A 54607-nucleotide genomic window follows, 5' to 3' on the forward strand; every position below is an offset into this window, starting at 1 on the left:
GACCCGCCTTTGAGCTATTACGAACGCCAGCGCCTGCTGGAGGCCCGCGATGATCACTGACACCGACCGCGATGCGATGACGCGCGCCATTGCCGCAGCCCGAGGCGAGGGTCGAACCCGCGCCAAACAGATTGACGCCAAGTTGCGCAAGGACCCGTGGGAGGCAGTTGGCCGCTTCGCCGCCTTCAGCGCGCAAATCGAGTCGCTGCATTTGCAGCCGTGGGAATCGACCTTGGTCTACGCCGATACGCCTGAGGCCCATGCGCTGCTGCGCAGGTTAAAGGCCGCCGGTTTGTCGCGGTACGAGCCCGACCCGCTGGCGGTGATTGCCGTTTCCGAGCAGCGAAGCCTCTTTACTGAAGCATCTCCGCGATCTTGAACTTTGCGCCTGCCAGCTCTTCTCTAACGGAGATGGTCTCCATAAGACTTTCCTGCGAGCCAAAAAGCGAAAAGGCGGTCAAGTTGTAATCCAACAATTCTCTGAGGACGGCGGCACGTTCGTCGGCCCTCAACCGAAACTTGAAAAGGCTATCTTGTCCGGGCACCTTTAAATCAAAGACGCTCGCATGTGGTTTGAAGTGCCATCCTTTACCTTCATGATGCTGCACACACATCGTGTATTGAGCCTGCTGTGCAAAATGACGCTTGTGTGTCGAGACGTAGGGACCACAAGTCACGATTTGAGGTTCGTCACTCCCCGAGGTCTTAAATCCCTGCGGGCGATCACAATAAGCAAAGATAACCACATGGTCTGTTAGTGGTCGCGCAAAGGCGAAATAAGCAGCGACAAACGGCGAGCGGCTCCAATCTAGAATGGGAGTAGGGAATCCATGATGCCGCAGATATGTCATGTATTCATAGTGCGGCAGAGCGTGGAGCTGTAACGCAAAGGGTTCGTAGTCTCTCACCAACTTGTTGAGAGCTGCCCACCCCGGCTCGTCAGACCACTTTAAATCAGCCAGACTTTCGATCTCAGATTTGATCCTCAGGATCAGCCCGTAATACTGGGAGATCGATTGAGGATGCCAACTGCGTTCTAAAGTGGTTTCGAGCTTCCATTCCTCCGAACTGTGTCCACGAAACACGTAGGAGTCTTTCGATGAAGCGGGTTGCCTTAATGCGGCAACAGCGGCTTTGAATTCGAGCCAAGTATAGACGTCATTGGTTGGCATGTTCACGATTTGATTCCCTCGCGGCCTATCCAACAATACAACCGCCACGAGCGGCGGACTAGCGATCAAAGCCAGCTTCCCTCAGATCTTCTGAAAGGGCTTTTGGCCAGCTAAGCAGAGCGACGCCACGCGGTGTCAGCGCTAACTGGGAGCGTGAACAGTTGGGGACAAATCCTTAAGTTGAAAACGCATATGAAAGGATGGCCGTATACTGCCGACGTAATTCGGGAGGGGCAAATGTCGGCACCAAAGGTTTTCATCTCGTATTCCCATGATACCCCACAGCACAAAGATTGGGTGCGCGATCTCGCAAGCGCGCTGCGCAACAACGGGATAGATGCGGTCCTTGATCAATGGGATCTGTCGCCGGGGCAAGACATGGCCACCTTTATGGCCGGAGGCATACAGACCGCCGACCGCGTGTTGCTGATCTGCACGAGTCAGTACGTGTCGAAGGCAGAAGGAGGGACCGGTGGCGTAGGCTATGAGCGTCTGGTCGTCACGGCCGAAGTCGTTGGATCAATCGACACGATCAAGTTCATCCCAATCGTTCGGAACAACGCGGACGCACGCAAGGTCCCGAACTTCCTCGGCCCACGCATGTATATCGACTTCTCGAATGATGCGGAGTACCCGATAAAACTTGAAGAGTTGATGCGCGAGATTCACAAAGCGCCTGCCGTCGTAAGGCCACCGCTTGGCGACAATCCATTTAAAGGCGAGGTGATTGAGTCTGGAGAGCCGGTTCGAGTCGCGGGTCCCAGTGGAGCAACCGCTGGCGGGGTACCAATCTTAAACGAAGATTGGTTTCGGGCTCAGCAAGCAACGGCTTTGGCGGGACTCGCCAAACTCAACATGGGCATCGAAGTGGAGTCGCAGCTCAAAGGTACGATGGAAGTGCGGTTCGGTCTGCACAACGGCTTGAACAAATCGCAGGTCGAATTGCTCAACGCGGTGCGGGCATCGGAAATCAGGACCTTCGGTTGGCCAATCGGTGTGACTTTGGAGAACCGCCCGGAGTATAGGCCGCGTCCGTACGGGGACGGCATCCGAGCAGAAATACCGTCGGTCGAACACCATTCATACGATTACTGGGCGGTTCGCAAAAGTGGTGACTTCTACCTCCTGCAAACCCTCTTTGAAGATTCGCGAGAGAAAAACGCTCTTTTCTTTAACACTCGCATCGTACGGGTGACAGAAGCGCTCATGTTTGCGGGCAGGCTCTGCACCGCTCTGGGCGCTGCCGCTGATGCTAAGATCAGCGCGCGCTTCACACACAGCGGGCTTGCCGGGCGCGCGCTCAAGAGCGCGAGCCCGAATCGACGGCTGTCCAGCAATCCCACGACAGACGAGCAGGTTTCCGAGACGGAAACGGTGATTGTGCTGGGGGAAATCCATAATGCGCTGGTCGATGAAGTTCAGCGCGTCTGTGCGCCCATGTTCATGCTCTTCGACTTTCAGGAATTTGGGCAGCGGATTTATGAAGACATTGTTCGCCGGTTCGAGAAAGGTGAAGCCACTTGATATGGGCGAGGCAAAGGTAAAACAGAGTGCTACCGCGAAACTCATCGAGAAGTTTCCCGCGTGCGCCTTTTGCGCTGGCATCAAAGCGACGACTACACGCGAGCATATGCCGCCTAAAGCACTCTTTGATAACTCGCACCGGCCTGATAGGTTGGTGATGCCAGCTTGCTCCGAATGCAATCGGGCCACTAGCACGTCCGATCTCGTCGCGGCGATGGTTAGCCGTTGGGATTTTTACGCCAACGACCAATCGCAAATCGATCATTCGAAACTCTCAGCTCAGGTCAAGCGGCAAGCGCCCGAACTCGTTCGCGAATGGCTGTCCGCAGATTCGCCAGCGCAGCAACGAAAAGCACGACGGCATTTAGAAAGCCACGGCGTCAATGTTCCGTTTGGAGCGCGTCTCACAACTATCGGCCCATTGACGATCCGACATTTGAACGTCTTTGCGCACAAGCTCACTCTGGCGCTGTACTTCGAACACTTCAAAAGACCTCTAAGCGCCGCAGGCCGCGTGCAAGGAATTTGGAAATCGAAGGAAGATTTTGCAGTTAACGGTGTGCCTCAGCCTTTGCTGAACCTGTTTGACGGCTACAACACCCTGATTCAGGGACAATGGAATGTAGCGGAAGTCTTCGAGTATCGCTTTGCGCGAAACACGCAAGAAGGTCTGTTCGGTTGCTTTGCTAGGTTGCGTCAAGGTCTTTTCATTCTCGGCTTTGCCATCGAAAGCGACGCCACTTTGGACGCGAATCCCGATCTGGATGGAGCATGGATTCAGCCGGACGATCTTCTGAAAGATCATCCGCACTTCCTGAAGAAGAACGGGTAGTGAATTGCGAACGACCTAGCTGGTGCCCTTACTCGCCTGCGAAAACTTCGGCCGCACCTCCGCGCCGCGCCTGCGGCAGGCGCTGCAGACGAAGTCGGGCTCGATGTCCCACAGCCGGAGATGATCGGCCCAGCGGGCCGCGCTGGGCGTCGTGGAAGTGGCTGCAGCGGTCCGCTGCAGACCTGTTCGATGCCGTGTTCATCGCGCTCGTCGCGCTGATGGGCTTATTCCAAGTCAGACAGCTCGTCGCGTACAGAGTCCTGCAAGCGGACCGCGAGATCGACCATGGCCCAGCAAACCAATTGAATGTCGGCTATCTGCGTTTTTGCAGCCATGTTGTTTTGTAAAATGTTCTCCATCATATCGACTGTCTTACGCATTTTGCCGAGCAGTTCTTTTGATGGCCGCATGTCTCCACCTTTCGGACTCCTCCTCTAACCACAGACCACTCAGCTCGAACGCAAGCGGCGGCCCGGACGCACCCGCCTATCCCTCGCACGGCCTTTGGAGGCTGGTGCGAGGTGTTCTGTTAAAATGTGTGAGGCCCTTGACAGGGTGCTGACGATGGCAACGGTCGTTGGCGTCGTCAATTTAGGTCAGAACGGCCTACGACGACGGATAGCGGAGAGGCTCGGCGGGGACACAAGCGGCGGGGCTGGTGCGAAAATAAATCGCCAGCCGGTCGCGAGCTGGCCGCCAGCCTATCGGTGGCCGAGCCGTTGGTTTAGGTTTGTCACAAGGCCCGTCAGCAAAGAATTCTGTTTTTTACACTGGCTGTACACCGACGCGCTGATACGTTGATATTATTGATCTTTTGCCGCCCCTCACTCTCCCACAAGGGGAGAAGGGAAGAGGTGCGCGTGGCGAGGACCTTGAATTAAGGCGCCGCGCGCCTCGCCAAAAACCGCGTGATTGCCCCACCCAGCTTCGCGTTGTCCATCGGCTCCGCCAGCGACTCCCTCGCGGTCGCAACGACATCCTCCGGCGCCTTGCCGTCGCGGAGCTCGCAGCACACTTGCGCAAACTCCACGTCGAATTCCGGATGCGGCTGCACGGTCAGCGTGGTGCCGTTGGCGTAGAGCAGGCCCGCATGCGGGGTGAATTCGGACGAGAGGATCGTCAGCGCATCGCTGGGCGGCTCGACCACCTGGTCCTGATGCGAGGCGGCGATCGCAACCGCTTTGCCGTCGACGACGCCGTTCTCCGGCAGCACCTGATAGACGTGGCGGCCGATGCCCCAGCCCTTCTCCGACTTCTGCACGGTGCCGCCGAGCGCCTGCGCGATCAGCTGATGGCCGAAGCAGACACCGACCATCGGCGTCTTGTTGGCGTAAGCCGTGCGCACGAAATCTTCCAGCGGCGCGATCCAGTCGAGCCCGTCATAGACACCGGCGGCAGCACCGGTGATCAGCACGGCCTCGAGCTTGCTCGGGTCGGGGAGTGCGTCGCCATTGGGGATGCTGACGACGTCCACCGTGGCGGTCGGATCCTCGGCGCGGACCATGCGCTCGAACATGTCGGGAAACGAGCCGTGCTGCTCGCGGTACTTCTGCGGGACCTGTCCGGTCTCGATGATGGTGATGCGTGCCATGTGCCCCCCGGGTGAAAAGGTTGCGAAGCTCAGTCGCTTTCTGCCCCATGTTGCTGGTGTGGCGCTGTGCGTGCCAGCTGTGCGCTCTCTTTCCGGACCTCGTTGAGAAACGCCTTGGCCAGGCGCGACAGCGGCTCGGATTCTGACCATAGCATATAGGCAACCGCGTGCGTCGTGGGCGTGAACGGCCGCACCACGAGGCCGCTGCCGCCGTTCTGCCGCGGCGAGAACGGATCGACCACGGCGGCGCCGACGCCGGCCGCGGCGAGCACGCAAGCCGTGTTGCAGTAGCGCACCTCGACGGTCGGCTGGAACGGCGCGCCGGCGCGGGCAAAGCTGTCGCGCACGGCCTCACCGAGCCGCGTGCCGCGCTCGAGCCCGATGAAGGGCATGCCGGAGAGATCTGCGGCCGAGATCACGGGCTTGTCGGCAAGCGGATGCCGCGGCGGCAGCACGCACACCATCTCGCCGGTGTGCACCACCTCATGCGCGATGCCGGGATGATGCGTCAGCCCGAGCGCGAAGCCGAGCTCGGCAACGCGGCTGAGCACCCCCTCGATGATGCCCTCATAGCGCCGCACGTCGAAGAACACCCGCGTCTCCGGGCGGCGGCGAAGGAAGCTTGAGAGCGCCGACGGGATGATGCTGTAGGCCAGCGGCGGCGTCGCGACGAGCGCCAGATGGCCGGAGCGGTTCTCGCGCAGATCGCGGACGCGGTTCTCGAGCTTGGCGTGCAGCGCGAAGATGGCTTCGCTCTCCTTGTAGAGCGCCATCGCCTCCGCGGTCGGAAACAGCCGGTTGTTGACGCGCTCGAACAGCGCAAAGCCCGCCTGCGCCTCCATCGTCTTCAGCGCGTTGCTGACCGCGGGCTGTGACAGCGCCAGTTCGTCCGCCGCCGCCACCGTGGTGCGATGGCGGATGACGGCACGCAGGATCTCGAGCTGACGCAGGTTCATATCACTGCCAATTATACTCTGGGCCAAAACATCATAGCAGAACGAATTGATTTTGCAGCCCCGCTTCCGCGTAATGGTCGCGGATTTGCACGTCGCATCAAGGGGTTCATTCGCCCATTGAGGCAGCACTGCGCACATATTGGAGGCAATCTTGGTTCGTGTCCTTCGCGCCGCCGCCGCACAGATGGGGCCGACGCAAAAAGCCGATACGCGCGAGCATACGCTGGCGCGAATGCTCGACATGCTGGAGGAGGCCGCCGGCCACGGCGCCAGCCTCGTGGTGTTTCCCGAGCTTGCCTTCACCACCTTCTTCCCGCGCTGGCTGCTCGAAGGCGACGCGCTCGACCACTATTTCGAGCGCGGCATGCCGAACCCGGCCGTGGCAAAACTGTTCGACCGTGCGCGCGCGCTGCGCGTCGGCTTCTATGTCGGCTATGCGGAGCTGACGCCGGACGGTCGACGTTATAATTGCGCCATCCTGGTCGATCGCGACGGCGAGATCCTCGGCCGCTATCGCAAGGTGCATCTGCCGGGTTCGGTCGAGCCGCGCGAAGGCGCGCGCTACCAGCAACTCGAGAAGCGCTATTTCGAATATGGCGACCTCGGCTTTCCCGCTTTCCGCGCCGGATCGGCCTGGGCCCACGCCATCATGGGCATGATGATCTGCAACGACCGCCGCTGGCCGGAATCCTGGCGCGTGCTCGGCCTGCAAGGCGTTGAACTCGTCTGCATCGGCTACAATTCGGCCGCCTATGATCCCAATGGCGGCGTCACTGAAGACGCGTCCTTGCGCACCTTCCACTCGACGCTGGTGACGCAGGCCAACGCCTACATGAACGCGACCTGGGCGATCTCGGTGGCGAAGGCGGGCGAGGAGGACGGCTCCGGGTTGATCGGCGGCTCCTGCATCGTCGATCCCAATGGCCGCATCGTTGCGCAAGCCCAGACTTTGGCCGACGAGGTGATCATCGCCGACATCGATCTCGATCTCTGCCGCCAGGGCAAGGACAAGATGTTCAACTTCGCCGCCCACCGGCGGCCGGAGCAATACAGGGTGATCACCGAACGCGCTGGCGTCATCGAGCCGGCCGTTCTCGACGCGGACTGACTGGCACGGCGCTGGCAAAGGACTCAAAGCAAAACGTTGGCAAAGGAGCTGACATGATACGCCTCTCGCTCTCTCTCGGTCTCGCAGTACTGGCTACCGTAACGTCGGCGCAAGCGGCGGAGCTTCCCGCGGAGATCAAGCAGGCGGGCGCGTTGAAGCTCACGGTCAACTCCACCTACGCGCCGATGGAGTACCGCGATCCCGCCACCAACGAGCTCGTCGGGCTCGACGTCGATCTGGCCAACGAACTTGCGAAGCGGCTTGGCGTAAAAATCGTCTGGAGCGAGACGCCGTTCGCCGAGCTGATCCCGTCGCTCCAGACCAGGCGCGCGGACTTCATCATCTCCGGCATCTCCGACCGCGCCTCACGGCGCGAGACCGCCGATTTCGTCGACTACCTCGCGACCGGCCCGCAGTTCTTCGTGATGGCGGACAATGCGGCCAAGGACGCGACCGATCTCTGCGGCAAGAAGGTCGGCACCACCCGCAGCACCAGCTTCCCGGTCGAGATCGAGAAGTGGAGCAAGCAGAACTGCGAGCCGGCCGGCAAGCCGGCCATTCAGTACGTCCCCGGCGAGAACTCGATCGACGTCCGCAACCAGCTCAAGCAGGGCCGCATCGACGCCGCAGTGCAGGGCAGCGAGACGCTGCCTTACGCGCAGACGCAGGAGCCCGGCAAATATCGCGTCGTCGGCGAGCCCTTCGCCAAAGGCTACCAGGGCATCATGTTCCGCAAGGACGATGCGGCTTTGCGCGAGGTGGTGACGGAGAAGCTCACGGCGATGATCGCCGACGGCACCTACAAGGCCGTTCTCGACAAATGGGGCCTGGGGGCCAACGCGGTGGCCCAGCCCATGCTGAATGCGGCGCCGCAATGAAGCCGGTGCCGGCACTCGCGGAGGGTTTCCCTGATCTGTCGGGGATGCGGGTCGCGCGCGAGCCGCACTGGTTTCGCTGGCTCAGCGCGGCGCTGATCGTCCTCGTGCTGGCGGTGATCGTGCGCGCCTTCGCCGGCGGTCAGATCGAATGGTCCTATGTCAGCCGCTTCCTGACCGCAAAAGTCATTCTCGAAGGCATCGTCAACACGATGGTGATGGCGGTGCTGGCGATGGCGCTCGGCATTGTCCTCGGCGTCGTCGTCGCGGTCATGCGGCTGTCGCCCAATCCGGTGCTGAAGACGGTCGCGGCCGGCTACACCTGGCTGTTCCGTGGCACGCCGCTGATCCTGCAACTGCTGTTGTGGTTCAACCTCGCGCTGGTGTTTCCGACCATCGGCATTCCCGGCCTGTGGTCTGCGCGCGCGGTCGACGTCATGACGCCGTTCCTTGCCGCGCTGCTCGGGCTCGGCATCAACCAGGGCGCCTATACGTCCGAGGTGATGCGTGCCGGCATGCTGTCGGTCGACATCGGGCAATACGAGGCGGCACAGGCGATCGGCATGGGGCGGCTGCGCGCGCTGCGCCGGATCATCCTGCCGCAGGCGATGCGCGTCGTGATCCCGCCGCTCGGCAACGAGTTCATCGGCATGGTGAAGGCGACCTCGCTCGCGAGCGTCATCCAGTATCCGGAACTGCTGCACAACGCCGAAAACATCTACTACGCCAATTCGCGCGTGATCGAGCTGCTGATCGTTGCCGGGCTCTGGTACCTGCTCGTGGTCTCGATCCTGACGCCGCTCCAGATGCTGCTCGAACGCCGTTTTGCCCGCGGCACATTGCGGCTGGCGCGATGACAAACCCCCTCGTCGCGATCCGCACCGTCAGCAAGAGCTTTGGAGAGTTCCAGGCTCTCAGAAGCGTCTCGCTCGACGTCTGGCCCGGCGAGGTGATGTGTTTGATCGGCGCCTCCGGCTCCGGCAAGACCACGCTGCTCCGCTGCATCAACCAGCTTGCCGCGATCGATGCCGGCGGCATCTGGCTCGACGGCGAGCTGCTTGGCGTGCGCGAGCAAAGCGGCCAGCTCTACCGTCTCAGCGAGCGGGAGATCGGGCGGCAGCGGCTGAAGACTGGCATGGTGTTCCAGCGCTTCAACCTGTTTCCGCACAAGACCGCGCTGGAGAATATCATCGAAGGTCCACTTCAGGTGCAGGGGCGCAAGTCCGACGAGGTGCGCGCGGAGGCGCTCGAACTGCTCCGGCGCGTCGGATTGTCCGCCAAGGCGGACTGGTATCCCGCGCAGCTCTCCGGCGGCCAGCAGCAGCGCGTGGCGATTGCGCGTGCGCTCGCCATGAAGCCGATGCTGATGCTGTTCGACGAGCCGACCAGCGCGCTCGATCCGGAACTCGTCGGCGAGGTTCTCGCGGTCATAAAGGAGCTGGCGAAGAGCGGCATGACCATGATGGTGGTGACGCACGAGCTCGGCTTCGCGCGCGAGGTCGCCGACCGCGTCGTCTACATGGACCAGGGCGCGATCGTCGAGCAGGGGCGCGCCTCGGACGTATTGGGTGCGCCGCGCGAGGAGCGCACCAGGGCATTTCTTTCGGCGGTGATCTGAGATGGGGGCGTGTTGATGAAGAGACTTTGGGTTGCGGCGGCGCTTTTCGGCGTCATGACCGTTTCGGCATTGGCGATCGAGCTGCCGGCGGAGATCGCCAAGCGCGGCAGCCTCAAGGTGGCGCTGGTGCCGAACTATCCGCCGATGGAATTCCGCGATCCCGCTACCAACGCGCTATCCGGCTTCGACATCGATCTCGGCGAAGCCATCGGCCGCAAGCTCGGCGTCAAGATCGAATGGCAGGAGACGAGCTTTGCCGAGTTCATGCCGTCGATCTCGACCGGGCGGGTGGACGCCATCCTGTCCGGTTTCACGGACTACGCGAGCCGTCACGACATCGCGTCCTTCGTCGATTATCTCAGGAGCGGTCCGCAGTTCTTCGTGCAGCAGTCGCGCAAGGCGGAGTTCAAGGACGCGGCATCGCTCTGCGGCAAGAAGGTCGGCGCCAGCCGCCGCACCATGTTCCCGGCGCAGATCGCGGCGTGGAGCGAGAAGAATTGCGGCAGCAATCCGATCCAGTTCATCGGCACCGACGGCTCGGCCGACGCCCGCACCCAGCTGAGGCAGGGCCGCATCGATGCCGCGGCCCAGGGCAACGAGACGCTGCCCTACATTATGGATCTCGAACCCGGCGCCTATGCGCCCGTGGGCGAGCCCATCGCGCAGCAATTCACCGGCATCGCCCTGCCGGTCAAGGAAAAGGCACTGCAGCAGGCCATTCTCGAAGCGGTCGATGCGCTGATCGCCGACGGCACCTACAAGACCCTGCTTGCCAAGTGGAAACTGAACGACAACGGATTAGAGAAGGCGACCATCAATGCTGGACAGTAAGGCACTCAAGAGCATCCCGCTCGTTCCGGCCAACACCGCCGATCCCGCGCCGGAATATCCCTGGCCGAAACCCTACACTTCGGCGATGTTCCTCTCCTTCGACGTCGACGCGGAGAGTGCGTGGACCAGCAAGGACGCGGTGCACGCGCAGCGGCTCATCACCATGAGCTATGGCGGCTATGAGGCGCGCGTCGGCACGCCGAAGCTGTTGGAGCTGCTCGACCAGCTCGATCTCAAGGCGACCTTCTTCGTCACGGGATGGTCGGTCGACGCGCATCCGGCGATGGCCGAGTCGATCCTCAAGGCCGGCCACGAGATCGGCCATCACGGCTATCACCATCTGCTGCCCGATCCCGGCGATCCCTGGATCGAGGAGGAGCTGGAGCGCGGCTTCGAGGCGCTGAAGCGCCGGCTCGGCGTCAGGCCGACCGGCTATCGCGCGCCCTATGGCGAGTTCACCGAGGAGCTGCGCGCAGCACTCGTACGTCACGGCATCGTCTACACGTCGTCGTTCCGCGACGACGTGCGGCCTTATCGCCATCGTCTGGCCGACGGCAAGCCCGGCACGATCGAGCTGCCGGTCACAGCGAGTTATGACGACTGGATGCACGGCCTCTCCGCCCGCTTCAGCCCGCGCTCGATCTTCCCCAAGGAGCATGTGCTCTCGATCTGGAAGGACGAGCTCGACGAAACCAGGGACTGGGGCGCCATGGTGACGACCGTGCTGCATCCGCAATGTAGCGGCCGCCCGATGCGGCTGCGCCTGTTGCGCGAGTTCCTGACCTACGCAAAGTCGTGCCCGGATGTCTGGATCACAACCGGCGAGAAGATCGCGGAAAACTTCCTGCGCCACGAAGCCGGTAGTCGCTGAGCAGCACCATGACCCGTCGTCGCATCCTCGTCATCAACCCCAACTCCTCGGCGTCGGTGACGGCGGCGATCGACGAGGCGGTCGCGCCGCTGCGCATTGCCGGCGGGCCTGACATCGAGGTGGTTGGCCTCGCCGAAGGACCGCCGGGCATCAGCTCGCAGCGCGATGCCGATAGCGTGGTCATGCCGCTGGTCAACCGCGTCACGCGTGACGATGCGGATGCCTTCGTGCTCGCCTGCTTCAGCGATCCCGGCCTGCATGCGGTGCGTGAGGCCGCCGGCGGACGCCCGGTGCTGGGCATCGCCGAATGCGGAATCTTTCGCGCGCTGATGCTGGGCGAACGCTTCGGCATCATCGCGCTGTCGCCGTCGAGCATCCGCCGCCAGCAACGCATGGCGCGGGTGATGGGCGTCGATAGCCGTTACGCCGGAAGCTGGTCGGTCGGCGCGAGTGCGGCGGAAACGGCAGGCGCCGATATCCGCGGCCGCTTGGTCGATGCCGGCCGCGCGCTGGTCACTCAATGCCGCGCCGATGTCGTGGTGATGGGGTGCGCCGGCATGGCCTCGCACCGCGCGGCGATCGCGGATGCGATCGGTGTGCCCGTGATCGAGCCGGCGCAGCAGGCGGTCGCCGCTGCAATCGGCGCGGTGTTGTTGAACACGTAAGATCCTTCAGGAGCCTTTTGTCATGCCGATCTCCCGCCGCTCGCTCCTCAAGGCTGCCGCAGCAATGCCGGCGCTGTCGCTGCCGGGCATCGTCCGCGCCGAAGCGCAGAGCACCTTGCGCTTCATTCCCGTCATCGACCTCGCCTTCGTCGACCCCATCTATTCGACCGCGCAGGTGTCGCGAAACCATGGTTTCATGGTCTACGACACGCTCTACGGCATGAGCTCCTCGCTCCAGGTCTCGCCGCAGATGCTGTCGGGCCACGCCATCTCCGCTGACTTGCTGCAGTGGGACCTCAGCTTGCGCGATGGCCTGTTCTGGCACGATGGCGAACGTGTGCTGGCCCGCGACTGCGTCGCCAGCATCCGCCGCTGGGCGGCGCGCGACGGCTTTGGCGGCGAGCTGCTGGAGGCGACCGCCGAGCTCTCGGCCGCCGACGACCGCACCATCCGCTTCCGCCTCAAGCGTCCGTTCCCGCTGCTGCCGCAGGCGCTCGGCAAAGCGGCGATCAATCCCTGCTTCATGATGCCGGAGCGGCTGGCGAGCCAGGACCCGTTCAAGCCGCTGACCGAGGTGATCGGCAGTGGCCCGTTCCGCTATCTCGCCGACGAGCGCGTGCAGGGTGCCCGCAACGCCTATGCCAAATTCGAGCGCTACCAGCCGCGCACCGACGGCAAACCGGATTGGACCGCGGGTCCGAAGATCGTGCATTACGACCGCGTGGTCTGGACCACCACGCCCGATGCCGGCACCGGCGTCGCCGCGCTCCAGACCGGCGAGCAGGACTGGCAGGAGACCACGCCGCACGATCTGCTGCCGATCATCAAGGCCGCCGGCGATATCGAGACGCGCATCCTTGACCCCAGAGGCTACGCCTGCATGCTGCGCCTCAATCATCTGCAGCCGCCCTTCGACAATCCTGCCGTGCGCCGCGCGCTGCTGGGTGCGATCGATCAATCCGCGTTCATGACGGCCGTGGCCGGTACCGATCCGGCGTTCCAGGTCTCGCCGATCGGCTATTTCGCGCCTGATACCCCGATGGCGAGCGACGTCGGCCTCGACGTGTTCCGCGGGCCGCGCGACTACGCCAAGGTCAAGGCCGAGCTGAAGGCCGCGGGCTACAATGGCGAGAAGATCGTAGTGCTGGTCCCCACCAACTCGCTGGCGCAGAAGCCGCTGGGCGAGATCGCGGTCGACAGCTTGCGCAAGGCCGGCATGAACGTCGAATATGCCGGGCTCGATTTCGCCGTCGTGTTGCAGCGCCAGCTCAAGAAGGACCCGATCGGGCAGGGCGGCTGGAGCGCCGCGGTCGGCAACTGGCAGGGCATCGACTGGCTCAATCCGGCCGGCAACACCAACATCCGCGGCGAAGGCAAGGTCGCCGGCTGGTACGCGAGCGAGAGGATGGGGCCCTTGCGCAGCCAGTGGCTGGCCGCCTCCGAGCTTGCCGAGCAGCAGCGCATCTGCCGCGAAATCCAGACGGTCGCGTTCGACGAAATCCCCTATATTCCGATCGGCCTGTACAAGCAGCCGACCGCCTATCGCAAAGCCATCACCGGCATTCTCGACGGCACCGCCGTCTTCTGGAACGTGCGCCCCGCATGAGCACCACAGCAATTTTCGGCAGCTATGTGCTGTCACGGAAAGACGGCGCGCAGGACGTGTTGCGCGACCATTGGGTCCTGATCGAAGGCAAAAAGATTGCCGCGGTCACGCGCGACAGGCCGCGCGCGGACGAGATCTACGATCGCCCCGGCCGCTTCGTGCTGCCCGGTCTCTTGAATCTGCACAATCACTGCTTCTCCGAAGCGGTGGCGCGCAGCCATACCGAGGACGGCAACGGCCGCAAGAACAACCAGAGCATTGTCTATACGGTGCTCTTGCCGCTGACCAAGCGCGGTGCCGATATCCTGTCGGCGGAAGAGCGCATCGCGGTCGCGCGGCTCGGCATCCTCCAGCTCCTCAAGGGCGGCGCCACCACCGTGATGGAGCCGTTCCGCAATTCGATCCCGGAGATGTTCGATGCCGCCGAAGAGATGGGCATCCGCTTCTATGGCGCGCCGTATCTGTTCTCGACGTCGGACGCCAAGGCGGGACCTGACGGTGTGGTGCATTATTCCGGCGACGACGGCACCGCCGACATGGCAACGTGGGACGCGCTCTATCAGCGCTGGAATAATCGCGGCGACGGCCGCATCAGTCTTGCGATGAGCCCGCACGCCACGGACACCTGTGGCCCCGATCTGCTGAAGGCCTGCGCCGCACGGGCGCGCGAGCTTGGCGTGCCCATCACGACGCACATGGCGCAGAGCCGTGCCGAGGTCGAGACCATCGGCAAGCGCTATGGCGGCCGCACGCCGGCGCAATATCTGGACTGGCTCGGCCTGCTCGCGCCCGACCTGATGGCCGCGCACTGCATGTTCAGCACCGACGACGATCTCAAGCTGATGGCCGCGCGCGGTATGACCGTGCTGAATTGCCCGCGCGTGTTCGCGCGCGCCGGCGTCACCGCGGCGTTCAGCCGCTTCGCCGAGCACGGCGTGCGCACCGTGGTCGGCACCGACGGCTACAACATGGACCTGCTCGGCGAGCTCAATGCGGCGTCGCTGATCTCCAAGGTCACCTCAGCCCGCGCCGATGTCGCGAGCTCGCCGGAGCTGATCGAAGCGAATACGGCAGTCGCCGCCGACGTCATCAATCGGCCTGATCTCGGCCGGATCGAGCCCGGCGCGACCGCCGATCTCACCGTCGTCGATCTCACCCATCCGCATCTTCAACCGCTGTTCGACCCACGCCGCGCGCTGATCGCGCTCGCCAACCGCGCCAACATCGATCAGGTCATGGTGGACGGCCGCATGCTGGTCGATGAGGGTGGCTATCTCGGCGCCGATGAAGCGGCGATCACGGCGGCGGGCAGTGCGGCGATCGGCAAGATCTGGGACCTGCCGGAGGCGCAGGCCGCGTTCAACGGCTGAGCGTTGCGTCGTCCTCGAATTCAACGAGCGCCTTGCGCATGGTCTCGACGAGATCGAGCGCCACCGGCGAGGGGCTGCGCTGCGCCGGAAAAACGGCGGAGAATTCGAAGTCGATGCGCGGCAGGAAGCGGCGCACGACGACGCCGCGGGTGGAAAATTCCTGCGCGGTGAAGGGATCGCAGATCGCGACGCCTAATCCCGACGACACCATGCCGCACATGATCTCCGACAGCGTGGTCTCGACCCTGAGCACACGGCGGACGTCGTGGCGATGGAAGACCTGGTCGACGAGATGCCGGCTCGACGATCCCGCCGACAGCGAGATGAACGTCTCGCCCTCGAAATCGCGCGGCTCCAGAACTTGCTTCTCCGCGAGGCGATGACCGGTCGGCAGCACCGCGACGCGCGCCAAAGCGGGCAGCCGCTGGCTCGGCAGGCCGGAATGGGCGATCGGCACCTCGGCAAAGCCGATGTCGCATTGATTGTTGAGCACCCAATCGACCACGATCGGCGAGATCACGCCGAAGAAGGCGAGGTTGAGGTTGGGCCGTTCTTTCAGGAAATGTCCGGCGAGCCGCGGCAGATAGCCGTTCGACAGCGCCGGCAGCGCGGCGATGCGCAGCGAGCCGGTGCGGCGGCCACGGATTTCCTCGGCGGCCGCCGTGATGCGTTCGAGCCCGACGAAGGAGCGCTCCACCTCGGTATAGAGCGCCATCGCCGCGGCGGTCGGCACGAGGCCAGTGCCGCGCCGCTCGAACAGCTCCATTTTCAGCAGCGCCTGGAGGTCGCGCAGCAGCCGGCTGACCGCCGGCTGCGTCACGGTCATCAGCGCCGCCGCCTCAGTCACGCTGCCCGTCAGCATCGTCGCGCGGAAGGCCTCCACCTGCCGCGGATTGATCCGCGCCATCCCCAATTCCATCCATAACATTTATGCATGCAGAGGGTGCCATTATTCATTGGACGATGGAAGCTCGGGTTTGCGATCTTTTTCATCAGGACTGGAGACAGCCCGCTTTTTCGGCAGATTGGAGGGGTTCAAACCTCCGAATCGCGCCAAAACCTACCGAACAGGGGCCGGAGCCCTGTCCGGAGAGGGTTGGCGCGGAAGGAAATGCGGAAGGCGCCTCAGTCAGAGATTTTTCGGCACGTCACCTCATCCCGGTATTGGAGATCGGTCCATATGAAGACTCTCAGCCTTCTGACCGCGGTCAGCATCGCAGCGCTCATCGCCGTCCCGTCTGCCGCCTCGGCCCAGCAGAAAACGCTCTATGTCGCCGGTTACGGTGGCTCGTTCGAGAAGACCATCCGCGACGAGGTGATCCCGGCCTTCGAGAAGGAGAACGGGGTCAAGGTCGAGTACGTCGCCGGCAATTCCACCGATACGCTGGCCAAGCTTCAGGCGCAGAAGGGCAACCAGCAGATCGACGTTGCCATCGTCGACGACGGCCCGATGTACCAGGCGATCCAGCTCGGCTTCTGCGGCAAGCTCGAAGGCTTGCCGGCCGCCGATCTCTATGACACCGCCCGCTTCAAGGACGATCGCGCCGTTGCGATCGGCATCGTCGCGACTGGCCTGATGTACAACACCAAGGTGTTCGCCGAGAAAGGCTGGGCGCCACCCACTTCGTGGAACGATCTGAAGGACACGAAATACGCCAAGCAGCTCGTGATCCCGCCGATCAACAACACCTACGGCCTCGAAGCGCTGGTGATGCTGTCGAAGATGAACGGCGGCGGCGAGACCAACGTCGATTCCGGCTTCAAGATCTTCAAGGAGCAGATCAATCCGAACGTGCTGGCCTATGAGCCGTCGCCGGGCAAGATGACCGAGCTGTTCCAGTCCGGCCAGGCCGTGATCGCGGTGTGGGGCACGGGCCGCGTGCAGAGCTTCGCCAACACCGGCTTCCCCGTCGACTTCGTCTATCCGAAGGAAGGCGCGGCGACGCTGCTGACGACGGCGTGTCCGATCACCAAGCCGAATGCCTCGCCGCTTGCATCGAACTTCGTCAAGATGCTGCTCGATCCAAAAATCCAGCTCGTGATGCTGAAGGACTACGGCTACGGCCCGGTGCTGAAATCACTGGTGGTACCGCCGGAGCTCGGCAAGATGGCGCCGATCGGCGAGCGCGCGGCAAAGCTCTATAATCCGGACTGGACTGTGATCAACGAGAAGCGCGAGGAGTGGACCAAGCGCTGGAATCGCGAGGTCGAGCGTTGATCTGATCGTTGCGGAGACAGCGCATGGCCTATCTCGAGCTCGATCGGGTCGCAAAACAGTTCGGCGCGCAGACTGTGGTCGAAGACTTCAGTCTGTCGGTGGGGAAGGGGGAGTTCATCTCCTTCCTCGGCCCGTCCGGCTGCGGCAAAACCACGACCCTGCAGATGATCGCGGGTTTCCTCGATCCCACACGCGGCGCGATCCGCCTGGAGGGCAAGGACCTGACCGCGATCCATCCCGCGAAGCGCGGGCTCGGCATCGTGTTCCAGAGCTACGCGCTGTTTCCGCACATGACGGCGGCGGAGAACGTCGCGTTCGGCCTCGAGATGCGCAACGTGCCGCGCGCCGAAAGAGCCGAGCGCGTCCGCGCCGCGCTCGCGATGGTCGGGCTTGCCGGTTTTGAGGACCGCCATCCGCGCCGCATGTCCGGCGGTCAGCAGCAGCGCGTGGCGCTGGCGCGCGCGCTGGTGATCAAGCCGAGCGTGCTCTTGCTCGACGAGCCGCTGTCGAATCTCGACGCCAAACTGCGCGAGGAGATGCAGATCGAGCTGCGCCAGATCCAGCGCACCATCGGCACCACGACGATCCTGGTCACCCACGACCAGAACGAGGCGATGTCGCTGTCCGACCGCATCGTGGTGATGAGCCAGGGCCGCATCGAGCAGATCGGCTCGCCGCAGGAGACCTATGAGAAGCCGTCCTCGGCCTTCGTCTCGCAGTTCCTCGGCAAGACCAACGACTTTGCGGCGACGATTGATCGGACCGCGACGCCGGTGCGGCTGGTGGCTGGCTCCTGGAACGCGCCGGCGCCGGCCGGGCTCAGTGGCCCCGTCACTGTCAGCATTCGCCCTGAACGGATCGGCTTTGGCGATACGGGGCTCAGCGCAAAGATCGTCACGCGCATCTTCCAGGGCAATCACTGGCTGTTCCAGTGCGACAGCGAATGCGGGCCCGCGATCGTGATCCGCCAGAATGACGGGACGGCGCCGCCGGCTGAGGGCGAGGCGGTTCGCCTCGTCTGGCGGCCCGAGGACATGAGCGTGCGCGCGAGGGCCGGCGCATGAGCACGGCCGCTGACGAGCGCAACGCGCGTGCGCCATGGGCGCTGACGGCGCCCGCCTTGATGCTGTTCGTCGGCGTGCTGCTGATTCCGCTGGCGATGACGGTGATGCTGTCGTTCCACGACTGGGGTCAGTACAAGGGCATCGAGCCGGTCTTCATCCTCAAAAACTGGCACGAGATCGCGACCGATCCCTATTATGCCGAAATGTTCTGGCGGACGTTTCGCATCGCGATCCTGACAACGCTGCTCACCGCGTTGCTCGGCGCACCCGAAGCCTACATCCTCAACCGCATGAGCGGCCGCTGGAAGAGCTTTTTCCTGCTGATCATCCTCGGGCCGCTCTTGATCTCCGTGGTGGCGCGGACGCTCGGCTGGGCGCTGCTGTTCGGCGGCAACAACGGCCTCGTCAACAAGCTCCTGATGTCGCTCGGAGTGATCCGCTCGCCCATTCCCTTCATGTTCACCGAGACAGGGATGGTGGTTGCGCTCGCCCATGTGATGATGCCGTTCATGGTGCTGTCGGTGTGGGCCGCGCTCCAGCGGCTCAATCCGCAGATCGAGAACGCCGCGATGTCGCTCGGTGCGGGGCCGGTGACCATCATTCGCCGCATCATCATGCCGCAGATCATGCCGGGCGTGCTGTCGGGCGCGATCATCGTGTTTTCGCTCTCCGCCAGTGCCTTCGCGACGCCCGCGATCATCGGCGGCCGCCGGCTCAAGGTCGCGGCGACGCTGGCCTACGACGAATTCCTCAACACGCTGAACTGGCCGCTCGGTGCAGCGGTCGCAACGCTGCTGCTGGTCGCGCTGGTGCTGATCGTCGTCGGCAGCAACGCGCTGATCGAGCGCCGCTACGCGGAGGTGTTCCGATGAGCCGGAACGGCCCGCTCGCGTTGATCTTCCACACCATCTTCGTCATCGTCATGGTCGCGCCGATCCTGGTGGTATGCCTCGTTGCTTTCACGCCCGAAGGCTTCCTGTCGCTGCCGACCAACCGCTTTTCGCTGCGCTGGTTCAGGGCGATCGCCAACTATCCCGAGTTCATCCATGCCTTCTGGGTGAGCCTGGGGCTCGGTGCGCTCTCATCCTTCGTGGCGCTGCTGTTCGCGGTGCCGGCAGCGCTCGCGATCGCGCGTTATCGCTTCCGCGGCCGCGATGCGCTCGCGGCGCTGTTCCTGTCGCCGCTGATGATCCCGCATGTCGTGCTCGGCATCGCCTTCCTGCGCTTCTTCACCTCGGCCGGCCTCGGCGGCAGCTTTGCCGCGCTGATCATCGCGCATGTCATCATCGTGTTTCCGTTCGCGCTGCGGCTGACGCTGGCGGCGGCGACCGGCATGGACCTCTCGGTCGAGATGGCGGCAGTCTCGCTCGGCGCCAACGGCTGGACGCTGTTTCGCCGCGTGACGCTGCCGCTGATCCTGCCCGGCGTCATCAGCGGTTGGGCGCTCGCTTTCATCCAGTCCTTCGACGATCTCACCATGACCGTCTTCCTCGCGGCGCCCGGCACCGAGACGTTGCCGGTGCGCATGTTCCTTTATATCCAGGACAACATCGATCCGCTGGTCACGTCGGTCTCGGCCTGCGTGATCGCGATCACCATGACAGCCCTCATTCTGCTCGACCGCTTCTACGGACTCGACCGTGTGCTCGCCGGCAAGGGCGATACGGGACGATAGGAGAAATTTATGTCAGGAGACTACGACGTCGCTGTGGTCGGCGGCGGACTGCTCGGCTCCGCCATTGCCTGGGGCCTCGGCCGGCTCGGCAAGAGCGTGGCCGTGCTCGACGAAGGCGACATCACCAAGCGCGCCTCGCGCGCGAATTTTGCGCTGGTCTGGGTTCAGAGCAAAGGGCTCGGCATGCCGGCCTATACTGTCTGGACCGTGCAGGCGTCACAAGCGTGGAGCCAGCTTGCTTCCGAACTCAAGCAACAGACCGGCCTGGATGTCTCGCTTCAACAGAACGGTGGCTTCCATCTGACGCTCGGCGACGACGAATTCGGCCAGCGCACCGAGCTGGTGAAGCGCATGCACAACCAGACCGGTGCTGCCGATTACAAGATGGAGATGCTCTCCGCCTCCGAGGTGAAGAAGGCGCTGCCGCTGATTGGTCCGGAGGTGTCCGGCGGGAGCTATTGTCCGCTCGACGGCCACGTCAATTCGCTGCGGACCTTCCGCGCCTTCCACACCGGCTTCAAGGCATTCGGCATCGACTATTTTCCGGAGCGCCCGGTCTCGGCGATCAGCAAGAGCGGTGGCGAATTCCGCCTGACCACGCCGAAGGGCGAACTGCACGCCGCCAAGATCGTGCTCGCGGCCGGCAATGCCAACCAGACGCTTGCGCCGATGGTCGGCCTCTACGCGCCGATGGGCCCGACCCGCGGCCAGATCGTGGTGACCGAGCGCACCATGCCGTTCCTGCCGCATCCGCTGACCACGATCCGCCAGACCGACGAGGGCACGGTGATGATTGGCGACAGCAAGGAGGACGAGCTCGACGATCGCGCGCTGAAGCATTCCGTCAGCGCTGTGATGGCCGATCGCGCGCAAAGGATGTTTCCGCATCTGTCGCGGCTCAACGTGGTCAGGAGCTGGGCCGGCATCCGCGTCATGCCGCAGGACGGCTTTCCGATCTACGACCAGTCGGAGACGCATCCCGGCGCCTTCGTCGCCTGCTGCCATTCCGGCGTGACGCTCGCCTCCAACCACGCTTTCGAGATCGCGCGCATGGTCGCAGCTGGCGCGCTCGAGCCGGAGCTGGTCGGCGCGTTTTCGGCCAGCCGTTTCGGCGCCGCCGGTGCTGCGAACAACAGCGGCTATTAGAGATATCTAAAGGAGCCAAGAGGCATCCCATGTTTAGACGATCCGAACAGGACAAGCGACCGCAGGTCCAGATCTTCGTGGATGGCACAGCCATCGCGGCGCGCCAGGGCGACACCGTCTCTGCCGCGCTGCTGGCCTCCGGCTGTGATGCGCGCCGTTCCACCGCAGTGAGCGGCGCGCCGCGTCTGCCCTATTGCATGATGGGCGTGTGCTTCGACTGCCTCGTCACCATCGACGGCGTCGGTAACCGCCAGGGCTGCCTGGTGCCCGTCGCCGAGGGCATGCAGATCGAGATTCAGAAGGGCAAGCGGGAGATCGGAAAATGACTGTGGCTCCCAAGCGCGAAGCCTATGACGTCGTGGTGATCGGCGCCGGGCCCGCCGGCCTCGCGGCCGCTGCGACGTCCGCCGAAGCCGGCCTGTCGACGCTGCTGCTCGACGAGAACATCGGCCCCGGCGGCCAGGTGTTTCGCGCCATTTCGTCCACGCCCGTGACCGACCGCGACCAGCTCGGCGCCGACTATTGGGTCGGTGCCGACCTCGTTCAGTCGCTCCGCGCGAGCCGCGCCGAGATTATCCATCGCGCCACCGTCTGGAGCCTCGACCGCAACCTCGAGATCGCCGTATCGATCGGCGGTGCATCCGCTTTCCTCAAGGCGCAGCGCGTGATCCTCGCGACCGGCGCGCTGGAGCGGCCGTTCCCGATTCCCGGCTGGACCTTGCCGGGCGTGATGACCGCGGGCGCCGCGCAGACGATGCTGAAATCATCGGCGCTGGTGCCTGACGGACGCACGGTGATCGCGGGGCAGGGGCCTCTGCTCTGGCTGCTCGCCGCGCAGATCTTGCGGCTGGGCGGCCGCATCGATCGCATCCTCGACACCACCGAGCGCGGCAATTACTTCGCCGCGTTGCCGCACGCCTTCGCCTTCCTGACCTCGCCCTATTTCACCAAGGGCCTGTCGATGATGCGCGAAGTGAAGGCCAAGGTGCAGGTCGTCTCCGGCGTCACCGAGCTCTCGGCATCCGGTGATGGCCAGCTCGCGAATGTGAGCTATATCGCCGGCGGCAAGCGTGAGACCATTCCTGCTGACCTGTTGCTGCTGCATCAGGGCGTCGTGCCCAACGTCAATCTGGCGATGTCGGCCGGAATCGAGCATCGCTGGGATGATCTGCAATTGTGCTGGTCGCCGGTGCTGGATGCGAGCGGCAATTCGTCGGTCGCGGGCATCGCGATCGCTGGTGACGGCGCCGGCATCGGTGGTGCCAATGCGGCCGTGGTCCGTGGCCGCATCGCGGCGCGCGCGGCGGTGGAGGCATTGGCGCCTGCGGTTGCGACAAAACTTGCGCCGATGGCGACGCTCCGCGCCGATCTCGCCAAGGCCGAGCGCGGCCGCGTCTTCCTCGACACGCTGTTCCGCCCCGCGCCCCAGTTCCGCATTCCCACGGGCGACACCATCGTGTGCCGCTGCGAGGAAGTCACCGCGAAGGACATTCTCGATGCCGTCGCCATCGGCGCGACCGGACCGAACCAGCTCAAGGCCTATCGCCGCACCGGCATGGGGCCGTGCCAGGGCCGGCTCTGCGGCCTCACCGTGACCGAGCTGATGGCGCAGGCGCGGGGCAAGACGGCACAGGAGATCGGCTACTACCGGCTGCGCGCGCCGGTCAAGCCGATCACGCTCGCCGAGCTCGCCGCCGTCCCGAAGAGCGAGGCGGACATCAAGGCGGTGGTGCGCGGATGACCCAAAACGTGGATGCGATCGTCGTCGGCGGCGGCATCCACGGATGCTCGACCGCGCTGCATCTGTGCCTCGCCGGCATGAAGCCGGTGCTGATCGAGAAAGACTACGCCGGCCGCCATGCTTCCGGCGTCAATGCCGGCGGCGTTCGCCAGCTCGCGAGGCACGTGCCCGAAATCCCGCTCTCGATCCGCTCGATGGGGATCTGGGAGAAGATTACCGATCTCCTCGACGACGATTGCAGCTTTGAGAGTTACGGTCAGGTTCTCGTCGCGGAGAACGAGGAGGAGCTCGCGGTCTGCCGCGCGCGTGTCGCTGAGCTGAATGCGCTTGGCTTCACCCATGAGGAGCTGATCGACGCGACTGAATTGCGGCGACTGGTGCCGGCCGTGGCTGAGACTTGCCCCGGCGGGGTCGTGTCGCGCCGCGATGGTGCCGCCAATCCGGCGCAGACGACGACGGCGTTCCGGCGCAAGGCCGAGCAGTTAGGTGCGACCGTGCGCGAAGGCGTTGCCGCCAGCAATATCCGGTACAGCGACGGTCTCTGGCACGTCGACGTCGGCACTGAGACCTTTGCCGCGCCGGTGCTCGTCAATGCCGCCGGCGCCTGGGCCGGGAACATCGCCGCCGCGCTCGGCGAGCCCGTTCCGGTCGAGACCGTGGCGCCGATGCTGATGATCACCTCGCGCGTGCCGCACTTCATCGACCCCGTCGTGATCCTGCGCGGGCGCAAACTGTCCTTCAAGCAATTCTCCAACGGCACCGTGCTGATCGGCGGCGGCCATCTGGCCACGCCCTATCAGGATCGCAACGAGACGGTGCTGGACTGGAAGAGCCTCGCGATCAGCGCGCGCACCGTGTTCGAGCTGTTCCCGGTGATGCGCAGCGCGACGATCGTCCGCGCCTGGGCCGGCATCGAGGCGAAGATGAAGGACGATATCCCCGTGTTCGGACCGAGCAGCCGCCACAAGGGCCTCTATCACCAGTTCGGCTTCTCGCTGCACGGCTTCCAGCTCGGCCCCGGCGCGGGTGCCGTGATGGCCGAGCTGATCGTCAATGGCGGCACCCAGACCCGCATCGGCGATCTCGGCATCGACCGCTTCCATCCTTCCACGCTCTAAGAAGAGGACATCATGAGCATCACCCGCAGCATCCGCACGCCCATCATGCACCGCGCCGTCGAGGCCAACGGCTTCGTCTTCGTCGGTGGCACCATCGCCGACGACACTTCCGTGTCCATGGGCGACCAGACCCGCAACATCCTCGGCAAGATCGCCGGCTATCTGAAGGAAGCCGGTACCGACAAGTCGCGCGTCGTCAGCACCTCGATCTTCGTCACGGATCTTTCCAAGAAGAAGGAGATGGACGCGGTCTGGACTGAATTCTTCGGTGACAACCTGCCGACGCGCGCCACGGTCGGCGTTGCCGATCTCGGCGGCGGTGCATTGATCGAGGTGGTGGTCACTGCGCTCAAGGGCTGATTGCGCTCTTCTCACGGGCTCGTGAAGAGAGCCGTCGATCCGAACATGACGAAGATGTAATGGTCTGGATTAGCTGCGGCGCTTTGACGCGCCGCAGTTTCCGTTTATCAGTAGGGGACTCGGCTGGAATGCCCAATGTCCTCGCAGAACAATAACAACAAGCTCGCGATCAAATTTCGCTGCCCCGGAGAACTCGAAGGCCTGCTGCCGCAGCCGGTGCCGGCGAATCTCGGCGTTCCCGACTGGCTCAAGGCGATGCCGACCACGGCCTTCAGTGCCCTCAATCAGCAGGATGACGAGACGGTCAAGCGCTGCCCGCCGTTCATCGACGCGATGACATGCGGTTTCCTGATCCCGCTAATCTGCGATATCAGGGTCGAGGATGGCGAGATCAGCTGGGACAACGACATCCCGCCCGGCGGTGAGATCGATTTTCCGCGCTCGCCGATCAGCTTTCACGATCAGGGCCAGCTCACCGGCTCGCCGCTGTTCGAGGCCGATCGCTTCGTCATCAAGTTTCACAATCTCTGGACCATCGAGGCGCCGGAAGGCTATTCGCTGTTCTTCACCCATCCGGTCAATCGCTTCGACCTGCCGTTCATCACGCTGAGCGGCCTCGTCGATTGCGATCGCTATCGCGACAGCTGGATCCACTTTCCGGCGCATTGGCACAATACGGGCTTTCGCGGCGTGCTGCCCAAGGGCACACCGATCGCGCAATGCATTCCGGTCAAGCGTGAGGATTGGACGCGGCAGACCTCGGCCTTCACCGAGGATGAAGCGCAGAAGGTCCACGCCCTGCGCGCCGCGCTGAAGCGCGAGCCGGGTCTGTACCGGCGGAAATTCAGGGCGTAGCCCGCTCGGGCCTGGCTCCCAGGAATTTCGCCGCGGCGCTCGGGCGGAAGAAGAAGCGGCCGTGCGACGAGGCGGCGAGTGTGAGGGCGGCGCGGCTGAGCATCTGCGGCCGTCCGCCATACACGGACCGCAGCGCCGCCTCGCCGCCATCGCGTTCGCCCATCTCCATCAGGCAGATCGCGAGATTGGCGCGGGAGAGAGCGTCGTCCGGGCGAAGCCCGAGCGCGTGACGGTAGGTGTCGGCGGCCTCGGCATAAGCGCCGTCGAGAAGCTCGGCCCAGGCAAGTTCGGTCAGGATATCGGTGCGTCCCGGCCCGATCGCGCGCGCCGCGGTCAGCACGGTACGCGCTTTGGCGCGATTGTTATTCCGGACATGCATGCGGCCAAGGTCGAGTTGCAGATCGACGCTGGCCGGGGCGAGCGCGAGGGCTTGCTCGATCATCCCGACCGCCTCGCCAACCTCGCCGGCGTTCGCAAGCTGGCCCGCCAGCTCCTGGAACGCGGGCAGATAGGGCGGACGGCGCGCTGTGGTTCGCCGCAGTTGCGCCAGTCCATCGCTTCTGCGCCGCGCGGCACACAGCACATGGCCGAGCAGCGTCTCGATTTCGGGATCGCTATTGCGCTTCGCGGCTTTCTCCAGCGGCGCAATCGCTTCCTCCGCACGCTCCTGGCCGAGCAGGGCATGGGCGAGGATCAGCACGGCATTCCGGTCGGTGCGATTTGATTTCAGGGCTTCGGTCGCAAGCTGCCTTGCAATGTCGAACTGCTTTGCACGTAGCGCCAGAAAGGCTTGCTGAAGCAGTTGGGCGAGGGGGCTATTCGGCTTGCCGCTCAAGAGATGGCCTCTTGGTTGAGACACGTTGTTTTTTGCCCCTTACCGCATGCCCCATGCAGCGTCCATCAACAGCTTCGTGATGCTTTGCTGATCGGCCCGGACGCGTCGCACGGAATGCACCTTGATCTCGGCGCCCGACGGGATTATCAGCGAGACATCAATCAGGAGTTTCGCATCCATGGATTTCACCCCGACCGCAACGCCCATCCGCCTTGCTCACGGGGAATTCCATGCCTGCATCGATTATTCTGTCGAACCTCTCGCTGTCCACGCCTGACGGCCGTCCTCTCCTTTCCGACCTCAACCTGACATTTGGTGCCGAACGGGCTGGTCTCGTCGGCCGCAACGGCGTCGGCAAGACAACGCTGCTTGCTGCGATCACCGGAGAGCACATTCCCCAAGCGGGACGCGTTCTCGTGAGCGGAACCGTGGGAATGCTCCGCCAGGACGTCCAGCTTCCTGCGGGCGCCGCGGTGATCGATCTGTTCGGCGCGCGCGCAGCGCTGGAGCTGCTTCGCCGTGCCGAGCGGGGCGATGCATTCGCCGACGAAGTCACCGACGTCGACTGGACGCTCGAAGCGCGGCTTGCGTCCGCGCTCGCGCGTGTCGGGTTCGATCCTGATACCGACACGGAGCTGGATCGTTTGTCGGGCGGGCAGGTCACGCGGATCCGTCTGGCCGCGCTGGTCTTCGCCGAGCCGGACTTCCTGCTGCTCGATGAGCCCACCAACAATCTCGATCGGGATGGACGTAAGTCAGTGGTCGATCTGCTCGCAGGCTGGCGGGGCGGGGCGATCGTCGTCAGTCACGACCGCGACCTGCTCGAGACCATGGATGCCATCGTCGAGATGACATCGCTCGGGGCAAGACGGTACGGCGGCAATTGGAGCAGTTACCGCGAGCAGAAGGCCATCGAGCTCGCTGCCGTCAGGCACGACCTTGCGCATGCCGAGAAGCATCTCGCCGAGATCGACGGCAAGGCGCAGGAGGCAGCGGAACGCAAGGCGCGCAAGGACAGCGGCGGCAGGAAGAAGCGCGCCAAGGGCGACATGCCGCGCATTCTCGCCGGTGCACGCAAGGACCGCAGCGAGGACAGCGGCGGAAAGACCGCGCAGATCGCCGAGCGGCGGCGCGCGGAGGCGATCGAGGCTGTCGACACGGCTCGCCGCCGCGTCGAGATTCGCCAGCCGCTGTCGGTCAAGCTGCCCCCGACCGGCCTGCCGGCGGGCAGGGAGGTGGTATGGCTCGATCGCGTCAACGCCGGCTATCAGCCGGAGCAGCCGGTCCTGCGCGATCTCTCACTCACGCTCGTCGGCCCGGAGCGCGTCGGGGTCGTCGGGCCGAATGGTTCCGGCAAGACAACGTTGCTCAAGCTCGTCACAGGCGAGTTGCGCCCGTTCGCGGGCACCGTGCGGGTCAGGCCGGACTTCGCGCTGTTCGACCAGAAGGTCAGCCTGCTCGATCCCGCGATCTCCATCCTGGACAATTTCGGGCGTCTCAATCCGAAAGCGAGCGCGAACGAGTGCCATGCTGCCCTGGCCCGGTTCGCGTTTCGCGCCGATGCCGCCGCGCAGATCGTGGGGAGCCTGAGTGGCGGACAGCTGTTTCGTGCGGGCCTCGCCTGCGTTCTAGGCGGGGCGGCGCCGCCGTCCCTGCTCATCCTGGACGAGCCGACCAATCATCTCGACATCGAGTCCATCGAAGCCATCGAGGCAGGCTTGAGGGCCTATGACGGCGCGCTGCTCGTGGTCAGTCACGACGAGGCGTTCCTGCAGGCGATCGATATCACGCGCAGGGTCGAGCTGGTCGCCAACACTGCTCTCTAAGGCCCGACAACAAGAACCCGACGCCCTGCCCCCAGCGGGGCTGCGTGGCGCGGCCTACGAGGCCGCGCTGCCGCCCGGTTCGAGCGCCTCGCCCATCTCCAGCGGATGAGCCATGGTCTCGTGCAGAGCCTCGCGATCGAGCTCGCCTTCGGAGATGCTGATGACGACGCAGGCGATACCGTTGCCGATCAGGTTGGTCAGCGCGCGGCACTCGCTCATGAACTTGTCGATCCCGACCAGGATCGCGATCGACTGGATCGGGATGTCGGGAACGATCGAGAGCGTCGCGGCAAGCGTGATGAACCCGGCGCCGGTCACGCCCGAGGCGCCCTTCGAGGTGATCATGGCGATGCCGAGAATGCCGAGCTCCTGCCAGATCGTCAGATGGGTGTTGGTCGCCTGCGCCAGGAACAGCGTCGCCAGCGTCATGTAGATGTTGGTGCCGTCGAGGTTGAAGCTGTAGCCGGTCGGAATGACGAGGCCGACCACCGAGCGCGAGGCGCCGAGATGCTCCATCTTCTGGATCATCTGCGGCAGCACCGTTTCCGACGAGGAGGTGCCGAGCACGATCAAGAGTTCGTCCTTGATGTAGGCGATGAAGCGCAGGATCGAGAAGCCGGAGAGCCGCGCGATCGAGCCCAGCACGATCAACACGAACAGGATGCTGGTGAGATAGAACGTGCCGATCAGGGCCGCGAGGTTGAGCAGCGAGCCGAGGCCGTAGGCGCCGACGGTGAACGCCATCGCGCCGAACGCGCCGATCGGCGCGACGCGCACGATGATGCGGATGATGCCGAAGAACATTTTCGCGGCCTTGTCGATCGCCTCCGCGATCGGCTCGCCGGCCTTGCCGAGGAAGGCGATGGCGAAGCCCGACAGGATCGAGATCAGCAGCACCTGAAGCAGGTCGCCGCGCGCGATCGCGCCCACATAGCTGTCGGGAATGATCGCCATCAGATGGGCGACGATACCCTCTTCCTTGGCCTTGGTGACGTAGGTCGCCACCGATTTCGGGTCGATCGTGGCGGGATCGATGTTGAAGCCGTGCCCGGGCTGGAGAATCTCGCCGACCAGCAGGCCGATGGCGAGCGCGACGGTCGAGACCGTCTCGAAATAGATCAGCGACTTCAGCCCGACCCGGCCGACGCGCTTGAGGTCGCCCATCGAGGAAATGCCGTGCACCACGGTGCAGAAGATCACAGGCGCGATCATCATCTTGATCAGCGCGATGAAGCCGTCGCCGAGCGGCTTCAGCTCCTTGCCGAGATCAGGATAGAAATAGCCGATGAGCACCCCGAGTGCGATCGCGATCAGGACCTGGATGTAGAGGATCTTGTACCAGGGTTGATGCCGGCGATGGACGGCTGGCTGGATCGCGACTTGTGTCATAGTGTGTGCCCCGGAACGCATTGATTTTTGATTCTGCATGATCTGGATTTTGCAAGCTTTGAATCTTGCATGACTCGCATCATGTGATGGTCGCCGCAGAAGCGACAATCACATTTTTGTCGGATCGCACGAAGATCGGTCGCTGCACCGCAACGGGGGGAATATGACAACCACGATGGGCTCGGACGAGCAGCCGCAGAGCTATTTTCCGCGCTGGAAATTCAAGGCCTCGGGCGTGATCATGCCGGAGGAACGGCTGTCATGGGGCCAGACCGTCGTCTCCGGTCTCCAGCATTGCGTAGCGATGTCGGGCTCGACGATCATCGCGCCGTTGCTGATGGGGTTCGATCCCAATGTTGCGGTCCTGTTCTCCGGCATCGGCACGCTGATCTTCTTCGTCATCGTCGCCGGGCGCGTGCCGAGCTATCTCGGCTCGAGCTTCGCGTTCATCGCCGTCGTCATCGCCGCCACCGGCTATGCCGGGCAGGGGCCGAATCCAAATCTCTCCGTCGCGCTCGGCGGCATCGTTGGCGCCGGCGTGCTCTACGGCGTGATCGCGCTGATCGTGATGTGGTCCGGCGTTGGCTGGGTCGAGCGCCTGATGCCGCCGGCCGTCACCGGGGCCGTGGTCGCCGCGATCGGCCTCAATCTCGCGCCCGTGGCGGTCAAGGCGGTGAGCGTCAACGCGTTCGACACCTGGATCGGGCTCGCGACGGTTCTGATCATCGGCGTGGTGGCCGTTGCCGCTCCAGGCCTGTGGCGCCGCCTGCCGATCATCCTCGGTGCGATCGGCGGATATCTCCTGTACCTGCTGTTCGCAAACGGCCTCGGCTTCGGCAAGCCGATCGACTTCGCGCAGCTCGCGGCCGCGCCGTGGTTGGGCATGCCAAGCTTTACCACGCCGACCTTCCAGGCCGATGCAATCTTTCTGATCGCGCCGGTTGCGGTCATCCTCGTCGCCGAGAACCTCGGTCACATCAAGGCCGTCGGCGCGATGACGGGCCGGAGCCTCGATGGCTATCTCGGCCGCGCCCTGTTCGCCGACAGCCTCGCGACCATCGTGGCGGCCTGCGGCGGCGGCACCGGCGTCACCACCTATGCCGAGAACATCGGCGTCATGGCGGCGACGAAGGTCTATTCGACACTGTTGTTTGCATTCGCGGCCACGGTCTCGATCCTGCTCGGCTTCTCGCCGAAGTTCGGCGCACTGATCCTGTCGATTCCCGGCCCCGTCATCGGCGGCCTCTCGATCGTGCTGTTCGGATTGATCGCCGCGATGGCCGGACGGATCTGGGTCGAGAACAAGGTGGATTTCGCCAATCCTGCGAACCTGATCACCGTCGCCGTGGCGCTGACCGCGGGCGCCGGCGACCTCACGTTCAAATTCGGCGCGTTTACGATCGGCGGGATCGGCACGGCGACCTTCGGCGCCATCATTCTCTACCAGATCCTGACCTCGCCGCTCGCGCGCCGCGCCGGGTGAATCCCTGCGATGCGCAAGCGGGATGGAACAAAACGCCGGTTCCGTCCATGATGAAGCATCCCCGGAGAAAGTTCATGCCGCAGACCGATCGCTCGACCCCGTTTTCCTCCCGCCTCGTCGGCCAATACGCGCTGGTGACCGGTGCCTCGCAAGGCATCGGCCGCGCCATCGCCATTCGGCTCGCGCAGGAGGGCGCGACCGTCGCCATCAACTATGTCGATCACCCCGAGAGGGCCGAGGAGACGCTCGCGCTCGCAAGGACAGGATCGGCTGACCGCGGCCACGGCAAGCTCGATCATGTCGTCGTCAGGGCCGATGTCAGCAATGAGCAGGAAGTCGCCGCGATGTTCGAGACAGTGCTTTCGCGCTGGAAGCGGCTCGACTGCCTCGTCAACAATGCCGGCTTCCAGCGGGAGTCGCCGAGCGAGGAGCTCGACATCGACACCTACCGCCGCATCATCGACGTCAATCTCAACGGCGCCGTGCTCTGCGCGCAGAAGGCGCTCGCGCACTTCGTCGCGCGCGGCGGAGGCGGCAGCATTATCAATTGCTCCAGCGTCCACCAGATCATTCCGAAGCCCGGCTATCTCGCTTACTCGATCAGCAAGGGCGGCATCGCCAATCTGACACGCACGCTGGCGCTGGAATTCGCCGGCCGCGGCATTCGCGTCAATGCGGTCGGCCCCGGTGCGATCGACACGCCGATCAACGCGGCCTGGACGGGTGATCCCGCCAAGCGCGGCGTCGTCACCAGCCACATTCCGCTGGGACGGGTCGGCACCCCGGAAGAGATCGCCGCCGTGTTCGCCTTCCTCGCCTCGGATGACGCCAGTTACATTACGGGCCAGACCATTTACGCCTGCGGAGGCCTGACGCTGTTCCCCGAGTTTCGCGAGAACTGGGCGAGCTAGAAACGTGGATTCACGACCGAAACCACGAACTCATCATCCCATGCCGAACGCTTCAAAAATCTGCTGCGAGCAGGTCGTAGGAGCCCCGGCTGCCGCGGACATACTTCCTGGCCGCAGCCGCACATATCAAGTCGCGGTTGGAATCGAACGCGATCAGAAATCCCGATTCGCTGGAACGGGTGCCCGGTTGAATCCGCTTCAATGCGTCTTCGTCGATGAAGAACGAGGCCTCGATGGCGCTGTCGTGTCCCCAGAACCGCACGGCATGCCGCGTCCGATCATACGAGCGGCTGTGATTTGGAAAGTCGATCATGGTTCAGGCCGATCAGGTTGCAGGTGCCGCGCGCCGGCCTTTTCGCCGTTTGAGTCGGAGCTCGCCGGGTGGCCGACGCTCGACCCGCGTACGTCAGGAACACGGACGTTCCGTCCAGACGAAGACGCGCCGGTTGCGCCTCTCTCAAATGAAGATTTGGCAACAGGGCAGCAATCCGATTCAATGCCGATCGCGACAAATAGTTTCTTGATAAGCCTCGCTATTCGGCGAAGGGATCACTAGATACAGTTTATCACCGCGCGCCCCTCGGCTGTCATCGGTGACTGAGAGCATTGCGCTCCCGCCAGAACCAACAGGCGGTCAGTATGTCGGATTCCCCTAGATTCAGCCTTCGCGAGTGGCTCGTACCTCCGGTCTTGCTACCGGTTTTCTTCGTGGTGTTGATCGCCGCAGCGATGCTCATACAATGGTAGCCGGTCTTGGCGTGCCTTCGCCATCGGCTCAAGCGAGCAGCTCGTCAGAATCGATCCCGGCCTCTTTGGCTTGCGAGTTGAGCGCCAGGGCGATCAACGCCCTCGACCTTGCCCGCAAGATGCCGTCGGGAGACAAGCGCACGGTGGCAATGCGCCGGGCAGCGATTCTCGGAAATGCCGCTGAAATCCTCACGTATTTCTCGGCGGCGAAGGATCGCTGTTGAAGGAGCCCGCATGTTTAAATTTCTGCAGTATCGTGCAAAAGCGGCCGCGTATGGCGAACTGGCGAGGAATTCGCCCGGCAAAGCCGATACGCGCAAATTCGAACAACTGCAGGATAGCCACACATCGCGCGCGGACAACGAGCAGATGCTCGCGGACCAATACGTGGATGCAGTCAATGCCGGGGGGACGGAGCGACTGCGCGGCGCAGCCCTCGCGGCGGAGGAAGAGCGCGTTTTGCGCTGTCTCGGTGCGGCCGTCATCATGCAATGGAATTCATTGCCGACGACGCTCCAGCGGGAGATCTTCGATACCGCCGGATCGGTTGGGACATTGCTGGATACGGCGGCGCTCCGTGGGCAGATTGCCCGGTTTCTTCACAAGCATAGGCACGACGCCGATCCCGCCAAGATCTGACATGTTCAGGGGCTGAGCGAGAGGCGCGGTTCGCGAAGCATATGGACGCAAACAACAGGAGGATCCAGATGGCACTGACAAAATTCCGTATCGATGAACAGCCGCATGCCATGGACGGTCTGCGGCTTCTTGCCCAGGAAGGCACGAGAGAAGTCGAGGCGTTCGTCAGTCGCAAGGTGATGGACGTTTGGGCCGAATCGATCGAGCACAGTGGCGGACGTCAGAGTTTGTTCCGGAAGCAATACAGCGCGCTTGGGAAACGGAACTTTGCCGCGCTTGAGCGCATCGTGAGCGCCAAATACCAGCGGGGCACCGCGTTCAACCGTCAGCATCCGTTTGTCGAGGTGTTGTTCTCGGACATCGCGGAAAGCGGGGAGACCTTGAATCTCAGCGAACTGGTGCGCGAGCCGTTGCCGCCGGCATTTCACCGGCGCGCCTGATCCGATTGGAACGCCGCCCGGTAGCGGTCACTGGTTTGCCAATGTGCCCCGTCATGAAGATGGGAGGCGTGGAGGCTCTGGCCGACCTGCTCGGGCTGACGCAGGCCAAAAACTGATCGCCGGCTTCGAGCTGCTGGCGCGGGAGTGATCTGGCAAAACGACACGGCGTGAACTACATCTGCGCCATGGCAAACCCTCCACAGGCAAACCGTTCGCTCGAAGATTTCGTCGGCCGGCACGAACGTTTGTTCGTGCTGACCGGCGCCGGCTGCAGCACCAATTCGGGCATTCCCGATTATCGCGACAGCCACGGCAACTGGAAGCGGACCCAGCCGGTCAATTTTCAGGCCTTCATGTCGGAAGAGCCTACGCGTCAGCGCTATTGGGCGCGCAGCCTGATCGGCTGGCGGCGGTTCGGCCAGGCGAGGCCGAACGATGCGCATCATGCGCTCGCCCGTCTCGAGGCGAGCGGGCGCTGCGAGATGCTGCTGACCCAGAACGTCGACCGGTTGCATCAATCCGCCGGCCACCGGCAGGTGATCGACCTGCATGGCCGGCTCGATCTGGTGCGCTGCATGGGCTGCGGAGCGAAGACCCCGCGCAACGAATTCCAGGATAGGCTCGGCCGTGCCAATGCGGAATGGCTGACGCTCGACGCCGCCGATGCGCCTGATGGTGACGCCGATCTCGAGCATGCGGATTTTTCCTCGTTCAAGGTGCCCGCCTGCGAAGCCTGCGGCGGCATCCTCAAGCCCGACGTCGTGTTCTTCGGCGAGAACGTCCCGCGCGATGTGGTCGCCACCGCGCAGGATCATCTGGCGCAGGCCGACGCCATGCTGATCGTCGGCTCCTCGCTGATGGTCTATTCCGGATTCCGCTTCGTGCAGGCTGCCGCGAACCGGCAGATCCCGATCGCCGCGGTCAATCTCGGACGCACCCGCGCCGACGATCTCCTCACGCTCAAGGTCGAGGAGCGCTGCGAGGCGGCGCTTGCATTCCTGCTCTGAGCGCGTGGGCCGCACCCTTCTACCGCATAGGTGCCACGCAAAACGGCTCGGACGCTTCACCCCGGGCGTTGTCGCTGGTATGAAAATTGCTGCGGTTTTCGCACAGTTTGTCGATCAGCACGGAGAATTTGGAATGCTTGAGGGAGCCGAGGTGCGGCTTGCCGTTGATATCGGTGGCACGTTCACCGACATCGTGCTGGACGTGGGGCAGGATCGCAAGACGCGCAAGGTGCTGACGACGCCGCAGCGGCCCGAGCAGGCGGTGCTGGATGGCATGCGTCTCATTCTCACTGACGCGCGCGCGCATATGAGCGACATCGACGTCTTCATTCACGGCACGACGCTCGCGACCAATGCGATCATCGAGCGCCGCGGCGCCAAGACCGCGCTGATTGCGACCGACGGCTTTCGCGACGTGCTCGATATCGGCACCGAGAGCCGCTATGACCAGTACGATCTCAGCATCGACAAGCCGAGGCCGCTGGCGCCGCGGTCGCTCCGCTTCACCGTGCCGGAGCGGATCGACGCACACGGCGCCGTTCGCCTCCCGCTGGACGAGGCGGCAGTGCGTGCACTCGCGCCAAAATTGCGCGCGCTGAACGTCGAGAGCGTTGCGATCGCCTTCCTGCACTCCTACGCCAATCCCGAGCACGAGCGCCGCACGGCCGCGATCCTCAGCGAGGAGATGCCCGGCATCTCCGTGACCGTGTCCTCTGCGGTGTGTCCGGAGATCCGCGAATACGAGCGCACGTCGACCGCGGTCGCCAACGCCTATGTGCAACCCCTGATCGACGGCTATCTCGCCCGCATGGCGGATGCCTTGCAGGTCGAGCAGTTCCGCGGCGCGATCTATCTCGTCACCTCCGGCGGCGGCGTCACCTCGATCGAGACGGCGCGGCGCTTTCCGGTGCGCCTCGTCGAATCCGGTCCCGCCGGCGGCGCGATCTTCGCGGCGCAGATCGCAGCGCGGCTCGGCGAGAGCAAGGTGCTGTCCTTCGACATGGGCGGCACGACCGCAAAAATCTGCCTGATCGAAAAATACCAGCCCGAGACCTCGCGCGTGTTCGAGGTCGATCGCGCGGCACGCTTCCTGAAGGGCTCCGGCCTGCCGGTGCGCATCCCCGTGATCGAGATGGTCGAGATCGGCGCCGGCGGCGGCTCGATCGCGCATGTCGATGCGATGAAGCGCGTCACCGTCGGTCCCGAGAGCGCCTCGTCGGAGCCGGGACCTGCCTGCTACGGCCGCGGCGGCCAGCGTCCGGCCGTGACGGACGCGGACGTTACGCTCGGTATGATCGATCCTGATGCCTTTGCGGGTGGCACGATCAAGCTCAGCCCGGAGCTTTCGAAGGCGGCGCTGTTGCGCGCCGTCGGCGAGCCGCTCGGCCTGTCGGCGGAAACTGCGGCTTATGCCGTGCACGAGGTCGTCTGCGAGAACATGGCGAGCGCGGCGCGCGTGCATGCGGTCGAGCGCGGCGAGATCGTCGGCCAGCACACGCTGATCGCCTTCGGTGGCGCCGCGCCGCTGCATGCGGCGCGTGTCGCCGAGAAGATCGGCGTCTCGCGGGTCATCGTGCCCTCGAATGCCGGCGTCGGCTCGGCCGTCGGCTTCCTGGCTGCTCCCATTGCCTATGAGCTGGTGCGCAGCCGCCATGTCCGCCTTGATGATTTCGACACGGAGGGGGTCTCGGAGCTGCTCCAGGAGATGGTGACTGAAGCGCGCGCGCTGGTGGAGCCGGGCGCGGCCGGTGCGCCGGTGCGCGAACGCCGCGCGGCCTTCATGCGCTATGTCGGACAGGGCCACGAGATCTCGGTCGAGCTGCCGAACCGGCGGCTGACATCGGCCGATCTCGCCGGCCTGCGCCAGAAGTTCGAGGCCGACTATTCGGCGATGTTCGAGCGGCCGATCCCGGGCGCCGCGATCGAGGTCCTGAGCTGGTCGGTGCTCGCGACCACCGATGCGCACAATCCTTCCGTCGTCGCTTCCGTTGCGCGCAAGCCCGCCGGCAAGGCCTCGGGCAGCCGCAAATTCTTCGACGGACGCGCGGGGGAAGTGATCGAGATCCCGCTCTATCGCCGCGAGGACATGGCACCGGGCGCGACCATTGCGGGTCCCGCCGTGATCGCCGAGGACGAAACGTCCACCTTCGTCTCCAACAGTTTTGACGCCCATATCGACGGTGCCGGCAGCATCGTCATGGAACGAAAGGCGGCCTGACCATGAGCAAGGCAAATGGCGCGAGCCTGATCGACCTCCAGATCATGTGGCACCGGCTGATCGCTGTGGTCGAGGAGCAGGCGCAGGTGCTGCTCCGCACCGCCTTCAGCCCGATCGTGCGCGAATGCGGCGACCTCTCTGCCGGCGTGTTCGACCTCAGGGGACGGATGCTGGCGCAGGCGGTGACCGGCACGCCCGGCCACGTCAACTCGATGGCGGAATCGGTCAAGCACTTCATTGCGCATTTCCCGATCGAGACGATGGAGGAAGGCGACGCCTACATCACCAACGATCCCTGGATGGGCACAGGTCATCTCAACGACTTCGTCGTCACCACGCCCTGCTTCAAGGACGGCAAGCCGGTCGCGCTGTTTTCCTGCACCAGCCACCTCATGGACATCGGCGGCATCGGCTTCGGCCCTGATGCCACCGACGTGTTCATGGAGGGGCTCTACATCCCCATGCTCAAGCTGATCGACCAGGGCGTCGTCAACGAGACGCTGATGGCGATGATCCGCACCAACACGCGGCTCCCGATCGATACCGAGGGCGACACCTATTCCCTGGCCGGGTGCAACGACGTCGGCTGCGAACGTCTGGTCGAGATGATGACCGAGTTCGAGATCGACACGCTCGACGAGCTCGGCGACTATATCTGCGATCGCTCGCGTGAGGCCGTGCTGGCCGAGATCGCAAAGCTGCCGAAGGGCAGCTGGCGCAACAGCATGGTCGTGGATGGTTACGATGCGCCGGTGACGCTCGCCGCGACGCTGACGATCTCCGAGACGGGCATCCATGTCGATTTCGACGGCACCTCGGCCGCTTCGAAGTTCGGCATCAACGTGCCCCTGTCCTACACCACGGCCTACACCGTGTTCGGCCTCGGCTGCGTCGTCGCCTCGCAGATCCCGAACAATGCCGGCTCGCTCTCGCCGCTGACGGTGTCGGCTCCCGCGGGCGCGATCCTGAATGCGCCGAAGCCGGCGCCCGTGGCGTCGCGTCATATCGTCGGACAGATGCTGCCGGACGTGGTGTTCGGCTGCCTGCGCCAGATCATTCCGGAGCGCGTGCCGGCGGAAGGCACCTCCTGCCTGTGGAATCTCAACGTCCGCGGACAGACCCGCTCAGGTGCCGGCGGCAATTACGGGTTCTCGATGGCGGTGACTTCGAATGGCGGTACCGGCGCGCGCTTTGCGAAGGACGGGCTGTCGGCCACCGCCTATCCGAGTGGTGTGCGCGGCACGCCGGTCGAGATCGCGGAGACGCAGACGCCGCTGATCTTCTGGCGCAAGGAGCTGCGCCCGGATTCCGGCGGGGCAGGGCGCACCCGCGGCGGCCTCGGCCAGATCATCGAGGTCGGCAGCGGCATCGATGCGCCCTTCGACATCCTCGCTGCATTCGATCGCATCGATCATCCGCCGCGCGGTCGCGACGGCGGCAAGAACGGCGAGGCCGGCTATGTCGGATTGAAGTCCGGCCAGAAGATGCGTGGCAAGGGCTTTCAGACCATTCCACCGGATGACCGGCTGCTGGTGATGACCCCGGGCGGCGCCGGTATCGGCGACCCCAAGGAGCGCGATCGTGCAGCGATCAAGGATGACGTTGAGAGCGGTCTCGTGTCGGCTGACAACGCTGTTGCCGTTTATGGGTAGCTAACGCTCCGGCAACGACTGCGGCGATTACCCGCCGCAGTCGTTCGGCGCCGGCTTCCCGGTAAAGCGGTCGGTCATCCAGTTCACAGCGGCCATCGTGCTCGCCTGCGCGGCGCGGCCGTGTCCGATGTTGGGAAGGGTGACCATTTTCACGGGGCTGCCCGCCTTGCACAGCCGGCCCATATAGGCGCGCGTCACCGCGGGCCGGATGATCTGGTCGACAGTCCCTTGAGCGAGGAACACTGGCATGCCGGCGGGCAACGTGGCGGCGCTGTTCTTCTCCAGCAGCGAGCGCCAGGGCTCGCGCTTGGTCGGATCCGGCACGGTCAGAAAATATTTCTGGAGCGGCCGCTCGGTCCGCTGCCGGATGAAGATATCGAAGGGACCTTCGATGCATTCGCGCGCCAGCCGGTCGATCGCCGGAAGTGCGCGCGGATCGACGACACCGTCGAGCGCGGCGTCGTAGACGCGATGCCATGACCACAGCGTCATCGCTGTGATGTTCTTGCCGCCGACTGAGTTGATGTCGTCGCTCATCAGCGTGGCGAGATCCGTCGCGGGCGCCGCAGCGGCAACGCCGAGCAGATGGAGATCGGGCGCATAGGTCGGCGCCAGCTGCCCGGCAAACAGCACAGCCTGTCCGCCCTGCGAGTGTCCCCACAAGGCAAAATTCTTGGCCCCGCCGGCGCCCGGCAGATCGCGCGCGACGCGCACGATGTCGAGCACGGCGCGGCCCTCGCTCTCGCCGACGAGATAAGGATGCGGACCCGGCGTGCCGAGCCCGGGATAGTCGGTCGCCGCGACGATGTAGCCACGCGCCACCATCGAGCGCAGTCCCTGGATCTGCTGGAACAGGAAGATCGCGAGCGACGGCGCGCAGCGCGGCACGATGCCCGAGGTCGGATGCGCCCAGGCGACGATCGAGCGGCCGCCCGGTGGCGGCGGTCCTTGCGGCACGATGACGACGCCCGAGACGAGAATGGGCTCGCCCTTCAATCCGGTCGAGCGATAGAGCACGCGAAAGGCCGATGCGCCGAGCGGCGCGCCATCCATTGGCTCTTGCCGCACCAGACTGCCAGGCGGTCCGTCCGCAAGCGATGCCGGTGCGTCGTAAAATGCCGATTGCGCGTGGGCAGTCACGATGCCGGCGGCGAACATGACGAGTGCGGCCATCAGAGCGCGGGCGGCGACAAGCATTTGCGATCCGCTCCAGCGCACGATCACATCCCGTACAGGATTTTCAGCTCGCCGCTCGCGCGCAACGCGAGTGTGATCCCGTCGGCAAGCAGCAAGGCCTTGTCGAACTGCACCGAGGAGAGCTTGCCTTCCATACGGAAGCCGTCCTTGAGCGGACGCGTCAGCCGCTGGTTCGCCGCCATCAGCAGGTTCTGGTAGGAGACGCCATAGTCAATGTTCACGGCCTGCTTCAATTGCGCGACGATCGACTGCAAGCCGGGGTTTGCCTCTCCGTCCTGCGCGGCGAGATCGAGATCGGCAAGCGCGACGCTCTTGCTGGTATCGTCCACCTTCAGTGCGCCGGAGAGATAGCTCCATTGGCCTGCATTGGGGTCGCTGTCCGACGTCTTCGCAAGACGCAGGCCGATCACAAGCTTGCCCGCCGACGGATAGACCTGAACCTCGCGCAACGCGCTGTCTTGCGCCGGCAGCGCGGCGATCGCCTGGCTGATCTTGTCCTTGATCGCGTCATAGCCGAGCCGGACCGGAAGGATGACGTCGAACGTTCCCGGCGTGGTCACGTCGGTGCCAAGCGGCGGCAGCGATGTCGGGGTGACGCTCGTACCCTGCTGCCCAATCGACGTCACGGCGCTGCCGGAGAGTTCGAGCGAGCCGGACAACACCTTGTCGTTGGCCCGCACGCCGGCAAATGCGGCAGCTTGCGGCGTCACTTGCAGCCACACCGGCGGCTCGTCGGCGAGCTTCATCGGTTCGAACGCATGCGTCCAGGCAGCGGCCGCCTTGTCGCGCAGATTGAGTTTCCTTGCTGCGGCCAGGGCACGTGATCGCACGCGCGCGAGCTGCGTGCGGATGCGCGGCTCGACGTAGGGCGCAAGATCGACCTCGCGGCCGAGCACATGCAAATAAGGTGCTTCGCTCCAGTGGAAGGAGTCGCTGAAATTCAGGTCGAGCGACCAGTCCTTGCGCAGCGCGGGCCGTGCCTCGGCCTCGATCGTCGCGCGCGCTTCGGTCTGGCCGCGGATGCGCGCGGTGAAGCGGTTGGCGCCCTGGCCTTCGGCCGCGCCGTAGATCGAGACTGCACCATAGACTCGGTCGCCGCGGCCATAGAGCGAGACGCCGCTGGTGCGATTGACGAAGCCAAACACGTCGCAATTGGCGTTGACACGGAACATCAGTACGCGGCGGTGCACGCAGTTGACGCGCTCGTCGATGGTGGCAAGCCGCTTGGGGATATCCTGCTCGATCGCCTTGGCGAGCGCGGGAAGACCGAACTCGATGGTTGCGGACACTCGCGAGGTCGCGGCGAGCGGCGCCGGCGGATCGGGAGCGAGCGGCGGCTTGTCGGCGGCGTGCGCGACTTGCGCGAGTGCGGTGAGGGCGAGCGCAACAAGCCCGGCACGTTTCGTCGAACGAACAATTCGCAAAGAAACGGGCATTCTTCTTATTCCAGCTTGGCCCTGCTTCGCGCCCAGGCCGCCGGCCGCGGGGCCATTCGGTCTTCAGAGCAAAATCGCGGTAGGAGAGGGCGGTCGGTGGATCAATTATTGCTTGTATTCAATGGTCGCGTATCGCGGCACTTGTATGGCGCGGCGTCGCGCTTTGAGCAAGGCTTTGTATATCGCTCCGGCATGATGGCCGTTCTTGAATTGCTCAAAAGAGATTGACGCCGCCCCCGTCCAAATGATCACGCGATGAAGCTTCTCCGTGGGCGCTGCGATTTTTGAGTCCGAGATCTGCGGCCAAGACGAAACGGTCAGCGCAGCTGACGTTTCGAATTCGTGCTGCGCGTTAAATTCGCGCCGCTCGCGCATTCCATCTTTGCGCCCTCCCTCATCCGGCGTACTCTGTGAGAGCGAGCAGGAGTGCAACAGCAACCAGTCCAGGAAACGTAGCTCCTTTTGGCGATGTCCGCCGAGAGAGATCGAGAGCTGTTGGCAGCTCATATGCGATGGAGAAGAACCGACACTTAGCGAGCTGCAAACATCCCTCGCAGCGTCTGCGAGACACGAGTTCAACAAAACACAAAAGCGGGAGGAACGGATGAAGAAGCGTTGGTGTAATTCTGGTCTACCTCTTGTTGTCGGCGCGACACTTGCGGCGTCGGCGGCGTTGGCCCAATCCGTGGATACTGCCCGGATCGAGAACGCCGGTCAGAACGATTGGCTCACCTATCATGGTTCATACAAATCCCATCACTACAGCCCGCTCGCGCAGATCAATGCGAGCAACATCGGCAATCTGGGCGTAGCCTGGACGCACATTCCCGGACGATCGACGCGCGGCCTGCAGTCAATGCCGCTCGTGGCCGACGGCGTGCTCTATTATTCGGGTTCGTACAGCCGGGTCTTTGCGCTGAACGGCGCGACCGGCGAGGTCATCTGGTCGTTCTTTCCGGAACTCGATGAGGCGCTCATCAGCCGACAGACCCACTCGCCCTACAACCGCGGTGTAGCCCTTGGTGAAGGCAAGGTCTTCGTCGGTACGATGGATGGTCGTTTGTTCGGGCTCGATGCGAAGTCGGGAAAGGTTCTCTGGGAAACCAGGCTGATCGACTCGCAGAAGCTCACGGTCGGCTTCACCGGCGCGCCGCTTTACGCGAAGGGAAGCGTCATCATCGGCTCGCAGGGGGGTGAATGGCCAGGTCGCGGCCCGATCTTCGCCGTCGATGCCACCACCGGCAAGAAGAAGTGGGAGTTTCTGACGGTCGCGGGCACCGACGAGGCCATGAAGACCTGGGGCAACGATTCCTGGCGCACGGGCGGTGGCGGCGGCTGGATGCCGGGCACCTACGACTCCGAGACCAACTCCGTCCTGTGGGGCACCGCGAACCCGGCGCCGCTCTACGATTGGTCGGGCGCTGATTACAAGACGCAAGGTGCGCGTCCCGGCGACAATCTCTATACGAGTTCGGTCATCGCTCTCGATATCGATACCGGAAAGCTGAAATCCTACCATCAGGAACTGCCTCACGACGCCTGGGACTTCGACAGCGCCGTCGGCGAGTTCGTGATGCTTGAGCGCGATGGCCAGAAATACGTGGTTCATCCGAACAAGGGCGGCTTCGTCTTCGTCTACGACCGTAATCTTGGCGTGAAGAACGTCTGGCGGCTGGTTGAGAACATCAACTTCGTCAAGGATATCGATCCCAAGACGGGCGCGCTGATCGGCCGTCGCGATTTCCCTGTCGGGAAAGTCACTGAAGTACCGCTGTGTCCCTTCATTGGCGGCGGCATCAGCTGGAATGCCGGCTCGTACAACCCGAAGACCGGTCTTTATTACAAGATCGGCCAGGAATGGTGCATGACGCTGGATATTCAGAAGACGACGCCGGTCACCGCGCCCCAGGTCCAGCTCAACATCGGCGCCGACTTCAAGATGGTGCCGCCTCCGAGCGGCGAGATCTACGGACATCTCGACGCGCGCGACCCGATAACGGGCGCGAAAAAATGGGAGGTTCGCTTTCCCGAGCCGCCGCTTGGGAGCGTTTTGTCGACCGGGGGTAATCTTGTGTTCGTACCCGACTCCCGTGGCATCCTTCACGCCTACGATGCCGAAACCGGGGCCGAGTTGTGGAAGCACAACAACGGCACCGGCCACCAGGGCGGTATCGTCAGCTACTCCGTCGGCGGCAAGCAATATATCGCCGTGGCGGCCGGCTTCGGCGGCATGCTGGCGGACGAATATGCGCCAAACTTCGGCGGCGTCTACAAGAGCATGCCGCGTGACGACGGCGCCCTCGTCGTCTTCAGCTTGAAATAGTCTGTCTCAAACGATCTGCCGAGGAGCGGGTGGCAAACCCGCTCCTCGGTCGATTGCAGCGGCGGGCGTGATTCAGGAATGGAGCGGACGTGTTGAAACTGCATTTGAAGTCGCTTCCGGCGGTGCTGGGCGCTTCGTTGCTGTGCGTTGTGGTGGCTCGAGCTCAATCTGCCACGCCGGCGCCGGACAACGGGTCACTGGACGTCGAGCAGTTGTTCGCAGGCACCTGCGGCTTTTGCCACTCCGACGGCGGCCGAGCTGCTGGCAGGGGACCGCAACTGATGAATTCGCAACGAGACGACGAATTTCTGCACAACCGTATCAAGATCGGCAAGCAAGGTGCGATGCCGGCATTCGGCGAGAGCTTCAGTGACGCGCAGATCGACCAGATCGTCAAATATATCCGCGCCTTGAAGCCGCGCGAGGGCTGACCCGCCGGGACCTGATCCATCCAGATGAGACGCGGCATGAAGGCAATTGTCCTGATTATCGTCGGTGCCGCCATCGGGCTGTCCGGACCGGCGCAGGCGCGAACCCTGGAGGCGATCCGCGCGAGTGGCGCGCTCGGACTCTGCGCGCATCCCAACTCGCTTCCTTTTGCGCGCAAGGGCGGCGATCCATCCGGCTTTCAGGTCGAGTTGGGACAGGTGCTGGCACGCGAGCTCGGTGTCTCGCTACGGCTCGACTGGATCATCACGCAGTACCAAATGCGCAGCGCCAATTGTGACATTCTTCTGGATGTCATCGCCGATCGCGAAGCGCAAGGCGAGACCCGCTTGAGGATCTCGAAACCGTACTATCGCACGGGCGTCGCGCTCGCGGTGCCGTCATCCAGCGCGCTCACATCGTTCAAGAGCCTCGGCGAGCATACCAAGGTGGGGGTGCAGGTCGGCTCTGTCGCCGCCATGATCATCGGTCAGCGGCACGTGCCCATATCGATCTTCGGCTTCGAGACCGACAGCCTCGACGCCGTATCAAACAAGGAGATCGATGCGGCTGCGGTCACGCCCACCGCGGCGGGCTACTTCAATCTGACGCATCCTGACAAGGCACTCCGGATTCTGGATCGCGACGAGGGCGTGGCCGATCTCAACTGGAATGTCGCCGTCGGCATGGTCCGCCCGGATGATGCGTTGCGCGAGGCGATCGACGGAGCGCTGGAACGGCTGCGCAACGACGGCACGATCGATCGGATCTACGGTCGCTATGGGATCGTGCTGCAAGCGCCGAGGTAGCTGAATTGCCGAACGAACGACGCCGTCCCGGTTTGGCCAGGACGACGTCGTTATGAATATCTCGCTTTGGCTTAGGCCGCCGCTTTCTTCCGCGCCTGCTCGGCCTTGTACAGCTCGAACTCTTCGGCGATCGCCTTCGCGACCGACGGCCGCTGGCGCAGGCGGTCGTGGTACGCCTTCACGTTCGGCCATTTGGCGAGCTCGATCGGCGGGGTCGCCATGGTCCAGTTGATGACCGTGACGAGATAGGCATCCGCCACGCTGAAATGGTCGAGCAGGAAGTCGCGCCCCTTCAGGTAGTTCTCGAGATAGTCGAGCCGCGACAGGTTCTTCTCCAGCGCATAGGCCTTGGTTTCCTGCGGCGCCTTGCGGTCGAGCAGGGGGATGAACAGGCCCTTGTGCAGCTCGGTGCCGATGAAGCAGAGCCATTGATGCAGCCGGGTGCGATCGATACCCTGGGCCGCACCGAGGCCGGATTGCGGGAACCGATCCGCGACATATTGCAGGATCGCGGCGTTCTCGGTCAGCACCACGCCCTCGTCGGTGCGCAGCGTTGGCACGAGCCCGATCGGGTTGACCGTGCGGAAGTCGGTGCCGTCGTTCAGCACTGTCTTGGTCGGCGGATCGACTTCGAGATAATTCGCTTCGGCGCCGGCTTCATACAGCGCGACGCGGGTCGCCATCGAACAGGCGAGCGGCGAGAAATAAAGATCCATCTTGGGCCTCCTTGGGCAATTCCTCTTTGGGTGTCGCTCAACCTGGCCAGATTGATTTTTGTACCATCTTGTATAATATCGCGGCGGTCAAGGATTAATTTGCGAAATGGTACAAAAATCGAAGCCGCCAGCTGCCGCCAATGAACCGAAGCGGCGTGGCCGTCCGCGCGCCTACGAGCCCGACGTCGCGCTCGGCAAGGCGCTCGACCTGTTCCGCCGGCAGGGTTTTGCGGCGACGTCACTGGACGATCTCAGCGAAGCGACCGGCATGAACCGGCCGAGCCTCTACGGCGCCTTCGGCGACAAGCGCGAGCTCTACATCAAGAGTTACCAGCGCTACCGCGAGGACGCGCGCGCCTCGATGGTCGAGATCTTTCGCCAGGAGATGCCGGTGCGCCAGCGGCTCGAGCGCATCTTCGCGTCCGCGCTGAACATCTATCTCTCCGGCGAGACCGGTCCGCGCGGCTGCTTCACGGTGGTGACCGCGGCGTCCGAAGCCGTCGGCGATCCCGAGATCCGTGCCATGGTTCTGGATGGACTGACCGAGCTCGACAAGGCCTTTGCCAGTTGCTTCCGCCGCGCCAAGGAGAAGGGCGAGCTGCCCGCGAGCGCCGACCCGGCCGTGCTGGCGCAGCTCGCCTCCGCAACCGTGCATTCGATCGCCATCCGCTCCCGCGCCCGCGTGTCGCGCAAAGAGCTCGAGGCGATCGTGAAGGGTGCGATTGACGTGATGGTGGGGGCCAAAAGTTAGGCCGTCGTCCCGGGGCGCGCGCAGCGCGAGCCCGGGACCCATAACCACAGGGAGTGGTTTGGCGACGACTGGTCGTTCGGTACTGCGACCATCCGCAACGATAAATCACGCGGTATGGGTCCCCGCGTACGCGGGGACGACAGCGAGAGTGGGGCGCGTGCGTGCCTCTCTCAGTCTGCCGAAGCGTCTAATATCCCCGTGCCCGGTCCACCACGTTCTCCAGCGCCCCGCCGGCCTCGAACTTTGCGATTTGCTCGGCGACATAGGCCGAGATTGCATCCGCGTCGGTGTCGGCCGCGTTGTGCGGGGTCAGCAGCACCTTGGGGTGGGTCCAGAACCGGCTGTCGGCAGGCTGCGGCTCCTGCACGAAAACGTCGAGCGAGGCCGCGCCAAGCGTGCCGTCGTCGAGGCAGGCCAGGATGTCGGCCTCGTTCTGCAAGCCGCCGCGACCCGCATTGATCAGCACGGGCGCGCCGAGCGGGCTGTTGCGGTTGAGCTTGGTGAAGACGTCGCGGTTGAGGATGCCGTGCGTATCCGGCGTCAGCGGCAACAGTGAGACCAGGATGTCGGTCTTGCGCAGGAACGCATCGATCTGTGCGGCGCCATGGAAGCATTCGACGCCCTCGATCGTGCGCGGGCTGCGGCTCCAGCCGGTAACGCGGAAGCCGAGCCGGCGCAGCACGTCGGCGGCATCCGCCCCCAGCGTGCCAAGCCCCATCACGCCGACGGTGACGGCGCTCGCCGGCCACTGATATTGCGGCTCCCAGCGTTTTGCGCGCTGCGAGTCTCGCAAGTACAGCTCCTGGCGGTGGTGCATCAGCACGTGCAGCACGACATATTCGGTCATGCGATTGGTGAGATCAGGCACGGCGACGCGCACCAGCGGCACGTCGGGCAGGCTCTTGTCGGCCATCAGCGCGTCGACGCCCGCGCCCAGGTTGAAGATCGCACGCAGGTTCGGAAAAGAGCCGAGGTCGCCCGGCACCGGCTTCCATACCGCGGCATAGTGCACCTCGGCCGGATTGAGATCGGAATCCGGCAGCAGAACCACACGGCGACCGCCGCAGACCGCGTCGAACCGGGCCTTCCAGCGCTCCGGCAGCCAGTTCTGCTGCGTGCTGTTGATCAGGACGGCCAGTGTGCCCATGCTCATTCGAAGTGCCTCGTCGGTTCCGTTTTGAAAACCCTCCTTGGCACGATCCGACGGATTTTTCTCGCAAATTTTTTCCGCAGCCCTGTCGGGGCGGGGCATATTGGATCGTCTTAAAAACAAGCGTTCAGGAAGGTGCTGCCCATGCTTTATGCGATCCTCTGCTATCACGACGAGGACTTCGTCGGCTCCTGGAGCAAGGACCAGGACGAGGCCGTGATGAAGAAGCTCGCCGTGGTGCAGGACAAGCTCACACAGCAGGGCCGGCTCGGTCCGGTGGCGCGGTTGCTGCCGACCACGGCCGCGGCGACGCTGCGCAAGGAAGACCCGCCGCTGGTGCTCGACGGCCCCTATGCGGAGACCAAGGAGCAATTGCTCGGCTTCTACATCGTGGATTGCAAGAACCTCGACGAAGCCCTCGACGTCGCGCGCGACCTCGGCGCGGCCAATCCCGGCGGCGCCTATGAGGTGCGCCCCGTCGGCGTATTCCGGCCCGGAGGAATTTCGACGTGAGCGAGGCCGACACCGCCTGGATCGAGACCGCGCTGACCTCGGCGCGACCCCAGGCGGTCGGCGCGCTGCTGCGCTATTTCCGCGATCTCGACACCGCCGAAGAGGCCTTCCAGAACGCCTGCCTGCGCGCGCTCAAGACCTGGCCGCAGAACGGGCCGCCGCGCGATCCTGCGGCCTGGCTGATCATGGTCGGCCGCAACGTCGCCATCGACGAGGTCCGTCGCGCCCGCAAACAGCAGCCGCTGCCCGAGGACGACCAGGCCATCTCCGATCTCGACGACGCCGAGGGCGCGCTCGCCGAGCGGCTCGACGGCTCGCACTACCGCGACGACATTTTGCGGCTGATGTTCATCTGCTGCCATCCGCAGCTGCCGGCGACCCAGCAGATCGCGCTGGCGCTGCGCATCGTCTCCGGCCTCACCGTGAAGCAGATCGCGCGCGCCTTCCTGGTCTCGGAAGCGGCGATGGAGCAGCGCATCACCCGTGCCAAGGCGAAGGTCGCCGAGGCCGGGGCGCCGTTCGAAACGCCTGGCGCGGTCGAACGCTCCGAGCGGCTCGCCGGCGTTGCCGCAATGATCTACCTGATCTTCAACGAAGGCTATTCGGCCAGCGGCGACACTGTGGAGATCCGAAAGCCGCTGTGCGAGGAAGCGATCCGGCTGGCGCGGTTGCTGCTGCGGCTGTTCCAGAGCGAGCCGGAGATCATGGGGCTCGCAGCGCTGCTGCTGTTGCAGCATGCGCGCAGCGCCGCGCGCTTTGCCGCGGACGGCGCGGTGATCCTGCTCGACGACCAGGATCGTACGCTGTGGAACGGCAACATGATCGCGGAAGGCCTGGCGCTGATCGACAAGGCGATGCGCCATCGCCGCAGTGGTCCCTATCAGGTCCAGGCCGCGATCGCCGCGCTGCATGCGCGCGCGTCGACGCCCGAGGAAACCGACTGGACGCAGATCGACCTGCTCTACGGCGCGCTCGAACTGATGCAGCCTTCGCCGGTGGTGACGCTCAACCGGGCGGTTGCGGTCTCCAAGGTGCGCGGGCCGCAAGCGGCGCTCGAGCTGATCGAGCCGCTGGCGCCGAAACTCACCAACTACTTTCATTTCCACGGCGTGCGTGGTGCCTTCCTGATGCAGCTCGGCCGTAACGACGAAGCCCGCATCGCCTTCGACCACGCCATCGCACTCGCCAATACTTCGGCGGAAGCCGCCCATATCCGCATGCACATTGATCGCCTGATCCGGGACAGCCAGCCGAAGGGCGCCAATGGCGGCGCCAGGCAGGGCGCAAAGGCAAAGTGACGGCCAAAAATTTCGTCCCGCCGATTGTCGGCTCCCGCCGTTCCCCTTCGTCTTAATTCCATATCCAGGGAGCCACTCATGCTGAAAGCCATTGCCATCATCGCCGTCGTCCTCGCCGTCGGCATAGTCGCGGTCCTCGTCTTCGCATTGACAAAACCCGATACGTTCCGTGTCGAGCGCTCGCTCGCCGTGAAGGCGCCGGCCGATGCGATTTATCCGCACGTTGCCGATTTCCATTTCTGGATGAGCTGGTCGCCCTATGAGGATCGCGACCCCGGCATGAAGCGGACCTTCGGCAGAACCGCGTCAGGCAAGGGCGCGACCTATGCCTGGGATGGCAACAATAATGTCGGCGCCGGGCATATGGAGATCCTCGAGGCGAGCACGCCGTCGAAGCTTCGGATCAAGCTCGATTTCGAGCGCCCGTTCGAAGGCCACAATACCGCCGAGTTCACCTTTGTGCCGCAAGGCGATGCCACATTGGTCACATGGGCGATGTACGGTCCGGCGCCGTTCATGTCCAAGGTGATGCAGGTGTTCATCAACATGGACAACATGATCGGCAAGGACTTCGAGGCCGGCCTCGCCAGCCTGAAGAAGCTCACCGAGAAGTAACGAGGCTAGCTGCCCCAAGGAGCAGCCAAGGAGCAGCCAGGAAATCGCCAAGAAACTGCGAGGAACTGCCAAGGAATCGCCAAGAAAACGAAGAGGAGAGAAACGATGATCAATGCCTATCTGTTCTATCAGGACACCTGCGAAGCGGCGTTCAACTTCTACGCCAAGGTTTTGGGCGGCAAGATCGACGCCATGATGCGCTCATCGGAAGCGCCGCCGGACATGCCCGCCGCGCCCGGCCGCGAGAAGATGATCATGCATGCGCGGATGTCGTTGCCCGACGGCAGCGTGCTGATGGCCTCCGACGCGCCACCCGAGCATTTTCAGAAAGCCCAGGGCTTTTCGATCTCGCTCACGGTCACGGACCCCGCGGATGGTGAGCGCAAGTTCAACGCGCTCGCCGACGGCGGCACCGTCACCATGCCCTTCAGCAAGACGTTCTGGGCCAAGGGCTTTGGCATGTGCGTCGACAAGTTCGGCATTCCCTGGATGGTGAACTGCCCGGCCGAGGGCATGTGACGGGCGCGTCGGCCTGACACGCCAAGCCGCGATCCCACTCCCGTTGTTACGGGAGTGGGTCACTCATGCCGTCGTCATGTCACACGGCTGATCGCCGCGTGCTCGTTCACCGGAGCGATCCGGTCGCGTCATCGCTTGGCGGCGGCGATTCAACGCAGCGAGGGCAGATCACGAGTTTCGTGCCAAGCTGCCTGTCGTTCTCCGCCTCGATTTCGTCATGGACCACCCACCACGCCTCGGAGAACGGGCGCAACGTGCCGAGCACTCTTTCCCGCTCCTGATTGGGATTGTCCTGCGCAGGCGCCGGGTTCGCGGCGCGCCGCTTTGTGACAGAGGAGCGGTGAGGGGCCTGGTTCGGATCCCGGCCGAGGCCGTCCCATGCGATCGGTCGGCGCTCCTGCGCCGGCGCCGCCGCGCATCCGAGGAGCGCTGCGCAAAAAGTGAGCAAGACGAAGCCGTGACGCAGCATGCCGGACCCTTGGTGCGGTACGCGACACGCAAACTCCGCATGCGGAGCCTTGCGTCGCGCCGGTTAAATGGAACCTAAGGGAAACGACGTGGCCGCCATGGCCCAATATGGAATCGTGCTGTCGCATCACATTGCGAGAGCAGTGAGGCCGCTTCGTGAAATCATGCGGATCGCATCGCACAACAACTGGCGAAATATTAGGCTGTAAACTCCACGACAGAATCGCTAATAATTTCTTCATAAATTCTACAAACTGGGGTGGGCGTAACTTGGGAAGGGAGCGACCGATGGCAGCGGCGCTACAAATCAATTTTGCACTTTGGGGCATGCTCATCTGCGCGACCTTGGAATTGGCGCAGACCATCCAGAGGCTCTACTAGGCCCGACGAAATGCGTGACCGGCGCAATTTCGCCGTCGCGCTTGCCTGCTAGCTCACCAGCAACGCGATGAGCGTGAAGCTGACGCTCGCGATCACGATCATCGAGAGGATGTAGTTGCGCGGCCGCGCCGTTCGCGCACGCGCGGTCTCCGCCGCTGCAGTGGCTCGCTCGCCTGCCATGCGAGCTCCGACGGCGCGAGCGCAGCCTCTGCGCCCGAGCCGATATATTTCACATAGAGCTCGAGCAGCCGCAGCTCGGACGGCAGGTCCATCAGACCCTCGCGGTGGCGCCGCGACAGCAATTCGAATTCGACGGTTTCCTGGGAGCTCAACTGGCCAAGGACAATGCGTCCTTGGTCCGACAGGCGGTAGTGAAAATCGATGGGCTGCACGGCCTGCGACCGGTTTGAAAATGTGTAATCTTGAAAAAGCGGAACCATCCTAGTCTGTGACCATTGCTGAGATTATGACGGCCCTGCAGCCATCGTGACCCGAGCGGCCTCAATCTGGACGGGGACCATCATAGACGGTCGGGAAAGGCCGCAAACCGCGTAAATTGGGCAGGCATTGCCAAGCGGTTGAGCGGATTTCGTGTCCGGATCGTCGGAATTTTGCAAAACTGCCTAATCGCCGGACAGCGGCGGATGCAACCGGTCACATCGCTGGCGGCCGCCTGTTGCTCAGCGGCAGCGCGGATAGATCGCCGCAAGGTCGCGGCCCTTCAGCAAAAGCAATCTGGACGAGAGGCCACCGTGCCGGCTGATCCAGTCGCGCACCGGGCCGGGATAGGCCTGCAGCACCGCGTCGGAGGCTTCGGGCTCGGCATAAAAACGCCCGCGCCGGTCGACCGAACGCGCCGCGTGGAAGCCGAGTACCGCGCGTTTGGTGACGCAGATGCGCTCGCCCGGCACGATGCTGAGCACCAGCGTGCAGGCGGACAGGCACGGACCGTCGATCACCACGCGCTCGCCGCTCTCGCGCACCTGCTCGAACAGGTCGAGGAACGGCCCGACCTGTCCGCCCGGCGACTGGATGATGCGGATTTCGGCCATGGCGGGGGTAGTGGTAAAGAGCGCAGATGCGAGCATCCAGGCACCCACAAAGAACATGCGTCGCATGGAGCACTCCACTAACTCGATCCCGTAGGGTGGGCAAAGCGTAGCGTGCCCACCAATGGCATCGCAAATCTGGAGGGAAGGTGGGCGCGGCGCTTGCGCGCCTTTGCCCACCCTACGACGTTCACCCGTTCCGCCGTTCGCCGCGCAGCGTCGGCAGGCCGATGCCAGCCGCATCGAAGCCGCCATCGACGGCCAAAATTTGGCCGGTGATGTAGCTCGATCGTTCCGAGCACAGGAAATAGATCGCTTCGGCGAGTTCCTCCTCCAGGCCGTAGCGGTTGAGCGGAATGGCGTCGTGATAGTCGGCGCGGATCTCCCTGCTGTGCACCTGCTTCGCCATCGCGGTGTCGACCGGCCCCGGCGCGACTGCGTTGACGCGGATGTTGAGCGAGGCGAGCTCGACCGCGAGCTGCTTGGTCAGGTGCGCAAGGCCCGCCTTGCTGGTGCCATAGGCCGAACGCAGGGTCGAGGCGCGCACCGCCGAGATCGAGGTGACGTTGACGATGGCGCCGCCGCCTTGCTCGCGCATCAGCGGCGCGGCCGCCTTGGTGCACAGGAACGGGCCGGTGAGATTGACCGCCATGATCCTGTTCCAGTCGGCGTCGCTGGTCTCCAGCACTGGCGCGAACACGGCGACGCCGGCGTTGTTGACGAGAGCATCGAGCCGACCGAAGCGGCTCATGACCGCCGCCATTGCAGCTCCTACGGCGGTTGCGTCGGACACGTCGCAGGTGATTGCCAGTGTGTTATCGGGATTCTTCAGGGCCGCCGTCGCGCCCGCCTGCAGCTCCCCCTCGATATCGAGCAGCGCGACGCGCCACCCTTCGGCCAGGAATTTCTTGGCCGTCGCCAGCCCGATGCCTCGCGCGGCTCCGGTGACGAGGGCGACGTTTTGTGGGGCCTGCGGCATTTGCTAATCTGTCCTGTGTTCGAAAGGGGGCGCGCACGAGCGCCGGCTCCTTTTACTTCGCTTTCGTCCCGGCAAGAAGGGCTCCAGGCCATGCTCATCGATCCCAGCACGATCCCGCTCGAGGAATGGCGGCCAGGTGTGAAGACCCGCATGGTCACATCCGCGCGCAACGGCGCGACCGCGCTCTGCATCTTCGAGCAATGGGTCGATCCCGGCGCCGGCGCGCCGACGCACAGCCACACGGTCGAGGAGGTGCTGACCGTGCGGGCGGGCGAGGCGGAGATGTGGATCGAAGCCCGGCGGATCACGGTGACGGCCGGACAGGTGCTGCTGGTTCCCGCCGGCCGCAAGCACGGTTTCCGTAATTCGGGAGCGACCATGCTGCATGTGCATGCGGTGTTGGCCTCGCCGGTCTTCGAGATGCTGCCGGAAGGGGCGAGTGAAGCGACGCGACGCTGGGAGCGGTAGGATAAGAGCGTCGGTCTCTCTCTCTCTCTCTCTCTCTCCGTCACCCCTGAGGTGGCCGCTTCTTCAGCGGCCCTCGAAGGATGACGGGGATCGTGATAAAGCGAGAGCTTACGCCAGTTCCGCGGATGCGCGCTGCATGTTCGACGACATGTCGGAGGTCACGATGCTCTGCTCCTCGACTGCGGCCGCGGTGGAGGCGATGAACTCGTTGACGCCGGCGATCGCGGCCTTGATCGCGGTGAGCGAGCTCGCAACGTCGCCCGAGATGGTGTTCAGCGCGTCGATTTCGGAGGTAATCGTGTCGGTGGCCTGCTTGGCCTGGCTGGCGAGGTTCTTCACCTCGGAGGCGACCACGGCAAAGCCGCGGCCCGCTTCGCCTGCCCGCGCCGATTCGATCGTGGCGTTGAGCGCAAGCAGGTTGATCTGACTGGTGATGCCCGAAATCATCTCGACGATGCCGCTCATGGCCTGGGCCGCTGCAGTCAACTTCTGGGCCTGACCGTCCGCGGACTCGACCCTGGTGGTCGCGACCTTGGAGGTCTCGCGCGATTTCGCCATGGTCTCGGAGATCTCGCGGATCGAGGCGCTCATCTGCTCGCTGCCGGCCGCGACCGCCTCGATCAGCCCGCGCGCATTGTCGGCCTTCTTGCGGCCGATCGCCTGCGCGGTGATGTCGGTGGCGTATTTCACCACCTTGTAGGGTTTTCCGTTGAGATCCAGAATCGGATTGTAGGACGCCTGGATCCAGATCTCGCGGCCGCCCTTGGCGATCCGCTTGTATTCGGCGGCCTGGTATTCGCCGCGGTTGAGCGTCTCCCAGAAATGGCGGTAGGCCGCCGAATTCTTCTCGTTCGGCTCGACGAACATGGAATGGTGCCGGCCCTTGATCTCGGCCAGCGAATAGCCCACCGCCTTGAGAAAATTCTCGTTGGCGGTTCGGATCGTGCCGTCCATGTTGAACTCGATCACCGCCTGCGACTTCTGGATCGCGGCGAGCTGGCCGTCATTGTCGGCGGCCTTCATCTTCTGCGCGGTGATGTCGGTTGCGAACTTCACCACTTTGAACGGCTTGCCGGTCTCGTCGAGGATCGGGTTGTAGGTCGCGAGAATCCAGATCTCCTTAGCCCCCTTGCCGAGCCGCTTGTACTCGGCCGCCTCGAACTCGC

The 54607-nt window shown here is 64.1% G+C and carries 59 protein-coding genes (1 of these 59 cut by a window edge); 41 read left to right on the forward strand and 18 right to left on the reverse strand.

Annotated features, from left to right (window positions below):
• The first annotated feature begins 49 nt into the window (after positions 1-49).
• Positions 50-379: a hypothetical protein gene (locus AC0L3X_RS13835; RefSeq protein WP_473316462.1), complete on the forward strand. Its 330-nt coding sequence runs from the start codon at positions 50-52 to the stop codon at positions 377-379.
• Here the strand turns inward: AC0L3X_RS13835 and AC0L3X_RS13840 are convergent.
• The gene (locus AC0L3X_RS13840) at positions 354-1172 is read right to left on the reverse strand and encodes an FRG domain-containing protein (protein WP_473316490.1); all 819 of its coding nucleotides are present in this window, start codon (positions 1170-1172) and stop codon (positions 354-356) included. The genes AC0L3X_RS13835 and AC0L3X_RS13840 overlap by 26 nt on opposite strands.
• Before the next feature lie 237 nt (positions 1173-1409).
• Between AC0L3X_RS13840 and AC0L3X_RS13845 the strand changes: the two genes are divergently transcribed.
• Together AC0L3X_RS13845 and AC0L3X_RS13850 are read left to right on the forward strand one after the other, a co-directional pair.
• Positions 1410-2696, forward strand: coding sequence for a toll/interleukin-1 receptor domain-containing protein (locus AC0L3X_RS13845; protein WP_473316463.1), 1287 nt, complete (start codon positions 1410-1412; stop codon positions 2694-2696).
• The gene (locus tag AC0L3X_RS13850) at positions 2653-3528 is read left to right on the forward strand and encodes a hypothetical protein (RefSeq protein ID WP_473316465.1); all 876 of its coding nucleotides are present in this window, start codon (positions 2653-2655) and stop codon (positions 3526-3528) included. Before AC0L3X_RS13845 ends, AC0L3X_RS13850 begins: the two co-directional genes overlap by 44 nt.
• Positions 3529-3752: 224 nt before the next feature.
• On the opposite strand, the gene AC0L3X_RS13855 is transcribed toward AC0L3X_RS13850, so the two are convergent.
• From AC0L3X_RS13855 to AC0L3X_RS13865, 3 genes are all read right to left on the reverse strand, one after another.
• Entirely contained in the window at positions 3753-3938 is a 186-nt protein-coding gene (locus AC0L3X_RS13855; protein ID WP_473316466.1) for a hypothetical protein, read from the reverse strand.
• 467 nt (positions 3939-4405) lie between these two features.
• Entirely contained in the window at positions 4406-5119 is a 714-nt protein-coding gene (locus tag AC0L3X_RS13860; protein WP_063981042.1) for a type 1 glutamine amidotransferase, read from the reverse strand.
• Positions 5120-5148: 29 nt separating this feature from the next.
• Entirely contained in the window at positions 5149-6075 is a 927-nt protein-coding gene (locus AC0L3X_RS13865) for a LysR family transcriptional regulator (RefSeq protein WP_063981043.1), read from the reverse strand.
• A 151-nt stretch (positions 6076-6226) separates the two neighbouring features.
• Between AC0L3X_RS13865 and AC0L3X_RS13870 the strand changes: the two genes are divergently transcribed.
• The 9 genes from AC0L3X_RS13870 to AC0L3X_RS13910 are packed head-to-tail and all read left to right on the forward strand — an operon-like array spanning position 6227 to position 15019.
• The gene (locus tag AC0L3X_RS13870) at positions 6227-7183 is read left to right on the forward strand and encodes an N-carbamoyl-D-amino-acid hydrolase (RefSeq protein ID WP_084795331.1); all 957 of its coding nucleotides are present in this window, start codon (positions 6227-6229) and stop codon (positions 7181-7183) included.
• A 53-nt stretch (positions 7184-7236) separates the two neighbouring features.
• Positions 7237-8061: an ABC transporter substrate-binding protein gene (locus AC0L3X_RS13875; protein ID WP_063981045.1), complete on the forward strand. Its 825-nt coding sequence runs from the start codon at positions 7237-7239 to the stop codon at positions 8059-8061.
• Positions 8058-8915: an amino acid ABC transporter permease gene (locus AC0L3X_RS13880; protein ID WP_063981046.1), complete on the forward strand. Its 858-nt coding sequence runs from the start codon at positions 8058-8060 to the stop codon at positions 8913-8915. Before AC0L3X_RS13875 ends, AC0L3X_RS13880 begins: the two co-directional genes overlap by 4 nt.
• Positions 8912-9676, forward strand: a complete 765-nt coding sequence (locus AC0L3X_RS13885) for an amino acid ABC transporter ATP-binding protein (RefSeq protein WP_473316468.1) — start codon at positions 8912-8914, stop codon at positions 9674-9676. The genes AC0L3X_RS13880 and AC0L3X_RS13885 overlap by 4 nt, the downstream gene beginning before the upstream one ends.
• 15 nt (positions 9677-9691) lie before the next feature.
• Positions 9692-10507, forward strand: coding sequence for an ABC transporter substrate-binding protein (locus AC0L3X_RS13890; RefSeq protein ID WP_063981048.1), 816 nt, complete (start codon positions 9692-9694; stop codon positions 10505-10507).
• Positions 10494-11378 carry a polysaccharide deacetylase family protein gene (locus AC0L3X_RS13895; protein WP_063981049.1) on the forward strand — a complete coding sequence of 295 codons (885 nt, stop codon included), beginning with the start codon at positions 10494-10496 and terminating at the stop codon, positions 11376-11378. Before AC0L3X_RS13890 ends, AC0L3X_RS13895 begins: the two co-directional genes overlap by 14 nt.
• 8 nt (positions 11379-11386) lie before the next feature.
• Positions 11387-12043 carry an aspartate/glutamate racemase family protein gene (locus AC0L3X_RS13900; RefSeq protein WP_063981050.1) on the forward strand — a complete coding sequence of 219 codons (657 nt, stop codon included), beginning with the start codon at positions 11387-11389 and terminating at the stop codon, positions 12041-12043.
• A gap of 22 nt (positions 12044-12065) precedes the next feature.
• Entirely contained in the window at positions 12066-13649 is a 1584-nt protein-coding gene (locus AC0L3X_RS13905) for an ABC transporter substrate-binding protein (protein WP_063981051.1), read from the forward strand.
• Positions 13646-15019, forward strand: a complete 1374-nt coding sequence (locus tag AC0L3X_RS13910; RefSeq protein ID WP_063981052.1) for an amidohydrolase family protein — start codon at positions 13646-13648, stop codon at positions 15017-15019. Before AC0L3X_RS13905 ends, AC0L3X_RS13910 begins: the two co-directional genes overlap by 4 nt.
• On the opposite strand, the gene AC0L3X_RS13915 is transcribed toward AC0L3X_RS13910, so the two are convergent.
• Positions 15009-15926, reverse strand: coding sequence for a LysR substrate-binding domain-containing protein (locus AC0L3X_RS13915; protein ID WP_063981053.1), 918 nt, complete (start codon positions 15924-15926; stop codon positions 15009-15011). The two genes, AC0L3X_RS13910 and AC0L3X_RS13915, sit on opposite strands and share 11 nt — an antisense overlap.
• Positions 15927-16199: 273 nt before the next feature.
• On the opposite strand from AC0L3X_RS13915, the gene AC0L3X_RS13920 reads away from it, so the two are divergent.
• From AC0L3X_RS13920 to AC0L3X_RS13965, 10 genes are all read left to right on the forward strand, one after another.
• Positions 16200-17237, forward strand: coding sequence for an ABC transporter substrate-binding protein (locus AC0L3X_RS13920; protein WP_063981054.1), 1038 nt, complete (start codon positions 16200-16202; stop codon positions 17235-17237).
• 23 nt (positions 17238-17260) lie between these two features.
• Positions 17261-18301 (forward strand): ABC transporter ATP-binding protein, encoded by a 1041-nt coding sequence (locus AC0L3X_RS13925; RefSeq protein ID WP_063981055.1) that lies wholly within the window; start codon positions 17261-17263, stop codon positions 18299-18301.
• Positions 18298-19173, forward strand: coding sequence for an ABC transporter permease (locus AC0L3X_RS13930; RefSeq protein ID WP_063981056.1), 876 nt, complete (start codon positions 18298-18300; stop codon positions 19171-19173). Before AC0L3X_RS13925 ends, AC0L3X_RS13930 begins: the two co-directional genes overlap by 4 nt.
• Positions 19170-19976: an ABC transporter permease gene (locus AC0L3X_RS13935; protein WP_063981057.1), complete on the forward strand. Its 807-nt coding sequence runs from the start codon at positions 19170-19172 to the stop codon at positions 19974-19976. Before AC0L3X_RS13930 ends, AC0L3X_RS13935 begins: the two co-directional genes overlap by 4 nt.
• Positions 19977-19985: 9 nt before the next feature.
• The gene (locus AC0L3X_RS13940) at positions 19986-21122 is read left to right on the forward strand and encodes an NAD(P)/FAD-dependent oxidoreductase (RefSeq protein ID WP_063981058.1); all 1137 of its coding nucleotides are present in this window, start codon (positions 19986-19988) and stop codon (positions 21120-21122) included.
• Between the two features lie 29 nt (positions 21123-21151).
• Positions 21152-21448: a (2Fe-2S)-binding protein gene (locus AC0L3X_RS13945; RefSeq protein WP_063981059.1), complete on the forward strand. Its 297-nt coding sequence runs from the start codon at positions 21152-21154 to the stop codon at positions 21446-21448.
• A complete protein-coding gene (locus tag AC0L3X_RS13950; RefSeq protein ID WP_063981060.1) occupies positions 21445-22863 on the forward strand; it encodes an FAD/NAD(P)-dependent oxidoreductase in 1419 nt (472 codons plus the stop codon). The genes AC0L3X_RS13945 and AC0L3X_RS13950 overlap by 4 nt, the downstream gene beginning before the upstream one ends.
• The gene (locus AC0L3X_RS13955; RefSeq protein WP_283017566.1) at positions 22860-23981 is read left to right on the forward strand and encodes an NAD(P)/FAD-dependent oxidoreductase; all 1122 of its coding nucleotides are present in this window, start codon (positions 22860-22862) and stop codon (positions 23979-23981) included. Before AC0L3X_RS13950 ends, AC0L3X_RS13955 begins: the two co-directional genes overlap by 4 nt.
• Before the next feature lie 12 nt (positions 23982-23993).
• Positions 23994-24341: a RidA family protein gene (locus AC0L3X_RS13960; protein ID WP_063981062.1), complete on the forward strand. Its 348-nt coding sequence runs from the start codon at positions 23994-23996 to the stop codon at positions 24339-24341.
• 135 nt (positions 24342-24476) lie between these two features.
• Positions 24477-25196: a hypothetical protein gene (locus tag AC0L3X_RS13965; protein WP_063981063.1), complete on the forward strand. Its 720-nt coding sequence runs from the start codon at positions 24477-24479 to the stop codon at positions 25194-25196.
• On the opposite strand, the gene AC0L3X_RS13970 is transcribed toward AC0L3X_RS13965, so the two are convergent.
• Both AC0L3X_RS13970 and AC0L3X_RS13975 read right to left on the reverse strand, forming a co-directional pair.
• On the reverse strand, positions 25186-26031 hold the full coding sequence (locus AC0L3X_RS13970) for a tetratricopeptide repeat protein (protein ID WP_084794962.1): 846 nt from the start codon (positions 26029-26031) through the stop codon (positions 25186-25188). The two genes, AC0L3X_RS13965 and AC0L3X_RS13970, sit on opposite strands and share 11 nt — an antisense overlap.
• A gap of 39 nt (positions 26032-26070) precedes the next feature.
• Positions 26071-26238 (reverse strand): hypothetical protein, encoded by a 168-nt coding sequence (locus tag AC0L3X_RS13975; protein ID WP_187387921.1) that lies wholly within the window; start codon positions 26236-26238, stop codon positions 26071-26073.
• Between the two features lie 23 nt (positions 26239-26261).
• Here AC0L3X_RS13975 and AC0L3X_RS13980 point away from each other — a divergent pair, with 23 nt between their 5' ends.
• Positions 26262-27857: an ABC-F family ATP-binding cassette domain-containing protein gene (locus tag AC0L3X_RS13980; RefSeq protein ID WP_063981064.1), complete on the forward strand. Its 1596-nt coding sequence runs from the start codon at positions 26262-26264 to the stop codon at positions 27855-27857.
• Positions 27858-27911: 54 nt separating this feature from the next.
• Here AC0L3X_RS13980 and AC0L3X_RS13985 read toward each other — a convergent pair whose 3' ends face one another.
• The gene (locus AC0L3X_RS13985) at positions 27912-29246 is read right to left on the reverse strand and encodes a dicarboxylate/amino acid:cation symporter (protein ID WP_071909716.1); all 1335 of its coding nucleotides are present in this window, start codon (positions 29244-29246) and stop codon (positions 27912-27914) included.
• Positions 29247-29409: 163 nt separating this feature from the next.
• Here AC0L3X_RS13985 and AC0L3X_RS13990 point away from each other — a divergent pair, with 163 nt between their 5' ends.
• Positions 29410-30729, forward strand: coding sequence for a solute carrier family 23 protein (locus AC0L3X_RS13990; protein ID WP_063981066.1), 1320 nt, complete (start codon positions 29410-29412; stop codon positions 30727-30729).
• 74 nt (positions 30730-30803) lie between these two features.
• Positions 30804-31640, forward strand: a complete 837-nt coding sequence (locus AC0L3X_RS13995) for an SDR family oxidoreductase (protein WP_063986088.1) — start codon at positions 30804-30806, stop codon at positions 31638-31640.
• Positions 31641-31692: 52 nt separating this feature from the next.
• On the opposite strand, the gene AC0L3X_RS14000 is transcribed toward AC0L3X_RS13995, so the two are convergent.
• Positions 31693-31953: a DUF1488 family protein gene (locus AC0L3X_RS14000; protein ID WP_063981067.1), complete on the reverse strand. Its 261-nt coding sequence runs from the start codon at positions 31951-31953 to the stop codon at positions 31693-31695.
• A gap of 427 nt (positions 31954-32380) precedes the next feature.
• On the opposite strand from AC0L3X_RS14000, the gene AC0L3X_RS14005 reads away from it, so the two are divergent.
• The 6 genes from AC0L3X_RS14005 to AC0L3X_RS14030 all read left to right on the forward strand — a co-directional run bounded on the left by AC0L3X_RS14005 (position 32381) and on the right by AC0L3X_RS14030 (position 38343).
• Positions 32381-32611 carry a hypothetical protein gene (locus AC0L3X_RS14005; protein WP_084794963.1) on the forward strand — a complete coding sequence of 77 codons (231 nt, stop codon included), beginning with the start codon at positions 32381-32383 and terminating at the stop codon, positions 32609-32611.
• Positions 32612-32621: 10 nt separating this feature from the next.
• Complete coding sequence (locus tag AC0L3X_RS14010; protein ID WP_063981068.1) at positions 32622-33026, forward strand: hypothetical protein; 405 nt, start codon at positions 32622-32624, stop codon at positions 33024-33026.
• A 68-nt stretch (positions 33027-33094) separates the two neighbouring features.
• The gene (locus AC0L3X_RS14015) at positions 33095-33466 is read left to right on the forward strand and encodes a signal transduction histidine kinase (RefSeq protein ID WP_187387922.1); all 372 of its coding nucleotides are present in this window, start codon (positions 33095-33097) and stop codon (positions 33464-33466) included.
• Between the two features lie 185 nt (positions 33467-33651).
• Positions 33652-34473, forward strand: a complete 822-nt coding sequence (locus tag AC0L3X_RS14020; protein WP_028151461.1) for an NAD-dependent protein deacetylase — start codon at positions 33652-33654, stop codon at positions 34471-34473.
• Between the two features lie 133 nt (positions 34474-34606).
• Positions 34607-36691, forward strand: a complete 2085-nt coding sequence (locus AC0L3X_RS14025; protein WP_473316473.1) for a hydantoinase/oxoprolinase family protein — start codon at positions 34607-34609, stop codon at positions 36689-36691.
• 2 nt (positions 36692-36693) lie between these two features.
• Positions 36694-38343: a hydantoinase B/oxoprolinase family protein gene (locus AC0L3X_RS14030; protein ID WP_063981071.1), complete on the forward strand. Its 1650-nt coding sequence runs from the start codon at positions 36694-36696 to the stop codon at positions 38341-38343.
• Positions 38344-38370: 27 nt separating this feature from the next.
• Here AC0L3X_RS14030 and AC0L3X_RS14035 read toward each other — a convergent pair whose 3' ends face one another.
• Together AC0L3X_RS14035 and AC0L3X_RS14040 are read right to left on the reverse strand one after the other, a co-directional pair.
• Positions 38371-39540 carry an alpha/beta fold hydrolase gene (locus AC0L3X_RS14035; protein WP_063981072.1) on the reverse strand — a complete coding sequence of 390 codons (1170 nt, stop codon included), beginning with the start codon at positions 39538-39540 and terminating at the stop codon, positions 38371-38373.
• A gap of 23 nt (positions 39541-39563) precedes the next feature.
• Positions 39564-40976 (reverse strand): DUF4403 family protein, encoded by a 1413-nt coding sequence (locus tag AC0L3X_RS14040; RefSeq protein WP_063981073.1) that lies wholly within the window; start codon positions 40974-40976, stop codon positions 39564-39566.
• 96 nt (positions 40977-41072) lie between these two features.
• Between AC0L3X_RS14040 and AC0L3X_RS14045 the strand changes: the two genes are divergently transcribed.
• The 4 genes from AC0L3X_RS14045 to AC0L3X_RS14060 all read left to right on the forward strand — a co-directional run bounded on the left by AC0L3X_RS14045 (position 41073) and on the right by AC0L3X_RS14060 (position 44534).
• On the forward strand, positions 41073-41204 hold the full coding sequence (locus AC0L3X_RS14045) for a hypothetical protein (RefSeq protein WP_256376460.1): 132 nt from the start codon (positions 41073-41075) through the stop codon (positions 41202-41204).
• 376 nt (positions 41205-41580) lie between these two features.
• Positions 41581-43299 (forward strand): pyrroloquinoline quinone-dependent dehydrogenase, encoded by a 1719-nt coding sequence (locus AC0L3X_RS14050; RefSeq protein WP_063981075.1) that lies wholly within the window; start codon positions 41581-41583, stop codon positions 43297-43299.
• 89 nt (positions 43300-43388) lie between these two features.
• Entirely contained in the window at positions 43389-43730 is a 342-nt protein-coding gene (locus AC0L3X_RS14055; protein WP_135214749.1) for a c-type cytochrome, read from the forward strand.
• 36 nt (positions 43731-43766) lie between these two features.
• Positions 43767-44534, forward strand: coding sequence for a substrate-binding periplasmic protein (locus AC0L3X_RS14060; protein WP_063981076.1), 768 nt, complete (start codon positions 43767-43769; stop codon positions 44532-44534).
• A 71-nt stretch (positions 44535-44605) separates the two neighbouring features.
• On the opposite strand, the gene AC0L3X_RS14065 is transcribed toward AC0L3X_RS14060, so the two are convergent.
• Positions 44606-45250, reverse strand: a complete 645-nt coding sequence (locus tag AC0L3X_RS14065) for a glutathione binding-like protein (RefSeq protein WP_063981077.1) — start codon at positions 45248-45250, stop codon at positions 44606-44608.
• A 106-nt stretch (positions 45251-45356) separates the two neighbouring features.
• On the opposite strand from AC0L3X_RS14065, the gene AC0L3X_RS14070 reads away from it, so the two are divergent.
• Positions 45357-46001, forward strand: coding sequence for a TetR/AcrR family transcriptional regulator (locus AC0L3X_RS14070; protein WP_028151469.1), 645 nt, complete (start codon positions 45357-45359; stop codon positions 45999-46001).
• 187 nt (positions 46002-46188) lie between these two features.
• Here the strand turns inward: AC0L3X_RS14070 and AC0L3X_RS14075 are convergent, their stop codons facing one another.
• Positions 46189-47154 carry a 2-hydroxyacid dehydrogenase gene (locus AC0L3X_RS14075; protein ID WP_063981078.1) on the reverse strand — a complete coding sequence of 322 codons (966 nt, stop codon included), beginning with the start codon at positions 47152-47154 and terminating at the stop codon, positions 46189-46191.
• Between the two features lie 141 nt (positions 47155-47295).
• Between AC0L3X_RS14075 and AC0L3X_RS14080 the strand changes: the two genes are divergently transcribed.
• The 4 genes from AC0L3X_RS14080 (at position 47296) to AC0L3X_RS14095 (ending at position 50096) form a co-directional block, all read left to right on the forward strand.
• Positions 47296-47664: a YciI family protein gene (locus AC0L3X_RS14080; protein WP_063981079.1), complete on the forward strand. Its 369-nt coding sequence runs from the start codon at positions 47296-47298 to the stop codon at positions 47662-47664.
• Complete coding sequence (locus AC0L3X_RS14085; protein WP_063981080.1) at positions 47661-48962, forward strand: RNA polymerase sigma factor; 1302 nt, start codon at positions 47661-47663, stop codon at positions 48960-48962. Before AC0L3X_RS14080 ends, AC0L3X_RS14085 begins: the two co-directional genes overlap by 4 nt.
• 78 nt (positions 48963-49040) lie before the next feature.
• A complete protein-coding gene (locus AC0L3X_RS14090) occupies positions 49041-49577 on the forward strand; it encodes an SRPBCC family protein (protein WP_473316474.1) in 537 nt (178 codons plus the stop codon).
• 105 nt (positions 49578-49682) lie between these two features.
• Positions 49683-50096, forward strand: coding sequence for a VOC family protein (locus AC0L3X_RS14095; RefSeq protein ID WP_063981082.1), 414 nt, complete (start codon positions 49683-49685; stop codon positions 50094-50096).
• 106 nt (positions 50097-50202) lie between these two features.
• Here the strand turns inward: AC0L3X_RS14095 and AC0L3X_RS14100 are convergent, their stop codons facing one another.
• The 4 genes from AC0L3X_RS14100 to AC0L3X_RS14115 all read right to left on the reverse strand — a co-directional run bounded on the left by AC0L3X_RS14100 (position 50203) and on the right by AC0L3X_RS14115 (position 52973).
• Positions 50203-50565 carry a hypothetical protein gene (locus tag AC0L3X_RS14100; RefSeq protein ID WP_063981083.1) on the reverse strand — a complete coding sequence of 121 codons (363 nt, stop codon included), beginning with the start codon at positions 50563-50565 and terminating at the stop codon, positions 50203-50205.
• A 428-nt stretch (positions 50566-50993) separates the two neighbouring features.
• On the reverse strand, positions 50994-51125 hold the full coding sequence (locus AC0L3X_RS14105) for a hypothetical protein (protein ID WP_473316476.1): 132 nt from the start codon (positions 51123-51125) through the stop codon (positions 50994-50996).
• Positions 51126-51625: 500 nt separating this feature from the next.
• Positions 51626-52054 carry a hypothetical protein gene (locus AC0L3X_RS14110; protein ID WP_371498094.1) on the reverse strand — a complete coding sequence of 143 codons (429 nt, stop codon included), beginning with the start codon at positions 52052-52054 and terminating at the stop codon, positions 51626-51628.
• A gap of 130 nt (positions 52055-52184) precedes the next feature.
• On the reverse strand, positions 52185-52973 hold the full coding sequence (locus AC0L3X_RS14115) for an SDR family NAD(P)-dependent oxidoreductase (protein WP_063981085.1): 789 nt from the start codon (positions 52971-52973) through the stop codon (positions 52185-52187).
• A gap of 90 nt (positions 52974-53063) precedes the next feature.
• Between AC0L3X_RS14115 and AC0L3X_RS14120 the strand changes: the two genes are divergently transcribed.
• Positions 53064-53441 carry a cupin domain-containing protein gene (locus AC0L3X_RS14120; protein ID WP_063981086.1) on the forward strand — a complete coding sequence of 126 codons (378 nt, stop codon included), beginning with the start codon at positions 53064-53066 and terminating at the stop codon, positions 53439-53441.
• A 108-nt stretch (positions 53442-53549) separates the two neighbouring features.
• Here the strand turns inward: AC0L3X_RS14120 and AC0L3X_RS14125 are convergent, their stop codons facing one another.
• On the reverse strand, positions 53550-54607 hold the 3' portion of the coding sequence (locus AC0L3X_RS14125) for a methyl-accepting chemotaxis protein (RefSeq protein WP_063981087.1). The gene runs 610 nt beyond the window's last position; 1058 of the gene's 1668 nt are visible here — the last part of the coding sequence; its start codon lies beyond the right edge, outside the window; its stop codon occupies positions 53550-53552.

It is taken from the genome of Bradyrhizobium sp. MI1.7 (assembly GCF_055811795.1).

Coding starts and splice junctions, on each gene's coding strand:
- AC0L3X_RS14050 (WP_063981075.1), top strand. CDS start 41,581: ATGAAGAAGCGTTGGTGTAATTCTGGTCTACCTCTTGTTGTCGGCGCG.
- AC0L3X_RS13835 (WP_473316462.1), top strand. CDS start 50: ATGATCACTGACACCGACCGCGATGCGATGACGCGCGCCATTGCCGCA.
- AC0L3X_RS14070 (WP_028151469.1), top strand. CDS start 45,357: ATGGTACAAAAATCGAAGCCGCCAGCTGCCGCCAATGAACCGAAGCGG.
- AC0L3X_RS13950 (WP_063981060.1), top strand. CDS start 21,445: ATGACTGTGGCTCCCAAGCGCGAAGCCTATGACGTCGTGGTGATCGGC.
- AC0L3X_RS13895 (WP_063981049.1), top strand. CDS start 10,494: ATGCTGGACAGTAAGGCACTCAAGAGCATCCCGCTCGTTCCGGCCAAC.
- AC0L3X_RS13880 (WP_063981046.1), top strand. CDS start 8,058: ATGAAGCCGGTGCCGGCACTCGCGGAGGGTTTCCCTGATCTGTCGGGG.
- AC0L3X_RS14060 (WP_063981076.1), top strand. CDS start 43,767: ATGAAGGCAATTGTCCTGATTATCGTCGGTGCCGCCATCGGGCTGTCC.
- AC0L3X_RS14095 (WP_063981082.1), top strand. CDS start 49,683: ATGATCAATGCCTATCTGTTCTATCAGGACACCTGCGAAGCGGCGTTC.
- AC0L3X_RS13875 (WP_063981045.1), top strand. CDS start 7,237: ATGATACGCCTCTCGCTCTCTCTCGGTCTCGCAGTACTGGCTACCGTA.
- AC0L3X_RS13900 (WP_063981050.1), top strand. CDS start 11,387: ATGACCCGTCGTCGCATCCTCGTCATCAACCCCAACTCCTCGGCGTCG.
- AC0L3X_RS14075 (WP_063981078.1), bottom strand. CDS start 47,154: ATGAGCATGGGCACACTGGCCGTCCTGATCAACAGCACGCAGCAGAAC.
- AC0L3X_RS14020 (WP_028151461.1), top strand. CDS start 33,652: ATGGCAAACCCTCCACAGGCAAACCGTTCGCTCGAAGATTTCGTCGGC.
- AC0L3X_RS14035 (WP_063981072.1), bottom strand. CDS start 39,540: ATGCTTGTCGCCGCCCGCGCTCTGATGGCCGCACTCGTCATGTTCGCC.
- AC0L3X_RS13860 (WP_063981042.1), bottom strand. CDS start 5,119: ATGGCACGCATCACCATCATCGAGACCGGACAGGTCCCGCAGAAGTAC.
- AC0L3X_RS14005 (WP_084794963.1), top strand. CDS start 32,381: ATGGTAGCCGGTCTTGGCGTGCCTTCGCCATCGGCTCAAGCGAGCAGC.
- AC0L3X_RS13905 (WP_063981051.1), top strand. CDS start 12,066: ATGCCGATCTCCCGCCGCTCGCTCCTCAAGGCTGCCGCAGCAATGCCG.
- AC0L3X_RS13980 (WP_063981064.1), top strand. CDS start 26,262: ATGCCTGCATCGATTATTCTGTCGAACCTCTCGCTGTCCACGCCTGAC.
- AC0L3X_RS13940 (WP_063981058.1), top strand. CDS start 19,986: ATGTCAGGAGACTACGACGTCGCTGTGGTCGGCGGCGGACTGCTCGGC.
- AC0L3X_RS13960 (WP_063981062.1), top strand. CDS start 23,994: ATGAGCATCACCCGCAGCATCCGCACGCCCATCATGCACCGCGCCGTC.
- AC0L3X_RS14040 (WP_063981073.1), bottom strand. CDS start 40,976: ATGCCCGTTTCTTTGCGAATTGTTCGTTCGACGAAACGTGCCGGGCTT.
- AC0L3X_RS14065 (WP_063981077.1), bottom strand. CDS start 45,250: ATGGATCTTTATTTCTCGCCGCTCGCCTGTTCGATGGCGACCCGCGTC.
- AC0L3X_RS13975 (WP_187387921.1), bottom strand. CDS start 26,238: ATGGGCGTTGCGGTCGGGGTGAAATCCATGGATGCGAAACTCCTGATT.
- AC0L3X_RS14010 (WP_063981068.1), top strand. CDS start 32,622: ATGTTTAAATTTCTGCAGTATCGTGCAAAAGCGGCCGCGTATGGCGAA.
- AC0L3X_RS14025 (WP_473316473.1), top strand. CDS start 34,607: ATGCTTGAGGGAGCCGAGGTGCGGCTTGCCGTTGATATCGGTGGCACG.
- AC0L3X_RS13990 (WP_063981066.1), top strand. CDS start 29,410: ATGACAACCACGATGGGCTCGGACGAGCAGCCGCAGAGCTATTTTCCG.
- AC0L3X_RS13885 (WP_473316468.1), top strand. CDS start 8,912: ATGACAAACCCCCTCGTCGCGATCCGCACCGTCAGCAAGAGCTTTGGA.
- AC0L3X_RS14115 (WP_063981085.1), bottom strand. CDS start 52,973: ATGCCGCAGGCCCCACAAAACGTCGCCCTCGTCACCGGAGCCGCGCGA.
- AC0L3X_RS13925 (WP_063981055.1), top strand. CDS start 17,261: ATGGCCTATCTCGAGCTCGATCGGGTCGCAAAACAGTTCGGCGCGCAG.
- AC0L3X_RS13840 (WP_473316490.1), bottom strand. CDS start 1,172: ATGCCAACCAATGACGTCTATACTTGGCTCGAATTCAAAGCCGCTGTT.
- AC0L3X_RS13930 (WP_063981056.1), top strand. CDS start 18,298: ATGAGCACGGCCGCTGACGAGCGCAACGCGCGTGCGCCATGGGCGCTG.
- AC0L3X_RS13915 (WP_063981053.1), bottom strand. CDS start 15,926: ATGGCGCGGATCAATCCGCGGCAGGTGGAGGCCTTCCGCGCGACGATG.
- AC0L3X_RS14000 (WP_063981067.1), bottom strand. CDS start 31,953: ATGATCGACTTTCCAAATCACAGCCGCTCGTATGATCGGACGCGGCAT.
- AC0L3X_RS13920 (WP_063981054.1), top strand. CDS start 16,200: ATGAAGACTCTCAGCCTTCTGACCGCGGTCAGCATCGCAGCGCTCATC.
- AC0L3X_RS13855 (WP_473316466.1), bottom strand. CDS start 3,938: ATGCGGCCATCAAAAGAACTGCTCGGCAAAATGCGTAAGACAGTCGAT.
- AC0L3X_RS13945 (WP_063981059.1), top strand. CDS start 21,152: ATGTTTAGACGATCCGAACAGGACAAGCGACCGCAGGTCCAGATCTTC.
- AC0L3X_RS13890 (WP_063981048.1), top strand. CDS start 9,692: ATGAAGAGACTTTGGGTTGCGGCGGCGCTTTTCGGCGTCATGACCGTT.
- AC0L3X_RS14120 (WP_063981086.1), top strand. CDS start 53,064: ATGCTCATCGATCCCAGCACGATCCCGCTCGAGGAATGGCGGCCAGGT.
- AC0L3X_RS14080 (WP_063981079.1), top strand. CDS start 47,296: ATGCTTTATGCGATCCTCTGCTATCACGACGAGGACTTCGTCGGCTCC.
- AC0L3X_RS14015 (WP_187387922.1), top strand. CDS start 33,095: ATGGCACTGACAAAATTCCGTATCGATGAACAGCCGCATGCCATGGAC.
- AC0L3X_RS13985 (WP_071909716.1), bottom strand. CDS start 29,246: ATGACACAAGTCGCGATCCAGCCAGCCGTCCATCGCCGGCATCAACCC.
- AC0L3X_RS13965 (WP_063981063.1), top strand. CDS start 24,477: ATGTCCTCGCAGAACAATAACAACAAGCTCGCGATCAAATTTCGCTGC.
- AC0L3X_RS13910 (WP_063981052.1), top strand. CDS start 13,646: ATGAGCACCACAGCAATTTTCGGCAGCTATGTGCTGTCACGGAAAGAC.
- AC0L3X_RS13955 (WP_283017566.1), top strand. CDS start 22,860: ATGACCCAAAACGTGGATGCGATCGTCGTCGGCGGCGGCATCCACGGA.
- AC0L3X_RS13845 (WP_473316463.1), top strand. CDS start 1,410: ATGTCGGCACCAAAGGTTTTCATCTCGTATTCCCATGATACCCCACAG.
- AC0L3X_RS14100 (WP_063981083.1), bottom strand. CDS start 50,565: ATGCTGCGTCACGGCTTCGTCTTGCTCACTTTTTGCGCAGCGCTCCTC.
- AC0L3X_RS13865 (WP_063981043.1), bottom strand. CDS start 6,075: ATGAACCTGCGTCAGCTCGAGATCCTGCGTGCCGTCATCCGCCATCGC.
- AC0L3X_RS13995 (WP_063986088.1), top strand. CDS start 30,804: ATGCCGCAGACCGATCGCTCGACCCCGTTTTCCTCCCGCCTCGTCGGC.
- AC0L3X_RS14110 (WP_371498094.1), bottom strand. CDS start 52,054: ATGTTCTTTGTGGGTGCCTGGATGCTCGCATCTGCGCTCTTTACCACT.
- AC0L3X_RS14090 (WP_473316474.1), top strand. CDS start 49,041: ATGCTGAAAGCCATTGCCATCATCGCCGTCGTCCTCGCCGTCGGCATA.
- AC0L3X_RS13935 (WP_063981057.1), top strand. CDS start 19,170: ATGAGCCGGAACGGCCCGCTCGCGTTGATCTTCCACACCATCTTCGTC.
- AC0L3X_RS14105 (WP_473316476.1), bottom strand. CDS start 51,125: ATGGCAGGCGAGCGAGCCACTGCAGCGGCGGAGACCGCGCGTGCGCGA.
- AC0L3X_RS13850 (WP_473316465.1), top strand. CDS start 2,653: ATGAAGACATTGTTCGCCGGTTCGAGAAAGGTGAAGCCACTTGATATG.
- AC0L3X_RS14030 (WP_063981071.1), top strand. CDS start 36,694: ATGAGCAAGGCAAATGGCGCGAGCCTGATCGACCTCCAGATCATGTGG.